This window comes from Pseudomonas sp. BF-R-01, assembly GCF_019946615.1.
Lineage (GTDB): Bacteria > Pseudomonadota > Gammaproteobacteria > Pseudomonadales > Pseudomonadaceae > Aquipseudomonas > Aquipseudomonas migulae.
Genome location: NZ_JAGYFX010000049.1, coordinates 1 through 47,398, shown reverse-complemented (window position 1 = coordinate 47,398; position 47,398 = coordinate 1). Strand labels below are relative to the sequence as shown.

General features: G+C 59.6%; 44 protein-coding genes. 33 read left to right on the top strand and 11 right to left on the bottom strand.

What is annotated here, in order from left to right; genetic code table 11:
- Nucleotides 1-69: 69 nt before the first annotated feature.
- Nucleotides 70-888 carry an inositol-phosphate phosphatase gene (suhB, locus tag KGB27_RS18755; RefSeq protein WP_008014726.1) on the bottom strand — a complete coding sequence of 273 codons (819 nt, stop codon included), beginning with the start codon at nucleotides 886-888 and terminating at the stop codon, nucleotides 70-72.
- Nucleotides 889-1,034: 146 nt separating this feature from the next.
- Between suhB and trmJ the strand changes: the two genes are divergently transcribed.
- From trmJ to KGB27_RS18650, 21 genes are all read left to right on the top strand, one after another.
- Complete coding sequence (trmJ, locus tag KGB27_RS18750; protein ID WP_223555723.1) at nucleotides 1,035-1,805, top strand: tRNA (cytosine(32)/uridine(32)-2'-O)-methyltransferase TrmJ; 771 nt, start codon at nucleotides 1,035-1,037, stop codon at nucleotides 1,803-1,805.
- A 2-nt stretch (nucleotides 1,806-1,807) separates the two neighbouring features.
- Nucleotides 1,808-2,584: a serine O-acetyltransferase gene (gene cysE, locus KGB27_RS18745; RefSeq protein ID WP_008025494.1), complete on the top strand. Its 777-nt coding sequence runs from the start codon at nucleotides 1,808-1,810 to the stop codon at nucleotides 2,582-2,584.
- A 253-nt stretch (nucleotides 2,585-2,837) separates the two neighbouring features.
- Entirely contained in the window at nucleotides 2,838-3,329 is a 492-nt protein-coding gene (gene iscR / locus KGB27_RS18740) for a Fe-S cluster assembly transcriptional regulator IscR (RefSeq protein ID WP_008042436.1), read from the top strand.
- Between the two features lie 50 nt (nucleotides 3,330-3,379).
- Nucleotides 3,380-4,594 (top strand): IscS subfamily cysteine desulfurase, encoded by a 1,215-nt coding sequence (locus tag KGB27_RS18735; protein ID WP_223555720.1) that lies wholly within the window; start codon nucleotides 3,380-3,382, stop codon nucleotides 4,592-4,594.
- Between the two features lie 86 nt (nucleotides 4,595-4,680).
- The gene (gene iscU / locus KGB27_RS18730) at nucleotides 4,681-5,067 is read left to right on the top strand and encodes a Fe-S cluster assembly scaffold IscU (protein ID WP_003443374.1); all 387 of its coding nucleotides are present in this window, start codon (nucleotides 4,681-4,683) and stop codon (nucleotides 5,065-5,067) included.
- A 34-nt stretch (nucleotides 5,068-5,101) separates the two neighbouring features.
- Entirely contained in the window at nucleotides 5,102-5,425 is a 324-nt protein-coding gene (iscA, locus tag KGB27_RS18725) for an iron-sulfur cluster assembly protein IscA (protein WP_003227904.1), read from the top strand.
- An 8-nt stretch (nucleotides 5,426-5,433) separates the two neighbouring features.
- The gene (gene hscB / locus KGB27_RS18720; protein WP_008025499.1) at nucleotides 5,434-5,955 is read left to right on the top strand and encodes a co-chaperone HscB; all 522 of its coding nucleotides are present in this window, start codon (nucleotides 5,434-5,436) and stop codon (nucleotides 5,953-5,955) included.
- Between the two features lie 51 nt (nucleotides 5,956-6,006).
- Nucleotides 6,007-7,872: a Fe-S protein assembly chaperone HscA gene (gene hscA / locus KGB27_RS18715; protein WP_223555717.1), complete on the top strand. Its 1,866-nt coding sequence runs from the start codon at nucleotides 6,007-6,009 to the stop codon at nucleotides 7,870-7,872.
- Nucleotides 7,872-8,213, top strand: coding sequence for an ISC system 2Fe-2S type ferredoxin (gene fdx / locus KGB27_RS18710; protein ID WP_008025503.1), 342 nt, complete (start codon nucleotides 7,872-7,874; stop codon nucleotides 8,211-8,213). Before hscA ends, fdx begins: the two co-directional genes overlap by 1 nt.
- A 14-nt stretch (nucleotides 8,214-8,227) precedes the next feature.
- The gene (gene iscX, locus KGB27_RS18705) at nucleotides 8,228-8,428 is read left to right on the top strand and encodes a Fe-S cluster assembly protein IscX (protein ID WP_008025505.1); all 201 of its coding nucleotides are present in this window, start codon (nucleotides 8,228-8,230) and stop codon (nucleotides 8,426-8,428) included.
- An 88-nt stretch (nucleotides 8,429-8,516) separates the two neighbouring features.
- The gene (gene ndk / locus KGB27_RS18700; protein ID WP_007916882.1) at nucleotides 8,517-8,942 is read left to right on the top strand and encodes a nucleoside-diphosphate kinase; all 426 of its coding nucleotides are present in this window, start codon (nucleotides 8,517-8,519) and stop codon (nucleotides 8,940-8,942) included.
- Nucleotides 8,943-8,970: 28 nt separating this feature from the next.
- Nucleotides 8,971-10,113 carry a 23S rRNA (adenine(2503)-C(2))-methyltransferase RlmN gene (gene rlmN, locus KGB27_RS18695; RefSeq protein ID WP_008025507.1) on the top strand — a complete coding sequence of 381 codons (1,143 nt, stop codon included), beginning with the start codon at nucleotides 8,971-8,973 and terminating at the stop codon, nucleotides 10,111-10,113.
- A gap of 17 nt (nucleotides 10,114-10,130) precedes the next feature.
- Entirely contained in the window at nucleotides 10,131-10,889 is a 759-nt protein-coding gene (gene pilW / locus KGB27_RS18690) for a type IV pilus biogenesis/stability protein PilW (RefSeq protein WP_008042429.1), read from the top strand.
- Entirely contained in the window at nucleotides 10,889-11,956 is a 1,068-nt protein-coding gene (locus tag KGB27_RS18685) for a helix-turn-helix domain-containing protein (RefSeq protein ID WP_223555714.1), read from the top strand. Before pilW ends, KGB27_RS18685 begins: the two co-directional genes overlap by 1 nt.
- 3 nt (nucleotides 11,957-11,959) lie before the next feature.
- The gene (gene ispG, locus KGB27_RS18680) at nucleotides 11,960-13,069 is read left to right on the top strand and encodes a flavodoxin-dependent (E)-4-hydroxy-3-methylbut-2-enyl-diphosphate synthase (RefSeq protein ID WP_007903603.1); all 1,110 of its coding nucleotides are present in this window, start codon (nucleotides 11,960-11,962) and stop codon (nucleotides 13,067-13,069) included.
- Between the two features lie 23 nt (nucleotides 13,070-13,092).
- Nucleotides 13,093-14,382, top strand: a complete 1,290-nt coding sequence (gene hisS, locus KGB27_RS18675; protein WP_008042422.1) for a histidine--tRNA ligase — start codon at nucleotides 13,093-13,095, stop codon at nucleotides 14,380-14,382.
- Between the two features lie 42 nt (nucleotides 14,383-14,424).
- Complete coding sequence (locus tag KGB27_RS18670; protein ID WP_223555711.1) at nucleotides 14,425-15,066, top strand: tetratricopeptide repeat protein; 642 nt, start codon at nucleotides 14,425-14,427, stop codon at nucleotides 15,064-15,066.
- Nucleotides 15,059-16,210 (top strand): outer membrane protein assembly factor BamB, encoded by a 1,152-nt coding sequence (gene bamB / locus KGB27_RS18665; RefSeq protein ID WP_032828591.1) that lies wholly within the window; start codon nucleotides 15,059-15,061, stop codon nucleotides 16,208-16,210. The genes KGB27_RS18670 and bamB overlap by 8 nt, the downstream gene beginning before the upstream one ends.
- A 139-nt stretch (nucleotides 16,211-16,349) precedes the next feature.
- On the top strand, nucleotides 16,350-17,819 hold the full coding sequence (der, locus tag KGB27_RS18660; RefSeq protein ID WP_008025521.1) for a ribosome biogenesis GTPase Der: 1,470 nt from the start codon (nucleotides 16,350-16,352) through the stop codon (nucleotides 17,817-17,819).
- Nucleotides 17,820-18,044: 225 nt separating this feature from the next.
- On the top strand, nucleotides 18,045-19,193 hold the full coding sequence (locus KGB27_RS18655; protein ID WP_008042421.1) for a pyridoxal phosphate-dependent aminotransferase: 1,149 nt from the start codon (nucleotides 18,045-18,047) through the stop codon (nucleotides 19,191-19,193).
- Nucleotides 19,181-19,972 carry an amidohydrolase gene (locus tag KGB27_RS18650; RefSeq protein ID WP_223555709.1) on the top strand — a complete coding sequence of 264 codons (792 nt, stop codon included), beginning with the start codon at nucleotides 19,181-19,183 and terminating at the stop codon, nucleotides 19,970-19,972. The genes KGB27_RS18655 and KGB27_RS18650 overlap by 13 nt, the downstream gene beginning before the upstream one ends.
- 195 nt (nucleotides 19,973-20,167) lie before the next feature.
- On the opposite strand, the gene leuA is transcribed toward KGB27_RS18650, so the two are convergent.
- Complete coding sequence (gene leuA, locus KGB27_RS18645) at nucleotides 20,168-21,847, bottom strand: 2-isopropylmalate synthase (protein WP_008025530.1); 1,680 nt, start codon at nucleotides 21,845-21,847, stop codon at nucleotides 20,168-20,170.
- A gap of 388 nt (nucleotides 21,848-22,235) precedes the next feature.
- On the opposite strand from leuA, the gene KGB27_RS18640 reads away from it, so the two are divergent.
- On the top strand, nucleotides 22,236-22,592 hold the full coding sequence (locus KGB27_RS18640; RefSeq protein ID WP_008025532.1) for a hypothetical protein: 357 nt from the start codon (nucleotides 22,236-22,238) through the stop codon (nucleotides 22,590-22,592).
- Between the two features lie 116 nt (nucleotides 22,593-22,708).
- Here the strand turns inward: KGB27_RS18640 and KGB27_RS18635 are convergent, their stop codons facing one another.
- The 3 genes from KGB27_RS18635 to KGB27_RS18625 all read right to left on the bottom strand — a co-directional run bounded on the left by KGB27_RS18635 (nucleotide 22,709) and on the right by KGB27_RS18625 (nucleotide 25,938).
- Nucleotides 22,709-23,530, bottom strand: a complete 822-nt coding sequence (locus KGB27_RS18635) for a M23 family metallopeptidase (protein ID WP_223555707.1) — start codon at nucleotides 23,528-23,530, stop codon at nucleotides 22,709-22,711.
- Between the two features lie 3 nt (nucleotides 23,531-23,533).
- Nucleotides 23,534-24,913 carry an exodeoxyribonuclease VII large subunit gene (xseA, locus tag KGB27_RS18630; RefSeq protein WP_032832722.1) on the bottom strand — a complete coding sequence of 460 codons (1,380 nt, stop codon included), beginning with the start codon at nucleotides 24,911-24,913 and terminating at the stop codon, nucleotides 23,534-23,536.
- Between the two features lie 77 nt (nucleotides 24,914-24,990).
- Nucleotides 24,991-25,938 carry a LysR family transcriptional regulator gene (locus KGB27_RS18625; protein WP_223555703.1) on the bottom strand — a complete coding sequence of 316 codons (948 nt, stop codon included), beginning with the start codon at nucleotides 25,936-25,938 and terminating at the stop codon, nucleotides 24,991-24,993.
- Nucleotides 25,939-26,038: 100 nt separating this feature from the next.
- On the opposite strand from KGB27_RS18625, the gene KGB27_RS18620 reads away from it, so the two are divergent.
- The 4 genes from KGB27_RS18620 to guaA all read left to right on the top strand — a co-directional run bounded on the left by KGB27_RS18620 (nucleotide 26,039) and on the right by guaA (nucleotide 30,855).
- Nucleotides 26,039-26,806 (top strand): sulfite exporter TauE/SafE family protein, encoded by a 768-nt coding sequence (locus KGB27_RS18620; RefSeq protein WP_008042415.1) that lies wholly within the window; start codon nucleotides 26,039-26,041, stop codon nucleotides 26,804-26,806.
- A 161-nt stretch (nucleotides 26,807-26,967) separates the two neighbouring features.
- A complete protein-coding gene (locus KGB27_RS18615; RefSeq protein WP_207285688.1) occupies nucleotides 26,968-27,516 on the top strand; it encodes a sugar ABC transporter ATPase in 549 nt (182 codons plus the stop codon).
- Nucleotides 27,517-27,723: 207 nt separating this feature from the next.
- Nucleotides 27,724-29,193, top strand: a complete 1,470-nt coding sequence (guaB, locus tag KGB27_RS18610) for an IMP dehydrogenase (RefSeq protein WP_008042411.1) — start codon at nucleotides 27,724-27,726, stop codon at nucleotides 29,191-29,193.
- Between the two features lie 84 nt (nucleotides 29,194-29,277).
- A complete protein-coding gene (gene guaA / locus KGB27_RS18605; protein WP_008025547.1) occupies nucleotides 29,278-30,855 on the top strand; it encodes a glutamine-hydrolyzing GMP synthase in 1,578 nt (525 codons plus the stop codon).
- Nucleotides 30,856-30,925: 70 nt separating this feature from the next.
- Here the strand turns inward: guaA and KGB27_RS18600 are convergent, their stop codons facing one another.
- Both KGB27_RS18600 and treR read right to left on the bottom strand, forming a co-directional pair.
- Nucleotides 30,926-33,979 carry a membrane-targeted effector domain-containing toxin gene (locus tag KGB27_RS18600; RefSeq protein ID WP_223555701.1) on the bottom strand — a complete coding sequence of 1,018 codons (3,054 nt, stop codon included), beginning with the start codon at nucleotides 33,977-33,979 and terminating at the stop codon, nucleotides 30,926-30,928.
- 99 nt (nucleotides 33,980-34,078) lie between these two features.
- Nucleotides 34,079-34,783 carry a trehalose operon repressor gene (gene treR, locus KGB27_RS18595; RefSeq protein WP_008042407.1) on the bottom strand — a complete coding sequence of 235 codons (705 nt, stop codon included), beginning with the start codon at nucleotides 34,781-34,783 and terminating at the stop codon, nucleotides 34,079-34,081.
- 238 nt (nucleotides 34,784-35,021) lie between these two features.
- Between treR and treP the strand changes: the two genes are divergently transcribed.
- The 7 genes from treP to tadA all read left to right on the top strand — a co-directional run bounded on the left by treP (nucleotide 35,022) and on the right by tadA (nucleotide 44,366).
- Nucleotides 35,022-36,464 carry a PTS system trehalose-specific EIIBC component gene (gene treP / locus KGB27_RS18590; protein WP_008042405.1) on the top strand — a complete coding sequence of 481 codons (1,443 nt, stop codon included), beginning with the start codon at nucleotides 35,022-35,024 and terminating at the stop codon, nucleotides 36,462-36,464.
- 35 nt (nucleotides 36,465-36,499) lie between these two features.
- A complete protein-coding gene (treC, locus tag KGB27_RS18585) occupies nucleotides 36,500-38,149 on the top strand; it encodes an alpha,alpha-phosphotrehalase (RefSeq protein WP_223555699.1) in 1,650 nt (549 codons plus the stop codon).
- A 104-nt stretch (nucleotides 38,150-38,253) separates the two neighbouring features.
- Nucleotides 38,254-39,477, top strand: coding sequence for a maltoporin (locus KGB27_RS18580; RefSeq protein ID WP_008025558.1), 1,224 nt, complete (start codon nucleotides 38,254-38,256; stop codon nucleotides 39,475-39,477).
- A 62-nt stretch (nucleotides 39,478-39,539) separates the two neighbouring features.
- On the top strand, nucleotides 39,540-42,074 hold the full coding sequence (gene ptsP, locus KGB27_RS18575) for a phosphoenolpyruvate--protein phosphotransferase (RefSeq protein WP_223555697.1): 2,535 nt from the start codon (nucleotides 39,540-39,542) through the stop codon (nucleotides 42,072-42,074).
- Between the two features lie 2 nt (nucleotides 42,075-42,076).
- Complete coding sequence (locus KGB27_RS18570; RefSeq protein WP_223555694.1) at nucleotides 42,077-42,367, top strand: PTS transporter subunit EIIB; 291 nt, start codon at nucleotides 42,077-42,079, stop codon at nucleotides 42,365-42,367.
- A gap of 125 nt (nucleotides 42,368-42,492) precedes the next feature.
- Nucleotides 42,493-43,869, top strand: coding sequence for a multicopper oxidase family protein (locus tag KGB27_RS18565; protein ID WP_223555691.1), 1,377 nt, complete (start codon nucleotides 42,493-42,495; stop codon nucleotides 43,867-43,869).
- Complete coding sequence (tadA, locus tag KGB27_RS18560) at nucleotides 43,869-44,366, top strand: tRNA adenosine(34) deaminase TadA (protein ID WP_223555689.1); 498 nt, start codon at nucleotides 43,869-43,871, stop codon at nucleotides 44,364-44,366. The genes KGB27_RS18565 and tadA overlap by 1 nt, the downstream gene beginning before the upstream one ends.
- 113 nt (nucleotides 44,367-44,479) lie before the next feature.
- Here tadA and cmoB read toward each other — a convergent pair whose 3' ends face one another.
- The 4 genes from cmoB to KGB27_RS18540 all read right to left on the bottom strand — a co-directional run bounded on the left by cmoB (nucleotide 44,480) and on the right by KGB27_RS18540 (nucleotide 47,395).
- Nucleotides 44,480-45,436 (bottom strand): tRNA 5-methoxyuridine(34)/uridine 5-oxyacetic acid(34) synthase CmoB, encoded by a 957-nt coding sequence (gene cmoB / locus KGB27_RS18555; RefSeq protein WP_223555686.1) that lies wholly within the window; start codon nucleotides 45,434-45,436, stop codon nucleotides 44,480-44,482.
- The gene (gene cmoA, locus KGB27_RS18550; RefSeq protein ID WP_177318187.1) at nucleotides 45,433-46,212 is read right to left on the bottom strand and encodes a carboxy-S-adenosyl-L-methionine synthase CmoA; all 780 of its coding nucleotides are present in this window, start codon (nucleotides 46,210-46,212) and stop codon (nucleotides 45,433-45,435) included. The genes cmoB and cmoA overlap by 4 nt, the downstream gene beginning before the upstream one ends.
- Nucleotides 46,213-46,364: 152 nt before the next feature.
- Nucleotides 46,365-47,000: a lysoplasmalogenase gene (locus KGB27_RS18545; RefSeq protein WP_008042398.1), complete on the bottom strand. Its 636-nt coding sequence runs from the start codon at nucleotides 46,998-47,000 to the stop codon at nucleotides 46,365-46,367.
- A gap of 2 nt (nucleotides 47,001-47,002) precedes the next feature.
- Nucleotides 47,003-47,395: a protease inhibitor I42 family protein gene (locus KGB27_RS18540; protein ID WP_008042397.1), complete on the bottom strand. Its 393-nt coding sequence runs from the start codon at nucleotides 47,393-47,395 to the stop codon at nucleotides 47,003-47,005.
- Nucleotides 47,396-47,398: the final 3 nt, after the last annotated feature.

Below are 47,398 nucleotides of genomic sequence, written 5' to 3'. Positions count from 1 at the left end.
GTTTTCTTGAGGGCAAATTCCAGGCATAAAAAAAGAACCCCGTAGGGTGCTTTTTCTGTCGCTGGAAGCTTAGCGCTTCAGCGAGGCCGGCAGGTGCGGCTGGATCGCCGTCAGCACTGCCTTGAAGCACTTGGTGTTACCGGCAACGATGTGGCCTTTCTCAAGGAAATCGTGACCGCCGGTGAAGTCGCTCACCAAGCCGCCAGCTTCCTGGATCAGCAGGGCGCCTGCAGCCATGTCCCACTCGGACAGGCCCGACTCCCAGAACGCGTCGAAACGGCCGGCAGCCACGTAGGCCAGGTCCAGGCTCGCCGAACCAGCGCGGCGGATGCCGGCGGTCTGGCCAACCAGGGCGCGGAACATGCCCAGGTAGTTGTCGAGGTTGTCCATCTGGTCGTCACGGAACGGGAAGCCGGTACCCAGCAGGGCGCCGTCCAGGCTGGTGCGGCCGCTGACGCGCAGGCGACGACCGTTCAGTTGAGCGCCGCGACCACGGCTGGCGGTGAATTCTTCCTGGCGAACCGGGTCCAGAACAACAGCGTGTTCCAGGCGACCGCGGTATTTGCAGGCGATGCTGACAGCGAAGTGAGGAATGCCGCGCAGGAAGTTGGTGGTGCCGTCCAGCGGATCGATGATCCACAGGTATTCTTCGCCTTCGATCCCGGTGCCGGCGTGCATGCCGGTTTCTTCACCCATGATCGAGTGGTTCGGGTAAGCCTTGCGCAGCGCGTCGATGATTTTCTGTTCAGCGGCGCGATCCACCTCGGATACGTAATCCTTGGCGTCTTTTTCGTCGACCTTGATGGTATCCAGGCGCTCGATGGAGCGGAAGATCAATTCACTGGCGCTGCGGGCGGCGCGCAGCGCGATATTCAGCATGGGCTGCATGGATGTGTCACCTAAGGTTGTTAAAGAAAGCCGGGCATTCTATCAGAAAGTTTCTACAGGAGAAGGTCAGTGTTCGCTTTCATAGCTTAACGGTAGGTTGAGCTGTAAGATTCTGCTCCCCATTAAAGTGTTCGAGAGCGCCTCCCTTGCTGCATAACATTCGTGTCGTCCTGGTCAATACCAGCCACCCCGGCAATATCGGCGGGGCTGCGCGTGCCATGAAGAACATGGGCCTGTCGCGGCTGGTGCTGGTCGAACCACGGTTGTTCCCGCACCACGAAGCCGATGCCCGTGCATCTGGCGCCGGGGACATCCTTGAAAACGCGCAAGTCGTCGCCACTTTGGAAGATGCCTTGGTCGGCTGCAATCTGGTGCTCGGCACCAGCGCCCGTGACCGGCGCATTCCCTGGCCGCTGCTCGATCCCCGCGAATGCGGGACGAAAGTGGTCGAGGAAGCCGTGCAGGGCGCCGAAATCGCCTTGGTATTTGGTCGTGAAGATTCCGGCCTGACCAATGAAGAGCTGCAGCGATGTCATTATCACGTGCACATCCCATCAGACCCTGAGTTCAGTTCGCTGAACCTTGGGGCGGCGGTGCAGGTGTTGAGCTATGAAGTGCGCATGTCCTGGCTGGCGGCCCAAGGCCAGCCGAGCAAGGTCGAGAAGGAAGAAGTGGCATCGGTCAAAAGCGCTGAGCTGGCGACGATGGATGAGCTGGAGCGGTTCTATGAACACCTGGAGCAAACCCTGGTGGCCATCGAATTCCTCGATCCTGAAAAGCCACGACACTTGATGGCGCGCCTGCGTCGGCTGTACGGACGAAGCTCGGTCAGCCGGGCGGAAATGAATATATTGCGTGGCATCCTCACGGAAACCCAGAAAGCGGCCCGTGGTGAGCTTCTAAAGCGGAAGGATTAATGATGTTTGAGCGTTTGCGTGAAGATATCCAGAGTGTTTTCCATCGTGACCCGGCGGCGCGTAACGCTTTTGAAGTCCTGACTTGCTACCCGGGCATGCACGCCATCTGGATCCACCGGTTGTCGGCAGCCTTGTGGCGCGCCGAGCTGAAATGGCTGGCGCGGCTGGTGTCGAACTTCGGTCGCTGGTTGACCGGGATCGAGATCCATCCGGGCGCCAAGGTCGGTCGTCGGTTCTTCATTGACCATGGCATGGGTATTGTCATCGGTGAAACCGCTGAAATTGGCAACGACGTCACCCTTTATCAGGGTGTGACGCTGGGCGGCACCAGCTGGAATAAAGGCAAGCGTCACCCGACACTGGAAGACGGTGTGGTGGTGGGGGCTGGTGCCAAGGTGCTCGGCCCGTTCACTGTGGGTGCCGGCGCCAAGGTCGGTTCCAATGCCGTGGTGACCAAGGCTGTGCCGCCCGGTGCGACAGTGGTCGGCATTCCAGGGCGGATCATCGTCAAATCCGATGAAGAGCAGGACGCCAAGCGCAAGGCCATGGCCGAGAAGATCGGTTTCGATGCCTACGGTGTTGGCGAAGATATGCCGGACCCGGTGGCGCGTGCCATTAACCAATTGCTCGATCACCTGCAGGCAGTCGATGGTCGTCTGGAGGGGATGTGCGGGGCGCTGAAGGATCTGGGCAGTAATTACTGTGCGAAAGATCTGCCTGAACTGCGCGAAGAAGACTTTGCGTGTGTGAAGGACAAGGATCAGAGCCAGGCCAGCTAGACCGAGTCGACCCCTTCGCGGGCAAGCCTTGCTCCTACAAGGGTTTCGTTAATCCTGTAGGAGCGAGCGGGCGGCGATCCGACTTGCCCGCGAAGAACGATAACTCGCATTCGCTGGCTGTAACCGCCCAGCCTTTGTTATGATGCGGCCGCTCTTTTGCGGGTAAACCTGACTAAAGTACTAGGTCTTATAGTTGACTTAAATACTCGGGAATTGCATACTCGCCCCATTCCGAACTCCGTGGTAATTGTCCATGCGACTGACTACAAAAGGCCGATACGCCGTGACCGCCATGCTTGATCTGGCGTTGCATGCGCAGCACGGGCCCGTGTCCCTGGCCGATATCTCCGAGCGCCAAGGCATCTCCCTGTCCTACCTCGAGCAGCTTTTCGCCAAATTGCGCCGCAGCAATCTGGTGTCCAGCGTCCGTGGTCCAGGCGGCGGTTACCAGCTGTCCCGCGACATGCAGGGCATCCAGGTCGCCCAGGTGATCGATGCGGTAAACGAATCGGTCGATGCCACCAAGTGCCAGGGGCAGGGTGATTGCCATCAAGGCGACACCTGTCTGACCCACCACCTGTGGTGTGACCTGAGCCTGCAGATCCACGAATTTCTGAGCGGTATCAGCTTGGCTGATCTTGTTACTCGCCGTGAGGTACAAGAAGTAGCCCAGCGTCAGGACCAGCGTCGTTGCAACAGCAAGACGCCACGCCTGGACAAGATTGAAGCGTCCGCCGTCGAATGACAGCCAAAGAGCTAGCGGCACGCCAGCCAGCCTGATTTAGGAGATAGTCCATGAAATTGCCGATTTACCTTGATTACTCTGCGACCACCCCGGTTGATCCGCGTGTTGCGCAAAAGATGAGTGAATGCCTGCTGGTCGACGGAAACTTCGGTAACCCGGCGTCCCGTTCCCACGTGTTCGGCTGGAAAGCTGAAGAGTCCGTCGAAAACGCCCGTCGTCAGGTCGCAGACCTGGTCAACGCCGATCCGCGTGAAATCGTCTGGACCTCCGGTGCCACCGAGTCCGACAACCTGGCAATCAAGGGTGCGGCGCATTTCTATGCGACCAAGGGCAAACACCTGATCACCACCAAGATTGAGCACAAGGCTGTCCTCGACACCATGCGCCAACTGGAGCGTGAAGGCTTCGAAGTGACCTACATCGAGCCTCGCACTGACGGTCTGGTTACGCCGGAAATGATCGAAGCTGAACTGCGTGACGACACCATCCTGGTTTCGGTCATGCACGTGAACAACGAAATCGGCACCATCAACGACATCGCAGCCATCGGCGAACTGACCCGCTCCAAAGGGATCCTGTTCCACGTCGACGCCGCTCAGTCCACCGGCAAGGTCGAGATCGACCTGCTGAAGCTGAAAGTCGACATGATGTCGTTCTCCGCCCACAAAACCTACGGCCCTAAAGGCATCGGCGCGCTGTACGTCAGCCGCAAGCCGCGTGTGCGCATCGAAGCGACCATGCACGGCGGCGGTCACGAGCGCGGCATGCGTTCCGGCACCCTGGCGACCCACCAGATCGTCGGCATGGGTGAAGCTTTCCGCGTAGCCAAGGAAGACATGGCTGCCGAGAACGTGCGCATCAAAGCCTTGAGCGACCGTTTCTTCAAACAGGTCGAAGACCTGGAAGAGCTGTACGTCAACGGCAGCATGACCGCTCGCGTTCCGCACAACCTGAACCTGAGCTTCAACTACGTTGAGGGCGAGTCGCTGATCATGGCGCTCAAGGATCTGGCGGTTTCGTCCGGTTCGGCTTGCACCTCGGCTTCGCTGGAGCCTTCGTACGTACTGCGCGCCCTGGGCCGCAACGACGAACTGGCACACAGCTCGATCCGCTTCACCTTCGGTCGTTTCACCACCGAAGAAGAAATCGACTACGCCGCGCAGAAAGTCTGCGAGGCCGTTACCAAGCTGCGCGCTCTGTCGCCGCTGTGGGACATGTACAAAGACGGTGTCGACATTTCGAAAATCGAGTGGGCGGCACACTGATTTCAAGTCGCCGCAAACCAGGCCCTGTAAACTTAAGGTAGGCAGGGCTTCAAGAGCGACTCTCTGATGAGTGAGGATTAAGAATCATGGCTTACAGCGAAAAGGTCATCGACCACTACGAAAACCCGCGTAACGTCGGCAAGATGGACGCGGAAGACCCGGATGTTGGCACCGGCATGGTCGGCGCTCCGGCGTGCGGCGACGTGATGCGCCTGCAAATCAAGGTCAACGAGCAAGGCATCATCGAAGACGCCAAGTTCAAGACCTACGGTTGCGGTTCGGCTATCGCCTCCAGCTCCCTGGCGACCGAGTGGATGAAAGGCAAGACTCTGGATGAAGCAGAGACCATCAAAAACACTCAACTGGCCGAAGAACTGGCTCTGCCGCCGGTGAAAATTCACTGCTCCGTACTCGCTGAAGACGCTATCAAAGCGGCCGTTCGCGACTACAAGCAGAAGAAAGGCTTGATCTGATTTTCAAGATTTTGCGACGAGTAAGGAGTCACCGATGGCTATCAGCATGACAGAAGCGGCTGCTCGACACGTGCGACGCTCCCTCGACGGGCGCGGCAAAGGTGAAGGGATTCGTCTGGGTGTTCGCACCACGGGCTGTTCCGGCCTTGCCTACGTGCTGGAGTTTGTCGACGAGGTGGTTGCCGAGGATCAGGTGTTCGAAAGTCACGGCGAGAAAGTGATTATCGACCCGAAAAGCCTGGCCTACCTGGACGGCACCGAGCTCGATTTCGTCAAGGAAGGGTTGAACGAAGGCTTCAAGTTCAACAACCCCAACGTACGCGGTGAATGTGGCTGCGGCGAAAGCTTCAACATCTGAGGCTTCTTGTGGGTACTCCTTGTCATTTCGCTTTATTCGAGCTGCAACCGAGTTTCAATCTGGACCTCGACCAGCTGGCTACGCGCTACCGTGAGTTGGCGCGCAGTGTTCATCCGGACCGTTTTGCGGACGCTTCCGAGCGCGAGCAACGGCTGGCGCTAGAGCAATCCGCGAGCCTCAACGAGGCCTACCAGACGCTCAAAAGTCCCCCGAAGCGCGCGCGATACCTGCTCGCCCTGAATGGTGGCGAGCTGCCGCTGGAGGTCACGGTGCATGATCCGGAGTTTCTTCTGCAACAGATGGAGTTGCGCGAAGAGCTCGAAGACCTGCAGGACAGCGCCGACCTGAATGGCGTTGCCGTCTTCAAGCGTCGTTTGAAAGTTGCTCAGGAAAAACTGAACGACAGTTTCGCAGCCTGTTGGAATGATGCAGCGCAACGTGAACAGGCCGAACGCCTGATGCGGCGCATGCAGTTCCTCGACAAGCTCACCTACGAAGTGCGCCAGTTAGAAGAGCGCCTCGACGATTAACCCAGTGCCGCTCCGGTCGCACGCCTGATATACAGATAAGTCCTGATCACGATGGCCCTACTGCAGATCGCCGAACCCGGCCAAAGTCCTCAACCGCACCAGCGTCGTCTGGCTGTGGGGATCGACTTGGGCACTACCAATTCGCTGGTCGCTGCATTACGCAGTGGTCTTTCCGAGCCTCTGGCCGACGCTGACGGGCAGGTCATCCTGCCGTCCGCCGTGCGTTACTACGCCGATCGCGTCGAAGTGGGCGAGTCGGCCAAGCTGGCTGCCGCTACCGATCCGTTGAACACCGTGCTGTCGGTCAAGCGCTTGATGGGTCGTGGTCTTTCCGACGTCAAGCAATTGGGCGAGCAACTGCCGTACCGCTTTGTCGGCGGCGAGTCGCACATGCCGTTCATCGAAACCATTCAGGGGCCGAAAAGCCCGGTCGAAGTCTCCGCCGATATCCTCAAGGTGTTGCGTCAGCGCGCCGAAGCGACATTGGGTGGCGAGCTGGTGGGTGCGGTGATCACCGTTCCGGCCTATTTCGACGATGCTCAGCGTCAAGCCACCAAGGACGCGGCCAAGCTGGCCGGCCTGAACGTGCTGCGTTTGCTCAATGAGCCGACCGCCGCTGCCGTGGCTTACGGTCTGGATCAACATGCTGAAGGCTTGGTCGCGATTTATGACCTGGGCGGCGGCACCTTCGATATTTCGATTCTGCGCCTGACCGGCGGTGTGTTCGAAGTGCTGGCCACCGGCGGCGACAGCGCCCTGGGCGGCGATGACTTCGACCATGCGATTGCCGGCTGGATCATCGAGAGCGCCGGTTTGTCCGCTGATCTCGATCCGGGTGCGCAACGTAACCTGCTGCAAACTGCCTGCGCGGCCAAGGAAGCGCTGACCAATGTTGCGGCCGTTGAAGTCGCTTATGGCGACTGGAAAGCCGAGCTGACTCGCGAAGCTTTCAATGCGCTGATCGAGCCGATGGTTGCTCGCAGCCTGAAAGCCTGCCGTCGCGCGGTGCGTGATTCCGGCGTCGAGCTGGAAGACGTGCACGCGGTGGTCATGGTTGGCGGTTCGACGCGTGTGCCTCGCGTTCGCGAAGCCGTCGCCGAAGCCTTCGGTCGCCAGCCGCTGACTGAAATCGACCCGGATCAAGTGGTGGCCATCGGTGCCGCGATCCAGGCCGATACGCTGGCCGGCAACAAGCGCGATGGCGGCGAACTGCTGTTGCTCGACGTGATTCCGTTGTCCCTGGGGCTGGAAACCATGGGCGGCCTGATGGAGAAGGTGATTCCGCGCAACACCACCATTCCTGTCGCTCGTGCCCAGGATTTCACCACGTACAAAGATGGCCAGTCGGCCATGGCGATCCACGTGTTGCAGGGTGAGCGCGAGCTGATCAGCGACTGCCGTTCCCTGGCACGCTTCGAGTTGCGCGGCATTCCGGCGATGGTCGCGGGTGCAGCGAAGATCCGCGTGACCTTCCAGGTCGACGCCGACGGTCTGCTCAGTGTCTCGGCCCGTGAGTTGGGTTCGGGTGTTGAAGCAAGCATTCAGGTCAAGCCGTCCTACGGCCTGACCGACGGCGAAATCGCCAAGATGCTCAAGGATTCGTTCCAGCACGCCAACGACGACAAGGTCGCCCGTGTGCTGCGTGAGCAGCAGGTCGATGCCCAGCGTCTGATCGAAGCGGTGCAAGCCGCTCTCGAAGCCGACGGCGAGCGTTTGCTCGACGCCGAAGAGCGCATGGTCATCGAATTGCAGATGCAGGAACTGACCGAACTGATGAAAGGTGCCGATGGTTACGCCATCGAGCAGCAGACCAAGCGTCTGTCGCAAGTCACCGACGCCTTTGCTGCCCGCCGCCTGGACTCGACGGTGAAAGCCGCGCTGGCGGGGCGCAATCTGAATGAAATCGAGGATAACTGATGCCGCAGGTCATTTTTCTGCCACACGAGAAGTTTTGCCCGGAAGGCATGGTGGTCGAGGCTGAGCCCGGTACATCGATTCTCGAACTGGCTCATGAGCACCACATCGAGATGGAAAGTGCCTGTGGCGGCGTTTGCGCCTGTACCACTTGTCACTGCATCGTTCGAGAAGGGTTTGATTCGCTGGAAGAAGCGGATGAACTGGAAGAAGATTTCCTCGATCGTGCCTGGGGTCTGGAAGCTCAATCGCGTCTGGCCTGCCAGGCGATCGTCGGGACTGAAGACCTGACCATCGAGATTCCGAAGTATTCGCTCAACCACGCCGCCGAAGCGCCGCACTGATTCAAGGAACTGTCATGAGTCTCAAGTGGACTGATGTGCTGGAAATTGCAATCCAGCTGGCTGAAAGCAAGCCCGATGTTGACCCTTTGTCGGTCAACTTCGTCGATCTGCGCAAGTGGGTGATGGAATTGCCCGAGTTCGACGACCTGCCTGAGCATTGTGGCGAAAAGATCCTCGAGGCCATTCAGGCCCACTGGATCGAAGAACGCGACTGAGCCACGCTGCAGGTTAGGCAATACCCAAGAACCCGCGTATAATTCGCGGGTTTAATTTTTCACAAATTACCGTTTCTGGAGTTACACCATGGCTGTTCAACGTACTTTCTCCATCATCAAGCCTGACGCTGTTGCAAAAAACGTCATCGGCGAGATCACCACTCGTTTCGAAAAAGCAGGCCTGCGCGTTGTAGCTTCGAAACTGAAGCAACTGTCCAAAGCCGAAGCTGAAGGCTTCTACGCTGAGCACAGCGCTCGTGGTTTCTTCGGCGACCTGGTTGCTTTCATGATCTCCGGTCCTGTTGTTGTTCAGGTTCTGGAAGGCGAAAACGCTATCGCTCTGAACCGTGAGCTGATGGGCGCTACCAACCCTAAAGAAGCTGCTGCCGGCACCATCCGTGCTGACTTCGCTGATTCCATCGACGCCAACGCTGTACACGGTTCGGACTCCGAAGCCGCTGCTGCTCGCGAAATCTCGTACTTCTTCGCAGCTACTGAAGTAACCACTCGCTAAGCATTGGCTTAAGAGTGAAGGTGAATCCATGACTACATCGACTGTAAAAACCAACCTGCTGGGTCTGACTCAACAGGAAATGGAAAAATTCTTCGACTCAATCGGGGAGAAGCGTTTCCGTGCCGGTCAGGTAATGAAATGGATTCACCACCTTGGCGTCGATGATTTCGACGCCATGACGAACGTCAGCAAGGCCCTGCGCGACAAGCTCAAGGCCATTGCCGAAGTTCGCGGTCCTGAAGTCGTCAGCGAGGACATTTCCACCGACGGCACCCGTAAGTGGGTGGTGCGCGTGGCGTCCGGCAGCTGCGTCGAGACCGTTTACATTCCCCAGGGCAAACGCGGCACTCTGTGCGTTTCGTCCCAGGCAGGCTGTGCCCTGGATTGCAGTTTCTGCTCCACCGGCAAGCAAGGTTTCAACAGCAACCTCACCGCCGCCGAAGTCATCGGCCAGGTGTGGATTGCCAATAAATCGTTCGGCAGCATCCCGGCGACCGCCGACCGTGCCATCACCAACGTGGTGATGATGGGCATGGGCGAGCCGCTGCTGAACTTCGACAACGTCGTTGCGGCCATGCATCTGATGATGGACGACCTGGGTTACGGCATTTCCAAGCGCCGTGTGACCCTGTCGACCTCCGGCGTGGTGCCGATGATCGATGAGCTGTCCAAGCACATCGACGTCTCCCTGGCGTTGTCCCTGCACGCACCGAATGACGCATTGCGTAACCAATTGGTGCCGATCAACAAGAAATATCCGCTTAAGATGCTGCTCGAGTCGTGCCAGCGCTACATGTCGTCCCTGGGCGAAAAACGCGTGCTGACCATCGAGTACACCTTGCTCAAGGACATCAACGACAAGGTTGAACATGCCGTTGAGATGATCGAGCTGCTCAAGAACATCCCGTGCAAGATCAACCTGATTCCGTTCAACCCGTTCCCGCATTCCGGTTACGAGCGTCCGAGCAACAATGCGATTCGTCGTTTCCAGGATCAGCTTCACCATGCAGGTTTCAATGTCACCGTACGCACCACCCGCGGTGAAGACATCGATGCCGCGTGTGGCCAATTGGTAGGGCAGGTGCTGGATCGTACCCGTCGCAGTGAACGTTATATCGCCGTGCGCGAGTTGAGCGCCGACAACGATATGGCTTCGAACGCTGCGAAATAATTCAAGAGAGGATCTCTATGTCCCTGCGCTTTGCGCTGCTTTTGCTGTTGGCCAGTCTTTGTACTGGCTGCGTCCTGTCGGGCGATTTCAATCCGATGAAGACCAGCAAGGGCCGCGATGAAGCGCGAGTTGCCTACGTGCAACTGGGCTTGGGCTATTTGCAGCAGGGCATGACCGAACGCGCCAAGGTCCCGCTGAAAAAGGCCTTGGAGCTGGACGGTTCGGATCCTGACGCCAATGCCGCATTGGGTCTGGTGTTTCAGGCCGAGATGGAGCCGGAGCTGGCGGATGAGCACTTTCGCAAGGCGCTTTCTTCCCGCCCCAACGATGCCCGTATCCTGAATAATTACGGCAGTTTTCTTTTCGAACAGAAACGTTACAAAGAGGCTTACGAGCGCTTCGAGCAAGCCGCTGCCGATACCCTGTATCCTGAGCGTTCGCGAGTGTTCGAGAACCTGGGCATGACCGCTTCCAAGCTTGGCCAGCGTGATCTGGCCCAGCAGCAGTTGGAAAAAGCTTTGCGTTTGAACCGTCAGCAACCCCGTGCATTGCTGGAAATGGCTGAGTTGTCTTACGAAGACAGGCATTATGTGCCCGCGCGTGACTATTACGACCGTTTTAGCCTGCTCACCGAGCAAAATGCACGTAGTCTATTGCTCGGCGTTCGGCTGGCAAAAGTGTTCGAAGATCGCGACAAGGCAGCCAGTTATGGCCTGCAACTAAAACGACTCTATCCCGGTACGCCGGAATATCAGCAATACCTGTCGGAGCAATGATGAAAGCGGCGCATCCCGAAGTTGTAGCAGCGAATCGCGTTAACCCCGGTGAAACTTTGCGCCAGGCCCGCGAAAGCAATGGCTGGTCGCTGGCCGAAGTGGCCCTCAAGCTCAACCTCACCGTTAATTCCCTGAGTAATCTGGAAGCCGGCGCATTCGACAAGCTGCCGGGGCATACCTTTGCCCGCGGTTATATTCGCGCCTACGCCAAATTGCTCGGCATGGACCAGACCGTTCTGGTTCAGCAATTCGACCAGTCCACCGGTACCGACTCCCAGGGCGCCAACGTCCACAGCCTGGGGCGCATCGAAGAGCCGGTTCGGGTTTCCCACACTATCTTGCGAATCGTCAGCCTGCTGTTGCTGATCGCGGTGATTGGCGGCGGTTTCATCTGGTGGCAGGATCAAACTTCATTGCGCACCAAGGACCTGATCAGCCTGAGCCCGGAGCACGTTGAAGTCGAAGGCGCCGACGGCACCACCCAGATCCATCCGCTGGACGAGCCGGAAGACCAGGCTGTCGCGGAAGGTCAGGCTGAAAGTTCGACCGCTCTCGCATTGCCGCAAGCCGAGACTTCGACTGAAGCGCCGGCTGAAGCTGAGCCGGCTACGCCTGTGGTCGCTCCGGCCGCACCGGCTACCCCGGTGCCAGTTGCACCGACACATAACACCGCGCCGGCTGCTCCGGCACCCGTTGCCCCGGCGCACAGCACCGCGCCAGTTGTCGCGCCTGCGGCCCCGACGGCTCCGGTTGTGTCGACCCCGCCTGCAACTGCCTCGGTAACGCCGACCATTCCTGCTCCGGCAGCGGCTGCTCCGGTTGCCGGCCAAGGCCAGGTTCAACTGCAATTCACCGCTGATTGCTGGACACAAGTCACCGACGGCACTGGCAAAGTGCTGCTCAGTGGTCTCAAGCGCAAAGGCGAAACCGTTTCCCTCAGTGGTAAGCCGCCGTTTGCCGTGCGTCTGGGCTTCGCCCGTGGCGCGCAGGTCAGCTACAACGGGCAGGTGGTTGATGTCGCTCCATTCACCAGTGGCGAGACTGCTCGCCTGAAGTTGGGTCAATAAGTCATGCACGGCGAATCTCCAATCAAGCGTCGCGAATCCCGGAAAATCTGGGTCGGTAACGTGCCTGTTGGCGGCGATGCGCCCATCGCTGTGCAGAGCATGACCAACAGCGACACCAATGACGTTGCCGCCACCGTTGCCCAGATCAATCGTCTGGAAGCCGCTGGCGTTGATATCGTGCGGGTTTCCGTACCGGACATGGACGCCGCCGAAGCCTTCGGCAAGATCAAGCAACTGGTCAAAGTACCGTTGGTGGCCGACATCCACTTCGACTACAAGATCGCTTTGCGCGTAGCCGAACTGGGCGTTGATTGCCTGCGGATCAACCCGGGCAACATCGGTCGTGAAGACCGCGTGCGTGCGGTGGTCGATGCCGCCCGTGATCGCGGGATTCCGATCCGCATCGGCGTCAACGCCGGTTCCCTGGAAAAAGACCTGCAAAAGAAATACGGCGAGCCGACCCCGGCCGCACTGGTCGAATCCGCCTTGCGTCACGTCGAGCACCTTGAGCGTCTGAACTTCCAGGACTTCAAGGTCAGCGTGAAAGCCTCCGATGTGTTCATGGCCGTCGCTGCTTACCGCTTGCTGGCCAAGGAAATCGTCCAGCCGCTGCACTTGGGCATCACCGAAGCCGGTGGTTTGCGTTCAGGCACAGTGAAATCCGCCGTGGGCCTCGGTATGCTGCTCGCCGAAGGGATTGGCGATACTATCCGCATCTCGTTGGCGGCCGACCCGGTCGAGGAAGTGAAAGTCGGCTACGACATTCTCAAATCCCTGCACCTGCGTTCCCGTGGCATCAACTTCATCGCCTGCCCGAGCTGCTCGCGGCAGAACTTCGATGTGGTCAAGACCATGAACGAGCTGGAAGGGCGCCTCGAAGATCTGTTGGTGCCGCTGGATGTCGCGGTCATCGGTTGCGTGGTCAACGGGCCGGGCGAAGCCAAGGAAGCCCATATCGGCTTGACCGGCGGCACGCCAAACCTGATTTACATCGACGGCAAGCCGTCGCAGAAACTGACGAATGACAATCTGGTGGATGAGCTTGAACGCTTGATCCGCCAGAAAGCGGCCGAGAAGGTCGAAGCTGACGCAGCTGTAATCGCTCGCGGCTGATCGAACGAATTTAAGGATTTAAAGTGAGCAAGTCTCTGCAAGCCATTCGTGGCATGAACGACATCCTGCCCGAACAGACTCCCCTGTGGCGTCATTTCGAGGGCACCGTTTCGCGTCTGCTGGATAACTACGGTTACAAGCAGATTCGCATGCCGATCGTCGAGTTCACCGAGCTGTTCAAGCGCTCGATCGGTGAAGTGACCGACATCGTCGAAAAAGAGATGTACACCTTCGAAGACCGTAACGGCGATTCGCTGACCCTGCGCCCTGAAGGCACAGCGGCCTGCGTGCGTGCGGTGCTCGAGCACGGCATCACTGGCGGCGGCCAGGTGCAGAAACTCTGGTACATCGGCCCGATGTTCCGCCACGAACGTCCGCAGAAAGGCCGTTATCGCCAGTTCCACCAGATCGGTGTCGAAGTGTTCAACCTCGACGGTCCGGACATCGACGCTGAGCTGATCGTGCTGACCTGGCGCCTGTGGGGCGAGCTGGGCATCCGTGATGCGGTCAAGCTCGAGCTCAACAGCCTGGGCACCAGCGAATCCCGTGGTCGTTATCGCGAAGCGCTGGTCGAGTTCCTGTCCGCTCACCTGGACAAGCTCGACGAAGACAGCCAGCGTCGTCTGAAGACCAACCCGTTGCGCGTTCTGGACACCAAGAACGCCGACACTCAAGCGATCCTGGTCGACGCGCCGAAAATGGCCGACTACCTCGACGACGAATCCCGCGTGCACTTCGAGGGCCTCAAGGCTCGCCTGGACGCCGCCGGTATTCCTTACGTGATCAACCCGAAGCTGGTACGCGGGCTGGATTACTACAGCAAGACGGTTTTCGAGTGGGTCACCGACAAGTTGGGCGCTCAAGGCACCGTGTGTGCTGGCGGCCGCTACGACGGTCTGGTGGAACAGATGGGCGGCAAGCCGACCCCGGGCGTTGGTTTCGCCATGGGCATCGAGCGCCTGGTGCTGCTGCTTGAAACCCTGGAGCAGATCCCGGAAGAGATCTCCCGTCAGGTCGACGTCTATCTCTGCGCATTCGGCGAGGCTGCCGAGTTGGCGGCCCTGACGTTGAGCGAGAAGGTGCGCGATCAGTTGCCCAACCTGCGCTTGCAGATCAATGCCGGCGCCGGCAGCTTCAAAAGTCAATTCAAGAAGGCCGACAAGAGCGGTGCGCTGTACGCGCTGATCCTCGGTGACGACGAAATGGCCCAGCAAGTGGTAGGTTTCAAACCCCTGCGTGGCCAGGGCGAACAACAAAGCATTGCCTGGGATGCGCTTGCTGCACACCTGGCCACCTGCGTCGTGCAGGGTTGAAGCTGTCATAAACAGCCGATTTAGCGATTAAGGAGTATTGGGGTGTCGAGTACCGAAGACGAACAGCTGGCGGATTTGAAGGACTGGTGGACACGCAACGGCAAGCCCCTGGTCACTGGCGGCCTGTTGGCGCTGGTCATCGTGTTCGGCTGGCAGGCCTTTCAAAAGTATCAGAGCAATCAGTCGCAAGGCGCCTCGATGCTCTATCAGCAATTGCTCGAAACCACGCTGACGCCCAACGGCAAGCCTGATGCCGCCCGTGTTTCGGACCTGGCCGGCAAGCTCAACAGCGAATTTGGCGGCAGCGCCTACGCGCAATACGGCAGCCTGTTCGTGGCGAAAGTCGCGGTCGACAGCGGCAAGCTGGACGACGCTGCCACCGAGCTGAAAGCCATTGTTGCCAAACCGGCCAACCCGGCACTGGGCGAAATCGCCCGTCAGCGCCTGGCGCAGGTACTGGCCGCGCAGAACAAGGTCGATGACGCCCTGAAACTGCTCGAAGGCGATGCCGATAAAGCATTCCTCGCCACCCGCGAAGAGCTCAAGGGCGACCTGCTGGTGCAGTTGGGTCGTACCGACGAAGCGCACGCTGCGTATCAAAAAGCCAAGGCGGCACTGTCGGATGAAGCGGCAGTCGGTGGCCTACAAATCAAGTTGGACGATCTGGCCAAAGGGGATGCGTGACGTGATCCGTTGGAAACATGCAGCATTGCTGGCTCTGGCCGTTTTGGCCGCGGGTTGCAGCAGCAACAGCAAAAAAGAATTGCCGCCTGCCGAGCTGGTCGACTTCAAAGAAGAAGTGGTCCTGCAAAAGCAGTGGAGTCGTTCGATCGGTGACGGTCAGGGCGAAACCTACAACATGCTGGTTCCGGCGATCGATGGCGATACCATCTATGCCGCCGACGTCACTGGCGTGGTGATGGCGATGGATCGCAGCAATGGCGACGTCAAATGGAAGAAAGACCTCGAACTGCCTGTTTCCGGCGCCGTTGGCGTAGGTTATGGCCTGCTCGTGATCGGTACGACCAAGGGCGAAATCGTTGCAATGGACGCCACCAACGGTGAAGAGAAATGGCGCGCTCGCGTGTCCAGCGAAGTTCTCGCGCCGCCGGCCAACAACGGTGACGTGGTGGTCGTTCAGACTCAGGATGACCGTCTGATCGGTCTGGATGCCTCTACCGGCAACCAGCGCTGGTTGTATGACAGCACGCCTGCGGTCCTGACCCTGCGTGGCACCAGTGCGCCGATCGTGACCAACCGCCTTGCGGTGGCTGGCCTGTCGACCGGTAAAGTGGTTGCACTCGATATCTCCAACGGCGTGCCGGTGTGGGAACAGCGGGTTGCGATCCCGCAAGGTCGTTCGGAACTGGAGCGCGTTGTCGATATCGACGGTGGTCTGCTGCTGTCCGGCGGTACCTTGTACGTCGCCAGCTATCAGGGTCGCGTTGCGGCACTGGACCTGGAAAGCGGTCGTCAGCTCTGGCAGCGTGATGCTTCCAGCTATGCCGGTGTTGCCCAGGGCTTCGGCACTGTGTACGTGAGCCTGGCTTCGGGCACCGTTGAAGGCGTTGACGAGCGTTCCACCACAGCCTTGTGGAGCAACGATTCGCTGGCTCGCCGTCAACTGTCGGCTCCGGAAGTGTTCTCCAGCTATGTTGCAGTCGGTGACATGGAAGGCTATGTGCACCTGCTGAGCCAGGTGGACGGTCGTTTTGTCGGCCGCGAACGCATTGACAGCGACGGCCTGCGTGCCCGTCCGCTGGTGGTGGGTGACACGATTTATCTTTATGGCAACAGCGGCAAACTGGAAGCCCTGACCATCAAGTAATGTTTTGACTATGCTTGGGGTTAACCCCCAAGCGGCCCCGTTCTGCGGGGCTCGCAGCGTTTTCAAACGCTGCCCCGAGCACCAGCCGCTGCCTCGCAGCGGCTTTTGTATTTTCTGAAATAACGAAGTGGAGAGCCGCATGGTTCCCGTAATCGCCCTGGTGGGCCGACCGAACGTCGGCAAGTCCACCTTGTTCAACCGCCTGACCAGGACTCGCGACGCCATCGTCGGCGACTTGTCCGGTCTGACCCGTGATCGCCAATACGGTGAGGCCAAGTGGCAAGGGCGTTCCTACATTCTGGTCGACACCGGCGGTATCTCCGGTGACGAGCACGGTATGGACGAAAAAATGGCCGAGCAGTCGCTGCTGGCCATTGAAGAAGCCGATGTCGTTCTGTTCCTGGTAGATGCCAAGGCCGGTTTCACCGCCGCCGACCAGATGATCGCCGAGCATTTGCGCAAACGTAACAAGCGTTCGTACGTGGTTGCCAACAAGGTCGACAACATCGACCCTGAAATGGCCCGCGCCGAATTCGCCCCGTTGGGCATGGGCCACGCGATCCCGATCGCCGGTGCTCATGGTCGTGGCATCACCCAGATGCTGGAAATCGCCCTGAGCGACTTCCCGAAAGACGAAGAAGAGCTGGAAGAAGGCGAGGAAGAGGACGTTGCCGAAGGCGAGGAAGCCAAGCGCATTCCTGGCCCAAGCGAAAAAGACGGGATCAAGATCGCCATCATCGGCCGCCCGAACGTCGGCAAGTCGACCCTGGTCAACCGCATGCTTGGTGAAGACCGGGTCATCGTGTACGACCAACCCGGCACTACCCGCGACAGTATCTACATCCCGTTCGAGCGTAACGACGAGAAGTACACGCTGATCGACACCGCCGGTGTGCGCAAGCGCGGCAAGATCCACGAAGAAGTCGAAAAATTCTCCGTGGTCAAAACCCTGCAAGCGATCAAAGACGCCAACGTGGTGATCTTCGTGATGGACGCCCGCGAAGGCGTGGTAGACCACGACCTCAACCTGCTGGGCTTCGCCATTGAGTCGGGTCGTGCGCTGGTTATCGCGATCAACAAGTGGGACGGCATGACGCCGAGCGAGCGTGACTTCGTGAAGGTCGAGCTGCAACGTCGACTGTTCTTCGTTGACTACGCCGACATCCACTTCATCTCGGCGCTGCACGGCACGGGCGTGGGCAACCTCTACGCTTCCGTACAGAACTCGTTCAAGTCCGCGGTCACCCGCTGGCCGACCAACCGCCTGACCCAGATTCTGGAAGATGCGGTTGGCGAGCACGCGCCACCGATGGTTAACAACCGCCGGATCAAGCTGCGTTATGCGCACTTGGGTGGTGCCAACCCGCCGATCATCGTGATTCACGGTAACCAGATCGAGAAGGTGCCGAAGTCCTACGTGCGTTACCTGGAAAACACTTACCGTCGTGTCTTGAAGCTGGTCGGTACGCCGATCCGCATCGAGTTCAAGGGCGGCGAGAACCCGTACGAAGGCAACAAGAACTCGCTCACTGACCGTCAGGTCAACAAGAAGCGTCGCTTGATGTCGCACCACAAGAAAGCCGACAAGAAGCGCCGCGACAAGCGCTGATTCAAGGCTGGCTCGCCTCTGTAGGAGCGAGGCTTGCCCGCGAAGAACGATAACGCGGTGTATCTGATACACCGCGGTGTTGCGTTCGCGGGCAAGCCTCGCTCCTACGGGATCGGGTTCGAGAAGAAGGGCGCCACTGGCGCCCTTTTTTTATGGGCGCCGTTTGGCTATCCTCGGGCTCTCCCGCGCCGCCGTTAGAGCCGGGTGTAGAGCAGGGAATCACCGATGATCACCAGTAAGCTGCCGAATGTCGGCATCACTATCTTCACGCAGATGTCTCAGCTCGCGGCGCAAACCGGGGCGATCAACCTGTCACAGGGTTTTCCCGATTTCGATGCCCCGCAAGCCTTGTGCGATGCGGTGGGTCGGCACATTGCCAATGGCCATAACCAGTACTCGCCGATGACCGGCCTGCCGGTACTGCGTCAGCAGATCGTGGCGAAAATTGCCCGCAGCTATGGCGTCACCGTCGATGCGGACAGCGAAGTGACCGTGACTCCCGGTGCGACTGAGGCGATTTTTTGCGCCATTCAGGCCGTTATCCACAACGGTGACGAAGTCATCGTGTTTGATCCGGCCTATGACAGTTACGAGCCCTCGGTCCAGCTGGCCGGTGGCCGTTGCGTTCACGTGCAACTGGGGCTGGACGACTTCAGCATCGATTTCGAAAAGCTCGCCCAGGCGCTGAGTCCGCGCACGCGGATGATCATCCTCAATACCCCGCACAATCCCAGCGGCGCACTGATCAACCGTGCCGAGCTGGACCAACTGGCGGCGTTGATCCGTGACCGCGACATCTATGTGATCAGCGATGAGGTCTACGAGCACCTGGTCTACGACGGTGTGCCCCATGTCAGTGTGCTGGCCCATGAAGAGCTGTATCAGCGCGCCTTCGTGGTCAGCTCCTTCGGCAAGACGTACCACGTCACCGGCTGGAAAACCGGCTACGTGGTCGCGCCACCGGCCTTGTCGGCAGAGCTGCGCAAGGTGCACCAGTACGTCAATTTTTGCGGCGTAACCCCCTTGCAATACGCCTTGGCCGACTTCATGGCGGAGCATCCTGAACACGTCGAAGAATTGCCCGGCTTCTACCAGGCCAAGCGCGATCTGTTCTGCGACTTGCTGATGCCATCGCGTTTCAGTTTCACCCGCGTCACCGGCACCTATTTCCAGTTGGTCGATTACTCGCAGATCCGTCCCGACCTCAACGACGTCGAGATGGCGCTGTGGATGACCCGCGAACACGGCGTGGCGAGCATCCCGATCTCGGTGTTCTACCAGACGCCACCCGAAGGCCAGCGCCTGGTGCGCCTGTGCTTCGCCAAACGCGAGGAGACCCTGCGTGAAGCAGCGGCAAAACTATGCGTGATCTGAGTGCATTGCCGAATCTGACCATCGCGCTGATCCAGACAACCCTGGCCTGGCACGACCGCCAGGCCAATCTGGAGCATTTCGAGCAACTGCTGGAGCAGGCTCGTGGCGCGGACCTGATCATCCTGCCGGAGATGTTCACCACCGGTTTTTCCATGGAGTCCGAGACGCTTGCCGAGGCGGAAAACGGTCCCACCAGCAAATGGCTGCGCGCCCAGGCGGCAAAACTCGATGCGGTGATCACCGGCAGCATCATCGTTCAGGCCGCTGATGGCAGCCATCGCAATCGCCTGTTGTGGGCGCGGCCGGATGGCGAAGTCTGGCATTACGACAAGCGCCACTTGTTCCGTATGGCGGGCGAGCACAATCACTACACGCCGGGCGAGCGTCAGGTGCAGTTCGAGCTCAAAGGCTGGCGCGTCCGGCCGCTGATTTGCTACGACCTGCGTTTCCCGGTGTGGAGCCGCGATGCCCAGGACACAGACCTTTTGCTGTACACCGCCAACTGGCCGGGGGCGCGGCGCCAGCACTGGAACCGTTTGCTGCCGGCGCGGGCAATCGAAAACCTGTGCTATGTGGCGGCGGTGAATCGCATCGGCACTGACGGGAAAGGCTTTGCGTACACCGGCGACAGTCAGGTCCTGGATTTTCAGGGCGAGACATTGCTCAGCGCCGGTGAGGCGGATGGGGTGTTTCAGTTTGTTCTGGATGCGGCGGAACTGGCGGCTTATCGCACGCGGTTTCCGGCGAATCTGGATGCGGATACGTTCGAGTTCACCTGAGATTTTCTCTGCCTGACAAGGACCCATCGCCGGCAAGCCGGCTCCTACAGTTGACCGAGTTGTTCTGACCGACGCGGTCCTCTGTAGGAGCCAGCTTGCTGGCGATGGGGCCAGGACAGACAACATAAATATTGCCGGCAAACAAAAAGGCCCCAAGGTTTTCACCAAGGGGCCTTTTGCATTACAGCGGTGACTTTATGCCGCTTTCGCTTCCGGCTGGCTCAACGAGCGGTTCAGCGCGCTGAACAGGGCCTTGAAGCTGGCGGTGGTGATGTTTTCATCGATGCCCACGCCGTGCACCGCACGTTGGCCTTCCACACGCAGTTCGATGTAGGCCGCGGCCTTGGCGTTGGTGCCCGCACCGATCGCGTGCTCGTTGTAATCCATGATCTCCACCGGAATCGGCAGACCGGCCACCAGCGCTTCCAGCGCGCCGTTGCCTTTACCGCGCCAGTGCAGGTTGGTTTCGCCCTGGCCCTTGCCGGAAACTTCCACTTCCACGGCGCTGTGACCGTTTTCTTCCTGCAGGCGATGGCTGACCAGCGCGTACGGGGTGTTGGCCTGCAAGTACTCGCTGTGCAGCAACGCGTGGATCTGCTGGGCGGTCATTTCGAGGCCCAGACGATCGGTTTCACGCTGCACGACCTGGCTGAACTCGATCTGCATGCGACGCGGCAAGCTGATGCCGTATTCCTGTTCCAGCAGGTAAGCGATACCGCCCTTGCCCGACTGGCTGTTGACGCGGATCACCGCCTCGTAGCTGCGGCCGATGTCGGCCGGGTCGATCGGCAAGTACGGCACTTCCCACAGGGCGTCCGGTTTCTGCTGGGCGAAGCCCTTGCGGATGGCATCCTGGTGGGAGCCGGAGAACGCGGTGTGAACCAGGTCGCCGACGTACGGGTGACGCGGGTGCACCTGGATCTGGTTGCATTCTTCGACGACTTTGCGCACGCCGTCGATGTCCGAGAAATCGAGCTCAGGGTGGATGCCCTGGGTGTAGAGGTTCAGTGCCACGGTGACCAGGTCGACGTTGCCGGTACGCTCGCCGTTGCCGAACAGGCAGCCTTCGACACGGTCCGCACCCGCCATCAGGCCCAGCTCGGTGGCGGCCACGCCGGTGCCACGGTCGTTGTGGGTGTGCAGGCTGATGATCACGCTGTCACGACGATTGATGTGGCGGCCGAACCATTCGATCTGGTCGGCATAGATGTTCGGGGTCGCGCATTCGACGGTGGCCGGCAGGTTGAGGATCACCTTGTGCTCAGGCGTCGGGTTCCAGACTTCGATGACCGCGTCGCAGACTTCCTTGGCGAATTCCAGCTCGGTGGCGCTGAAGGTTTCCGGCGAGTATTCGAAGGTCCACTGCGTGTCCGGCTGCTGGGCCGCGTATTTGACGAACAGCTTGGCGGCGTTCACGGCGATGGCCTTGATCCCGTCCTTGTCCTGGTTGAAGACAATGCGGCGGAAGGAAGGGGAGGTCGCGTTGTACAGGTGAACGATGGCTTTCTTCGCCCCGCGCAGGGATTCGAAGGTGCGCTCGATCAGGTCTTCACGGCCTTGAGTCAACACCTGAATGGTGGTGTCGTCCGGGATGTGGTTGCCTTCGATCAGGGTGCGCACGAAGTCGAAGTCGGTTTGCGACGCAGCCGGGAAGGACGCTTCGATTTCTTTCACGCCAACCTGTACGAGGGTTTTCCAGAAACGCAGCTTCTTGACCGCGTCCATCGGCTCGATCAGCGACTGGTTGCCGTCGCGCAGGTCGGAGCTGCACCAGATCGGCGCGGCGGTGATGGTCTTCGACGGCCAGGTGCGGTCCGGAATGTCGATGGTCGGGAACGCGCGGTATTTCGAAGACGGGTCTTTGAGCATGCTCATCGGGAAATCCTTATTGTGTGGGCCGAAAAAAGGCGGCCTGCCGGTGGATCAAAAGTTCTTGGGGAAAAGCGTAAAACGAGGCGTCGCGATTCAGCCCGGCAGTCGTGCGCTGACGAGGCACAGGCTGCGGTGCTGGCGAAGCTGAATGAGGGTGTGAGAGGTTTTCATGTCTTCAACCCTAACCGCGAGGGTGAAGGATGGCAAGCAGTCGAAAAAAATTGAGAGGAATACTCGCTAGCGCGTATTTATCGAGATTTTATTGCTGTGAGTCCCCGTGATTGTTTGGTTTTTTGCGCGAGCTTCAAGCGATGCGCAATTGATGGTTTGAGCGCCGGGCGCTGACAGTCGGGCTATTCTTAAAGCCTCGACTGGCATTCAGGAGTCGGCGATGAACGAGTCTGACTGGAAGCAGTATTGCGTGTTACGGCCGGTGGCACATGAGCGGATGTGCGAGCGGATTTTGTCGGATGTCGAAAAAACGCTGCTGGATAAGAGCAACGCGCCCTACGAACGAATAGATGCCAGCGAGGAGCTGCTGAAAGCCGGGCAAAAGGAGCTGTACTGGGCGTTTGGTGTTTTCAGGTTTTCGCGTCATGAAGCCCGCTCGCATTTGCTTGGGTTGTGCGCGCGGGAATTGATCACGGCAGAGGAGTTGAGCTGGTTTTCAGTCGAGACGCAGGAGTGGGTCAAACACTGCCTGGCGGATCGAGAGGTCCATGGGATAGAGGACCTGGACGCGGAATAAGCGGCGTCAGTGATACCGCCTTCGCGGGCAAGCCCGCTCCTACATTTGTTCGGTGTGAACACGGTAAATGTGGGAGCGAGCCTGCTCGCGATGAGGCCATCAACCTCACCGAAAATCTAAGGCTGAAACGCGCCTATGAAGATCGCCGGATCCACCCGCGCATCATTCAGGCTGACATTCCAGTGCATGTGCGGCCCGGTCGCCCGTCCAGTCGAACCGACCTTGCCAACCACACCGCCACGAGCCAGTTGCTGCCCCACCTTCACATCGATCTTCGACATGTGACAGAACATGCTGATAAAGCCCTGCCCATGGTCGACAAACACCGTGTTGCCGTTAAAGAAGTAGTTACCGATCAGAATCACTTTGCCCGCTGCCGGGGTCTTGATCGGCGTGCCGGCGCCCACGGCGAAATCCAGGCCAGAGTGGGGATTGCGCTCTTCACCATTGAAGAAACGGCGCACGCCGAACTTGCTCGACAGCGGCCCGTTGACCGGTTTGTCCAGCAGCAGGTTGCTCGGCGTATTCGGGCTGAACGTGCGGTACGCGGCGATCTGCTCGGCCAGTTCGCGCTCGATGCGCTTGAGATTGTCCGGGTTCGGGTTGACCTGTTGAGTGTTTTTCAACGTGATGCGCTGTTCCGGATACTTCTTGTTGCCAACGGTGAAACTCAAGTTGCGGCCGCCGCTGCTGATGGACTGCGCCCCCGGTTTGACGGTCAACGGCACACCGACAATCGCCAGCCAATTGTCCTGTTCCTTGACCACCAGCACCGGTTTGCCCTGATAGCTGGCTTTCGGCGCCTGGGCAGAGCTGCCCAGATCCACCACCGCCACGCCCCCCGGAACCGGTTTGTTCAACAGGCGGGTGATGTAGCTGTCAGCGTGGGCGTTGAAGGTCAGGCACAGCAACAGCAGCGAAGCTAAAAAACGCGGCATGGATCAATCCAGTAAAGAAAGGGTGACAGGTGTCAGGTGGTTGTCTTCGACCCGCACTTGCAGCTCGCCTTCACCCAGTTTGGCTTTCAGGCGCTGGCCGTTGTGGGTTTGCGCGGCGTTGCGGATCGCGTTGCCACGCTCGTCCAGCAAAATGCTGTAGCCACGCCCGAGGGTCGCCAAAGGGCTGACCACGTGCAGGGTCTGCACCTGGCTTTGCAGTTGCAGACGACGGGATTTGAGCCCTTCGCGCATGGCCCGAGGCAGGCGTTCGGCGAGGCTGTCGAGGCGCTGACGCAACATCGCCAGTTGCCGCCCCGGATGTTGTCCGGCGAGGCGGGTTTCCAGGCGGATCAGCCGTTCGCGACGGGTATTGAGGCTTCGCTCGAAGGCGCGGCGCATGCGCATGTCCAGATCATCCAGACGTTGCGCCTGTTGGCGCAGACGTTCACCGGGATGGCGCAGGCGACGAGAGATGCCTTCCAGGCGCAGGCGATCACGCATCAAACGGTCGCGCATGCGCATCACCAGCCGACGGTGCAGGCTTTCGACCCGACGCACCAGGTCGCTGGAATCCGGCGCCAGCAGTTCAGCGGCGGCGGACGGCGTCGGGGCGCGAACGTCGGCCACGAAATCACTGATCGATACATCGGTTTCATGGCCGACGGCGCTGACAATCGGCGTCACGCATGCATCCACGGCGCGGGCCACGGCTTCTTCGTTGAAACACCAGAGGTCTTCCAGCGAGCCGCCGCCACGGGCCAGGATCAATGCATCGAAACCACGGGCGTCCGCCAGTTTCAACGCGCGGACAATCTGCGCCGTCGCTTCACGGCCCTGCACGGCAGTGGGGATCAGCGTCAGCTGGATCTGCGGTGCGCGACGGCGGAACACGCTGATGATGTCGCGGATCACCGCGCCGGTCGGCGAACTGATGATGCCGATGCGCTGCGGATGCGCCGGCAGCGGCACTTTGCGCTCGGCGCTGAACAGGCCTTCGGCGCTGAGTTTTTCCTTCAAGGCATCGAAGGCCAGGCGCAGCGCACCGTCACCGGCCGGCTCGACGGTGTCGAGAATCAGCTGATAGTCGCCACGGCCTTCGAACAGCGAAACCTTGCCGCGCACCTTGACCGCCAAGCCGTCCTTCAGCGCCTGACGAACCCGCGCCGCGTTCTGCCGGAACAATGCGCAACGCACTTGGGCGCCGCTGTCCTTGAGGGTGAAATACACGTGGCCGGACGCCGGGCGTGCGAGGTTGGAGATTTCGCCTTCAACCCAGATATTGCTAAACACGTCTTCGAGCAACACCCGCGCGCGGCCGTTGAGCTGGCTGACAGTCAGGACTTCACGGTCCAGGCCGAGTCTTGCAAAGGGATCTTTAATCATGGGGCGCATGATAAAGGCATTCTCCAACCGAATGCACGATCCCCTGTAGGAGCGAGCCTGCTCGCGATGGCAGTGTGTCAGTCGACAGTGCTATTGAATGTTAAACCGCTATCGCGAGCAGGCTCGCTTCCACAATGGTCTGTGCAGACATTTATGAAGTGTTGAATCAGCGCCGTGGGATTCTGCCGGCAGGCGAGGGCGACGGTGCTGTGGCAATCCGGGTCGGCCAGGGGCAGGAAATGAATGTCGGGTGGCGCGATGTCCTGCATCGACTCAGGCAGCAGGGCGATGCCGAATCCGGCCTGGATCAATTGCAGTTGCGTGGTTTTGCGCGAGACCACCCGCGCCGCCTTCGGGAAAAATCCCTGGCGCATACACAGCTCGGCGGACAGATAACTCAAACCGCCGCGCTGTGGGTGAGGGATGGAGATAAAGGCTTCATCCTTCAACTGCGCCAGATCGATGCCCTGAGCGGACTTATCCACAACCAGCCGATGATTGGGTGGAACGGCCAGCAGCAATCGTTCGCTATACAAAGGAACAATCTGCACGCCTTCACGCTGGCGCAACACCGGCAGGCGCAGCAGTCCGACATCAAGTCGATTGTCGACCAACGCTTCAAGCTGCGCTTCGGAAGACAGCTTGACGATCTCCATGGACACGCCGGCCTGCTGGTCCAGATAAGCACTGATACCCCGTAGCAGGCGACCACTCATGGGCACGGTGCTGGAGTGACTCAGGCGCAAGGTGCCCAGTTGCCCGTTGCCCACTTGGGTGGCCATTTCACTGGCCTTGGTCAGTTCGTTCAGCAGGTTTCTGGCGCGCGGCAAGAACGCCTCGCCAGCGGCGGTCAGTCGCGGCTGGCGCGCCGTGCGTTCGAACAGCGGGGTTTGCAGGCGGGTTTCCATGTCCTTGATCTGCCGGCTCAAGGCTGACTGCGCAATAAACAAACGCTCAGCGGCTGCACTGAAGCTGCCGCACTCGGCGATTTCCACGAAGTAACGCAATTGACGGGTTGAAAGCACGAGTCATGCCTTTTTGAGATGAGAGGTCAGCTTTGAAGATATTAGTCGCAAGGCTCGGCGCTGGCTAAAGTCATCACAGGTATTTGATAAAGGCGTGCAGATGAACGTGCTGGAGTTGTTACACCAATGGCCATTCGGCGCGACGGATTGGTTGGTGATCGGCCTGGCCATCGCCCTGGCGTACATCGTGTTTGGCATCGCCGGGTTCGGCACCGCACTGGTGGCGGGGCCGATTCTGATTGTGTTCATGCCGCTGTCGAAGATCGTGCCGTTGCTGGTGCTGCTGGATTTTGTCGCGGCGTTCGGCAATCTGCTGCCCTCGCGGAGGGATGTGGCCAGGCCTGAGTTGCTGCGGCTGTTGCCGTGCATGGCGGTGGGTTGCACGCTGGGGGTCATCTTTCTGCTGAACCTGAAATCCGACGTGTTGCTGCTGTTGATGGGGCTGTTTATCAGCGTCTATGCGGTTTACAGCCTGTGGGTCAAAACCCGGCCGACGCAGTTGTCTGCCGCCTGGGCCGTGCCGATGGGCACGGTGGGCGGGATGTTCGGGGCGTTGTTTGGCAGTGGCGGCTTTTTATATGCGATCTATTTGAACAGTCGCTTGCCCAAAGACGCGGCGCGAGCGACCCAGAGTGCGCTGATCAGTTGCAGCACCGTGGTGCGCCTGAGCCTGTTTGCTGTCGCGGGTGTGTATGCCGAGCTACCCTTGTTGGTACTGGCGCTGTGTTTGTTGCCGGCCATGGCGCTGGGGTTGTGGGTCGGCCGGCGGTTGACCATGCGATTGTCCCGCGAGGCGTTTGTGCGGCTGGTGACCTGGTTGGTGCTGGCCAGCGGGATTGCGTTGATCGGGCGGTATTTGAGTACTTGACCTGAGAGTGTCAGGGATTAAGCTGCCGCCCGCTCGGACGCCTTCGCGGGCAAGCCTCGCTCCCACATTAGACCGCAATCAAATGTGGGAGCGAGGCTTGCCCGCGAAGGCGTCGGACGGCACACCGCAGAACTTCCATTTGACGCAGCAGGCTTGCACCCATGAATTCCCAAAGCATCATCGTCCCGAAAATCTCCACACTGCCGGTACATGAACCCCGGGCCCGGGCGGTCGTGCGGTGGCTGGTGCGCAAGGACATCATCAAGGAAGAGCTGACCACTTGCGGCCGCACCGGCAACCGCATGGGCCACGCGATCGCCGATGGTGCCCGCACCGTGGTGCTGCACCCGGATGCGCTGCCGTTCGGCGAGCCGGTCAATGGCCTGGAGATCATTACCAAACGCTGCATTTATACGCCGGCCAAAGGTTTTCTGGGGGAGGCGGGTTGCGCCGAGTGCCGCAAGGAAATCGGCGAGGCGCTGTTCGAAAGCCTCGAAGACTGGATGCCGGGGCGTACCGATAACTTCACCTGTCCCGAATGCGGGCATGAAGATGACATCAACGGGTTCCTGTTCTTGCAGGAGTGCGGGTTTTCCAACCTGGGGTTCATTTTCAACAACTGGGCCGAGGCCGGGTTCAAGCAGAGCTTTATCGATGAGTTTGCCGATTGGCTGGATCAGCCGGTTAGCTGGGTGAAAGTCGAGTTGTAATACGTCCGGGAGACCGCGTTATCGTTCATCGCCAGCAAGCCGGCTCCTACAGATCGACGGTGTTTTTGTAGGAGCCGGCTTGCCGGCGATGCTCTGTAAATCTCCCGTCGATCACCGCATCGATAATAGACAGAGTTTTACATTGAACCCGAGGGGGTGTCTGACTATAATGGCGCGCTTCCATTTTCCCGCTCGGGAGCCCCCGCGATGCTGCGTATCAGCCAAGAAGCTCTGACATTCGACGACATTCTCCTAGTGCCCGGTTATTCCGAGGTGCTTCCTAACGAAGTCAGTCTCAAGACCCGCCTTACCCGTGGCATCGAGCTGAACATTCCTCTGGTTTCTGCCGCCATGGACACCGTTACTGAAGCCCGTCTGGCAATCGCCATGGCTCAGGAAGGTGGCATCGGCATTATCCACAAGAACATGACCATCGAGCAGCAAGCTGCCGAAGTTCGCAAGGTCAAGAAGTTCGAAGCCGGCGTCGTCAAGGATCCGATCACCATCGAGGCTGACGCCACGGTTCGTGATCTGTTCGAACTGACCCGCATGCACAATATCTCCGGCGTTCCGGTACTGCACGATGGCGACCTGGTCGGCATCGTCACTTCCCGTGACGTGCGCTTCGAAACCCGTCTGGAAGCCACCGTACGTGAAGTGATGACGCCTAAAGAGCGTCTGGTCACCGTCCGTGAAGGCGCCAACAAGAACGAAGTCCGCGAGTTGCTGCACAAGCACCGCCTGGAAAAAGTCCTGATCGTCGATGACAAGTTTGCCCTCAAAGGCATGATGACCGTCAAAGACATCGAAAAAGCCAAGGCTTACCCGCTGGCCAGCAAGGACGATCAAGGTCGTCTGCGCGTAGGCGCTGCGGTCGGCACCGGTAAAGACACCGGTGACCGCGTTGCCGCGCTGGTCAATGCCGGCGTTGACGTGGTGGTGGTCGACACCGCTCACGGTCACTCCAAAGGTGTGATCGACCGCGTTCGCTGGGTCAAACAGAATTTCCCTGAAGTGCAGGTCATCGGCGGCAACATCGCCACCGGCGCTGCCGCCAAGGCCCTGGCCGAAGCTGGCGCCGATGCGGTCAAGGTCGGTATCGGCCCTGGCTCGATCTGCACCACCCGTATCGTCGCCGGTGTCGGCGTCCCGCAAATCAGTGCCATCGCCAACGTCGCCGCTGCCCTTGAAGGCACCGGTGTTCCGTTGATCGCCGACGGCGGCATCCGTTTCTCCGGTGACCTGTCCAAGGCCATCGTAGCCGGTGCTTCCTGCGTGATGATGGGCTCGATGTTCGCCGGTACTGAAGAAGCGCCAGGCGAGATCGAACTGTTCCAGGGTCGTTCGTACAAGGCTTACCGTGGCATGGGTTCGCTGGGCGCCATGTCCCAGGCTCAAGGTTCCTCCGACCGTTACTTCCAGGACTCCTCGGCAGGCGCCGAGAAACTGGTTCCGGAAGGTATCGAAGGGCGTGTTCCGTACAAGGGCACCCTGAGCGCGATCATCCATCAACTGATGGGCGGCCTGCGTTCCTCGATGGGTTACACCGGCAGTGCCGACATCGAAGAAATGCGCACCAAGCCTGAGTTCGTGCGGATCACCGGCGCTGGCATGGCCGAGTCCCACGTTCATGACGTACAGATCACCAAAGAAGCGCCAAACTACCGCGTAGGTTGAGCCTTCAAGCAAAACGTTAAGTAACCCGGGGCTGTTTTATTCAGCCCCGAGTTGTTTCTGAATTACATAGACGAGACTGACTTCATGGCCCTCGACATTCACGCCCACCGCATCCTGATCCTCGACTTCGGTTCCCAGTACACCCAGCTGATCGCCCGCCGCGTGCGTGAAATCGGCGTGTACTGCGAACTGCATCCGTTCGACATGGACGACGAAGCGATTCGCGAATTCGCTCCAAAAGGCGTCATTCTCGCCGGCGGTCCCGAGTCCGTGCACGAAGCCAACAGCCCTCGCTGCCCGCAAGCGGTGTTTGACCTGGGCGTGCCGGTCTTCGGCATCTGCTACGGCATGCAGACCATGGCTGAACAGCTAGGTGGCAAGGTCGAAGGTTCCGAACTGCGTGAATTCGGTTATGCCCGTGTCGACGTGGTCGGCAAGAGCCAGCTGCTGGACGGCATCGAAGACCACATCGACGCCGACGGCCTGTTCGGTCTCGATGTGTGGATGAGCCACGGTGACAAGGTCACCAAAATGCCGCAGGACTTCCACATCCTGGCCAGCACCCCGAGCTGCCCGATTGCCGGCATGTTCAACGATGACCTGCGCTACTACGGCGTGCAGTTCCACCCGGAAGTGACCCACACCAAGCAGGGCGGCCGCATCCTGTCGCGCTTCATCCTCGAGATCTGCGGCTGCGAAGCGCTGTGGACACCGTCGAAGATCGCTGAAGACGCCATCGCCCAGGTTCGCGCCCAAGTCGGCACCGACAACGTCTTGCTCGGACTGTCCGGCGGCGTTGACTCCTCGGTGGTTGCCGCGCTGCTGCACAAAGCCATCGGCGACCAGCTGACCTGCGTCTTCGTCGACAACGGCCTGCTGCGTCTGCACGAAGGCGAGCAAGTGATGGCCATGTTCGCCGAGAACATGGGCGTCAAGGTGATCCGCGCCAACGCTGAAGACCAGTTCCTGAACAACCTGGCTGGCGAAAGCGATCCAGAGAAGAAGCGCAAGATCATCGGTCGTACCTTCATCGACGTCTTTGATGCCCAGTCCAACAAACTGGACAACATCAAGTACCTCGCCCAAGGCACCATCTACCCGGACGTGATCGAGTCGGCTGGCGCGAAAAGCGGCAAGGCGCACGTGATCAAGTCGCACCACAACGTGGGCGGCCTGCCGGAAGAAATGAACCTCAAGCTGGTTGAACCGCTGCGCGAGCTGTTCAAGGACGAAGTCCGTCGTCTGGGCCTGGAACTCGGCCTGCCGTACGACATGGTCTACCGTCACCCGTTCCCGGGCCCGGGCCTGGGTGTGCGGATCCTCGGTGAAGTGAAGAAGGAATACGCCGACCTGCTGCGTCGCGCCGACCACATCTTCATCGAAGAACTGCGCAAGGCCGACTGGTACCACAAAGTCAGCCAGGCATTCGTGGTGTTCCAGCCGGTGAAATCGGTTGGCGTTGTAGGCGATGGCCGTCGTTACGCCTGGGTCGTGGCCCTGCGTGCCGTGGAAACCATCGACTTCATGACTGCGCGTTGGGCTCACCTGCCTTACGAACTGCTGGAAACCGTCAGCGGCCGCATCATCAATGAAATCGAAGGCATCTCCCGCGTCACTTACGACGTGTCGAGCAAGCCGCCAGCGACCATCGAGTGGGAATGATCCCGGTCTGACTGATCGCCTGTAACACCTCAAAGGCCCCGTGAATGTGAATTCACGGGGCCTTTGCGTATCAGGCAGTTACAGCCGGCAGGCGCCCTTGCAGCGTCAGGCCCATGCGGTTGAGTGCGTGGGCAAGGCTGATCAGATTCGCGTAGGTGATCCGATGCACACCCGCCCAGGCCGGACGGTTGATCCGAAAGCCGCTATCCATCGTTCGCTCGATTGTCGTTCGCACAATCTGGCCAGTGCGGCTGCGATGAATCAGCGAGAAGGTGTCTTCCGACCTTTCAATGGTGAACATGCCTTGGCGGAACAGCAGCTGATTGATCTGCTCGGGCGTTCGTTGAATGAACGGCGTCGGCATCTGCAGGCTGATGTCGGCATACAGGGTGTCGGTATTACCGTGCATCGGGCCAGTTCCCCCGGCAATCTCATGGCCTACTTCGATACCATGGTCGATGTCCAGATGCAGACTCTGATCGGGTTGCACTTCTTCTATGCGCAAACCGATACCCCCCTCCGTTTCGCTGATGCCGGCCATTCCCCTGAACGTGTTGGTACTCTCCTGGTCGGTGAGTACCAGCCATTTTCCGCCGCCGTTGCGGGCTTGAGTCGCCTGCATGATGGTGTGGGTAAGGTAGGTCTTGAAGGATTGCTGTGCTCTGAGGGTCATGGTCGAGTCTTCATAACGATAACTCGCCAGGCAGTCAGTGGCCTGGATTTGAATGCCGTTCTGTTGGGCCGTTTTGACGACCTCCAGCGGCGTGAACTGTCCCGCAGGATCGCCTGGCAACTTTTTCAGGTACATCTCCAGCATGCCATGCATATTTCCGGTTTCGGCGAAGTTGTTCAGGTCGACTTGATTGAAGTCGTTGAGCAGACGATGCAGGTAGATCGTCTTGACGCCTTTCCTGGCCAGCGTCGGCATGTTTTCGATCAGGAAGCGCATGCTGGCAATGCGATCCTGACTTTCACCGACCACCAGTCCCGGCGCTGTGTCGAATACCTTCTCGATGAGTTCGGTGACCGTCGTGGATGGAGTGATCACGGGCTGGACCGGTCGGGGAGGCAGCGAGGCGAAAAAGTCCTTGGGTTTCTGGAATTCGATTGCATCCCTGGCCAGTGCCGTGCGGCGTCCGGCGACATACTCTTCGTAGGGGGAGACCCCTCTGATTTGCCCTCCAGGCATGTTGACGACTTTTATATGGGTTTCCTGTTTTCCCAGCGCCAGGAAATTCAACGAGCGACCGTTAGGGGCATCGTATCGGGTCAGGTGTGCGTGATCATTCACTTTGGGCGGCAATGGGGCAGCGGGCCGGGAGGGGCCGGGAACAAGTTTGCTGGGGCCTTTGCCGCCACCCTTCAACCCGCTTTTCGGCGCCAGCTCCCATTCACCTTCGGCATTCAGGCGCACGGGAATCGACCCCGTAAAGGCATTCGGGTTCTGCGGATCAATGATGGCCCAGGTTCCGCCACCATTGGCGTCTGCTTCGAAACGCACGAAGTAAGCCTGCTCGTTGATCAGGATGGCATTGGAGGGTTGTGAATCGAGTGTGTAGACACCCTGGAATTTTCCGCTGGTGGCCATCGGGTAGCTTTCGAGGATTTCATTGCTTTGCCAGTGCTCCGGTACATCAAACGCTTGCGCGGTTTCATCGGGCACGCCCGGCAACTCTCCAGGTTGCAGGGTGACTTCCTCCGATTCGTCGGGCGCCTGCGGTTCTTGCGTGCCGACGGTTTCTTCGGGATCGAGCGTCTTGTTCAAGTCCGCCATCTCGGCCGCTTCTGCCGCCTCAGCCGCAGCCCCGGTTTCGTCCAACACACTGACCTCTTTGAGCAGCGGGAGATTGAACAGCACATTGATGCCATCGAGCACCGCGCCGATGATGCCTGCCTTGCGTTCTGCCGCTGTTTTGCCATTCACCGCTTTGTCGATGTTCAAACCCATGGCCGCGATGCTGGCCCCGATCACCGGCAATGCGATCGGCCAGCCAAGCACCGCCAACGGGCCGAAAACGTGCAGTGCGGCGGTGAGATAACCCAGCCATAGCTGCTTACGCATCTGTCCATTGCTCACCAGCGTCAGGTCAGCCTCTTCCAGCATCGTGTGCTGGACGGCCCGGCTCTGCCAGGTGAACACGTCACCGCTGATGGTGATGTCTTTTTGATTGATCAAATGGTGGTCGTACTTGCCCCAGGTGCCGACCAGTTGGTTCATCAGCGGGGTGATGTTGTCGTGGACCTCCTTGCGAACCGACAGCGGGAAATGGGTCATGAATTCGGTTCGGGGGTGTTCTTCGTTCATCTGCAACAGCATCCACCAATGCATGTCCGTCAATGTCGGGTGCACGTGGAAGGGTTCTGCGGCGCCGGGAACGTAGGTGATTTGCCGACCGTTGGGCTCAACAATGCGCAGAATATCGGTGGCGACATGCCCTGCGACATCCAGCGCGCAAACACGAAGATCCGCAGGCGTAGCGGTTTGCGCTTTCAGGGTAGCCAAGGTGATCGGCCAGGACGCGCCACCGATGACGGCCCTGATGACTGTCTGGAAATCCTCCTCTTCGAGTTGCCCGTTTTGCCGCGCCTCCACGGCTTTGCTGAGGTAGTTACATTTGGCCAGTGTGCGGTAGTCATCAAAATGGCTGGTCCAGAACGCATTCAGCTTATCCAGGTAGCGTTGACTGAGGTTCTTCTCCCACAGGTCCGCGAGCACCTGCCTGGGGTACATCCGCACTTCATTGGTTTCGTTGTAAATACTGGCGTTCGCATCCGCCGTGTAAAACCCGCCATTGCTGTCCAGTTCGAGGGCGTCGTCCTGGTCGGTCACGCGGTATCGATGGATGACCAGTTGCGTCAGGGTTAAAGATTCACTGGGTTTGGGCGCGTGCTCCCAACCCAGAAAAGCCTTGGTGCTGCTGGCCGAGACATTGTTGAAGCGATGCCACCAGACCTGATCCGGGTCCAGGTGGGTGATGCCGTGTTTTTGCAGGATTTCACTGGCGACCGCATGGGCTTCCTCCTGCAAACCGGGGCAGGCTGTCACCACGACCGGCGCGATGAGTCTGAGTGTTTCCTGATCGGCAGCATTGCTTGATGCGGGGGTGTTTTGTTCGGTGGACATGCTCTCGCTCCTTGAGAAATGGGCAGCGATGATTGCCCGTTTCCATGCAGGAGGTGCACTACATAGTTATGCCCAAACGCGATTCAAGAACCTGTAGGGTCAGCGCCGTGCCACATCCGAAAAGTAGAATTTGTCGAGGGTGTGCCGTGATTCCGTGTACTCGAACTGCCGGCCGTCCTGCAGAAACGTATGGTTGCTGACCACGATCACATGGCTCTGGTCGTCGAGGTCGAGGTGTTGCTGGTCGTCCTTGCTGCGGGGCACGGCTTCGATGGTTCGCTGGGCGTAGGCGATTTGCAGTTGCAAGGTCTGTTCGATGAAGGCGTAGATCGAGTGCTCGGCGATGTCCCGCGATAGTCCGGGGATCACGTCGCTGACGAAATGGTTGATGTCGAGGATCACGCGTTTTCCATCGATCCGCCGTACGCGTTTGATCCTCGTGATCAGGCTGCCTTCTTCAGCCTTGATATGTTCCAGCAGCGCACCTTCGAGAGGGATCTGGCTGAACTCGACCACTTCGGTGCTGACGTTGTTGCCCAGTCGCGGATAGGTTTCCTGAAAGCTGACGATGCCGCCCAACTGAAATTCGATCGGGTCGGTCGACAACACAAAGGTGCCTTTTCCATGGACTTTCTGGGCGAACCCGCGCTCCTGTAATTGCTCGATGGCCTTGCGCACGGTGCCGCGACTGGCCTGGTAGCTGTCCATCAATTCGGTTTCGGAAGGCAACCGGGCGCCGCGCTCCAGACGTTCGGTCGTGATGCTGGCAAGCAGATCGCTGTAGATCTGGTTGTATTTACTCATGGGGATGGCTCTGTGCCGCAATGTGCTCAAGGTTTCGAACCTTAAGGGCAGGGTAGGGGTTTGTCCATGCGGGTTTGGGTTTTCATCGTCTGAGAGGGTGGGAAAAATCGCCGCCGGTCGGGTGACAAGCCAACAAATTCAAACTCGTCTGTACGAGTTGTTGATTTAACTCGTACAGACGAGTACTTTTCGCTTCGGCGTGCTGCCAATAACAAAAAACCACAGCGGAAAAACAAGCATGAGCCACGACTATCCGAACATCGTCAGCGAGCTGCTGCAAAGCCTCGGTGGCAGCGACAACCTCGAGCAAGCCGCGCATTGCGTCACACGCCTGCGCCTTGCCCTCAAGGACCCGAGCCGGGTCAACAGCACCACGCTGAACCAGATTGACCTGGTCAAAGGCTCATTCTTTACCGGCGGCCTGTTCCAGGTGGTCATCGGTCCTGGCGAGGTGGAGAAGGTTTACGCAGAGCTTCGCCATCAAACCGGTCTTGCCGCGTCAACAATCGCCGACGTTAAACAGAAAAGCGCCGACAAGATAAACGCCATGCAGCGTCTGGTGCGGGTGTTTTCCGATGTGTTCATGCCGATCCTGCCGGCGTTGATCATTGCGGGCCTGCTGATGGGCATCAATAACCTGATCGGCGCCAAGGGCATGTTCATCGAGGGCCAGACCCTGCTGGACGCCTACCCCAAGCTTGACGGGCTCTGGAGCCTGATCAACCTGATGGCCAACACTTCGTTCGTGTTTCTGCCTGCGCTAGTGGGCTGGTCAGCAGCCAAGCGGTTTGGCGGCAGCGAAATCCTCGGCATTGTGCTCGGCCTGATGCTGGTTCATCCCGATCTGCTCAATGCCTGGAACTATGGCAAGGCAGTCGCAGGTCTCGACGGCCAGAGCCTGCCGTATTTCGACATCCTCGGTTTGTTCCAGATCGAAAAGGTCGGTTATCAGGGGCAGATCCTGCCCATCCTGCTGGCGGCATACGTGATGAGCGTCATCGAAAAATGGCTGCGGGCGAGAGTGCCTAATGCGGTGCAATTGCTGGTGGTGCCGATCACCACCATCGTGGTCACCGGCGTGCTGGCGCTGGCGGTCATTGGCCCGGTGACCCGGCATCTGGGGATTCTCATCACCGAAGGCGTGGTCACCCTGTTTGATCTGGCGCCGATGGTCGGCGGCGCGATCTTCGGCCTGCTTTACGCCCCCTTGGTGATCACCGGCATGCACCACATGTTTCTCGCGGTCGACTTGCAGCTGATCTCGACCCAGGGCGGTACTTTCATTTGGCCGATGATCGTCATGTCCAACCTCGCCCAAGGCAGCGCGGCGCTCGCGGTGTTCTACATGACCCGTAATGCGCGGGACAAGTCCATGGCGTCGACCTCAGCGATTTCGGCCTATTTCGGCATCACCGAACCGGCGATGTTCGGGGTCAACCTGCGCTACAAGTTTCCGTTTTACGCCGCACTGATTGGCTCGGCGCTGGGGGGCATCTTCCTGTCGATGAACAAGGTCCAGGCCTCGGCCATCGGTGTCGGCGGTTTGCCCGGATTTATCTCGATCATTCCGCAGTTCATCCCGATGTTTGTGATCGGGATGATCATCGCCATGGTCGTGCCGTTTGTTTTGACCTGTGGGTTGAGCATGAAGATTGTTCGGCCTGGGTATCGGGTCGCCTGATAGATCGCTATCGCAGTTCAAGAAGGAATACAGCCATGCAAGACTGGCAACGTTCGGTGATCTACCAGATCTACCCGAAGAGTTTTTACAGCCACGCAGGCAATCCCACGGGTGATTTGCTCGGCGTCGTGGCCAAGCTCGACTACCTGCACTGGCTGGGCGTCGATTGCCTGTGGATCACGCCGTTCCTGCGTTCGCCCCAGCGTGACAACGGTTACGACATCAGTGATTACTACGCCATCGATCCGAGCTACGGCACCATGGCCGACTGTGAATTGCTGATCGCCGAGGCCGGCAAGCGCGGGATCAAATTGATGCTCGATATCGTGGTCAACCACACCTCGATCGAGCACACCTGGTTCCAGCAGGCGCGCAGCAGTCTCGACAATCCGTATCGTGACTTCTACATCTGGCGCGATCAGCCCAATAACTGGGAGTCCAAGTTTGGTGGTTCGGCATGGGAGTACGAGGCTCAGACCGGCCAGTATTTCCTGCACCTGTTCGATCACACTCAGGCCGACCTGAACTGGGACAACCCGAAGGTGCGCGCCGAAGTTTTCAAGATGATGAGATTCTGGCGGGATAAAGGTGTGGGCGGGTTCCGGCTGGATGTGATCAACCTGATCTCGAAACCGGCGGACTTTCCCGAGGACAATACCGACGGCCGACGCTTCTATACCGACGGGCCGAATGTTCACGAATACTTGCAGCAAATGCACCGCGAAGTGTTCGAAGGTCATGACCTGATCAATGTCGGCGAGATGTCGTCTACCAGTCTCGAACACTGTATTCGTTATTCGCGGCCTGGCTCCAAAGAGCTGTCGATGACCTTCAACTTCCATCACCTGAAAGTCGATTACCCGAACCTGCAAAAATGGATTCGCGCCGATTTCGACTTCCTCGAACTCAAGCGCATCCTCACCGACTGGCAAACCGGCATGCAGGCCGGCGGCGGCTGGAATGCGCTGTTCTGGTGTAATCACGACCAACCTCGGGTGGTCTCGCGGTTTGGTCATGACGGCGAGCATCGTGTTGTGTCGGCGAAGATGCTCGGCACCGCGCTGCATTTTCTCCAGGGCACGCCATTTGTGTATCAGGGCGAAGAGCTGGGTATGACCAATCCGGGCTTCGATCACATCGATCAATACCGCGACGTCGAGACCCTGAACATCTTCCGGCTCAAGCGCGAGGCGGGTGCGAGCGATGCCGACAACATGGCGGCGATCATGCAGAAGTCCCGCGACAACGGCCGTACGCCGATGCATTGGAATACCGGACCGAACGCTGGTTTCAGCACGGCGCAACCCTGGATCGGCGTACCGGCCAACTCGGCGCAGATCAACGTCGCCACTCAACTCGACGACCCGAATTCAGTGCTGCATCACTACCGCCAGTTGATCAATTTGCGGCGTACCGAAGTGCTGATATCCGACGGTGTTTACCGTCAGCTGTTGCCTGAGCACGCGCAAGTTTGGGCTTATGTACGGGAAGGAAGCGGCGAACGGTTGCTGGTATTGAACAACTTTTACGGGACGCCTTGCGAAGTTGAATTGCCGGATGCAGTGATCGCTGAATTCATGAGTCAGCGCTTGGTCATCAGCAACTATGCGGACTGTCCGCCGCGAAATCGACAGGTGTTTTTACGACCGTATGAGTCGTTTGTCTTGCACTTGACTGACCACTGACCCCTCACAAAAAAACACCGTTTCAAAAACACGCAGAACGCTGCGCGGGGGAGTTTTGCGCGCCGATTTTGCTGCTGCACACAATAAAAATAATGGAGTGTTTCTTGAAAACAACAATAAATCGCGGCCTTGCAGCCGCTGGCATTTGCCTGGCGTTGCCACTGACGGCCCATGCGCTGGAGTTCGGCGGTTACCTGCGCAGCGGCGTCGGTACGTCGGTCAACAGTGGTAAACAACAGTGTTTCCAACTGCCCGGAGCACAGACCAAATACCGCCTCGGTAACGAGTGCGAGCAGTATGGGGAACTGGAACTTCGTCAGGACTTGTACACGCTGGATGACGGTTCGGTGCTAAGTGTCGATGGCATGGCCTCACTGTATAACCAGTACGACAAGGACCTGACGTTCAACGGCGACAACGGCTCGGTGCGCTTGCCGCAGCTGTACGCGCAATGGTCGAACATGCCTGGCCTCAACGGCGGTTCGCTGTGGGCCGGTCGCCGCTATTACAAACGGAACGACATCCACATTTCCGACTTCTACTACTGGAACCAGAGCGCCACCGGCGGCGGCATCGAGGACGTGCTGATCGGAGATCTGAAATACAGCTACGCCTTTTCGCGCAAGGACAACCTGTACCAGAAGGATTACATCAATCGTCACGATTTCAACGTTGCCGGTTTCAACACTAACCCCGGCGGTGAGCTGGAGTTTGGCCTGAGCTACATCGACAAACCCGACAGCCGCGACGCTCATCGTGGCTGGGCGATTACCACCCAGCATGTGCAAAAAGGATTTCTGGGTGGCAAGAACAAACTCGCGTTTCAGTACGGTGAAGGGCCGGGCACCGGGTTGGGCTATACCGGTAACGTGAAACTGGATGACAGCAATAAAAGCTACCGGGTGGTGGAGTTCTTCGACTGGCAGGTGACGCCCCGGTTTGGCGGGCAGGTCGAAGCGGTTTACCAGAAGGATATTCGCCCCGACGGATCAGACCAGAACTGGATTTCCCTGGGCGTTCGGCCGGCCTACGCGATTACCGAGCAGTTCAAACTGGTGACCGAGCTGGGTCACGATCAGGTCGAAGCCACAGGTGGCACGCGCAAGCTGAGCAAGTTCACCTTTGCCCCGACCTGGTCGCCCAAGGGGCCTGAATTCTGGGCGCGGCCCGAAGTGCGCTTGTATTACACCTATGCCAGCTGGAACGAGGCGGCCAAGCGTGCGGCCAATGAACTGGCAGCGGGTTCAGCGTTGTCCGACACCGGAGCCTTCGGCACGGCGCGACACGGTGCGAACGTCGGATTGCAGGTCGAGTACTGGTGGAAATAAGCGATGCTGTCGGAGCGTCGCGCTCCATCGGCACTTCAAAGAACAGAACAGCAGGTGAAGTCATGGCCACACCCCAACAATTGCAGCTTCACGCACCCCTGTCCGGCGTATTGATGCCCTTGGACCTTGTGCCCGATCGAGTTTTTTCCAGCCGGATCATCGGCGATGGGCTATGCATCGATCCGACGTCAACAACGTTGTGCGCGCCGCTGGCAGGGGTTGTCAGCAATGTGCAGGCCAGTGGGCATGCGGTCAGCATCACCGATGAAAATGGCGTGCAGGTGTTGATGCACATTGGGCTCGACACGGTGAACCTTGCAGGAAAGGGGTTCACGCGGTTGGTGGAGGAGGGGCAGCAGGTTGCCGTCGGGCAGTCGCTGATTGAGTTCGATGCTGATTTTGTTGCGTTGAATGCACGCAGCCTGCTGACCTTGATGCTGGTGGTCAGCGGTGAGCCGTTCACTTGGCTGACGGCGGAAACCGGGTGGGTAGACAGTGGTCAGCCGTTGCTCGGTTTGAATTCTGTCGAGCTGACAACGGATGAGTCTGTGGCTAAAGAGGGCGAGGCGCTGTTCTCCAAACCGGTGACGTTGCCCAACCCGAACGGCTTGCACGCCCGTCCTGCGGCGGTGTTCGCCCAAGCGGCGAAAGGTTTCTCGGCAAGCATTCACCTGCATAAACAGCAGGAGAGTGCGAATGCGAAATCCCTGGTGGCGATCATGGCATTGCAGACCGTTCACGATGATGTTGTGCAAATCAGTGCGGTCGGCCCGGATGCTGAGGAGGCGATCAAGGCACTGGCCGAGCTGCTGACCGCCGGATGCGGCGAGACCGTGCCCGTGACGGCGGATGTTGCCCCGCAGCCCCTGGAGGCATCATCACCCAAGGTGCTGCGTGGGGTATGTGCTTCGGCGGGTTCGGCATTTGGCCAAGTGGTACAGATCGCCGAGCAGGTCCTTGATGTCAGCGAATGGGGTGAGAGTTCGCGGGTTGAGCGCGATCATCTGTCCGCAGCGTTGACCGAGGCAATTTCAGCGTTGCAGCAGATGCGTGATAACGCCACGGGCGATGCTCAGGCAGAGATCTTCAGGGCGCATCAGGAACTGCTCGAAGACCCGGGTTTGTTAGAGGTGGCTCATGTGCTGATCGACGAAGGCAAAAGCGCCGGATTCGCCTGGCGTGCGGCCACCGGGTCGACGGCAACCTTATTCAAAGGCTTGGGCAATGCGCTGCTGGCCGAACGAGCGGCAGACCTGGCCGATGTCAGTCAGAGAGTGCTCAAGTTGCTACTCGGCGTGCGGGACCGCGAGCTGGAGTTGCCTGAAGGCGCCATTCTGATTGCTGAACAACTGACACCGTCCCAGACCGCCGGGCTCGATACCCGTAAGGTGCTGGGTTTTGCCACGGTCGGCGGTGGCGCCACCAGCCATGTCGCGATCCTGGCGCGGGCGTTTGGTTTGCCGGCGATCTGTGGCTTACCGGTGCAAGTGCTGGCGCTGGTCAACGGTACCCAGGTGTTGCTCGATGCCGATAAGGGGGAGTTGCAGCTTGACCCGGATCTGGCTGCCATTGAAGAACTTCAAGCCAGGCGCGCGCTTGCGCAGCAACGTCAGCACCATGAATTGGCGCAGGCGTCGCTGGCTGCCTGTACTCGCGACGGACATCATGTCGAGGTGACAGCCAACATCGCTTCGCTGGCTGAAGCCGAACAGGCCATGGCGTTGGGAGGCGCGGGTGTGGGTTTGCTGCGTTCGGAGTTTCTATATCTGGATCGCCATCATGCGCCGAGCCAGGACGAGCAGGCCTCCACCTACAGCGCCATCGCCCGAGCTCTCGGGCCTGCGCGAAATCTGGTGGTGCGCACGCTGGATGTTGGCGGTGACAAGCCTTTGGCCTATGTCCCGATGGACAGTGAAACCAACCCCTTTCTGGGCGTGCGCGGGATTCGTCTGTGCCTGGAGCGTCCGCAGCTGTTGCGCGATCAATTCAAGGCAATCCTGAGCTGTGCGGGACTGACGCGTTTGCACATCATGCTGCCGATGGTGACGCAGCTGTCGGAGTTGCGCGTGGCTCGTCAACTGCTCGAAGAGGAGGCGCTGGCCCTGGGCCTCACGGAACTGCCGAAGCTGGGGATCATGATCGAGGTGCCAGCAGCGGCGCTGATGGCTGATCTGTTTGCGCCCGAAGTGGATTTTTTCTCCATCGGCACCAATGACCTGACCCAATACACCTTGGCCATGGACCGCGATCATCCGCGGCTGGCCAGTCAGGCTGACAGTTTTCATCCTGCGGTGCTGCGATTGATCGCCAGCACCGTGAAAGCCGCCCATAGCCACGGCAAGTGGGTGGGCGTGTGCGGTGCCCTGGCCTCCGAAACCCTGGCCACGCCGCTTTTGCTGGGGCTGGGCGTGGATGAGTTGTCGGTGAGTGTGCCGTTGATTCCGGCGGTCAAAGCGGCGGTTCGCACGGTGGACCTGGTGGATTGCCAGGCCATCGCCCAACAGATCCTGGGCCTGGAAAGTGCCGGGCAAGTACGCGAGGTCTTGAGGCTGTATCGCGACGCGACGGTCGAAACTTCACTGGTTATGGAGAACTGAACATGTTCGAGAAAATGCAGCGAGCGTTCTGGAAAGCCTTGACGCCGGATCTGATCGTGGATGAACCGAAGGTGGCTGCGCCATCGGCGCCTGGCCTGGCAGCGAGTGTGGTGGCTGCGTTGGGTGGTGTGGATAACCTCAAGTCGCAGCAGCCTGTGGCGCTGACCCGGGTTCGGGTGGAATTGCGCGATGTGGGGCGGATGAATCGACAGGCTTTGAATCTGGCAGGTGTGCCAGGCGTCATGATGCTGGAGGGCGGCGTGGTGCACCTGATCACCGGCCTTCAGCCATAACCGATCCTTCGCCACAGATGATGTGCGTCTCTCGGTCGCCCTTACCGTTTCTCAACCGCAGGTGTATCGTATTCGCCTTTTCCAGGTCCCCGGACCTGTCGCTGATACGTGAGGTAGTTGAGTTCATGTCCTTTACCCGTCGCCAAATCCTCGGTGGCCTGGCCGGTCTTGTTGTCGTTGGTGTCGGTGCGGGGGGCGCGTCGCGTTACTGGCTGGGCAAGATGGCCGACGCCGATGCGGGCCACGACTATGAGCTGATTGCGGCGCCGCTGGACGTCGAACTGGTGGCTGGGCACAAGACCCAAGCCTGGGCGTTCGGCCCGTCGGCGCCGGGCACCGAGTTGCGTGTGCGTCAGGGTGAATGGCTGCGGGTGCGGTTCATCAACCACTTGCCGGTGGCGACCACCATTCACTGGCACGGCATCCGCCTGCCGCTGGAGATGGATGGCGTGCCCTACGTCTCGCAGCTGCCGGTGTTGCCGGGTGAATACTTCGACTACAAATTCCGCGTGCCCGATGCCGGCAGCTACTGGTATCACCCGCATGTGAACAGCAGCGAAGAACTGGGCCGAGGCCTGGTGGGGCCGTTGATTGTCGAAGAGCGCGAGCCGACCGGTTTCAAGTACGAGAAAACCTTGAGCCTCAAGAGCTGGCATGTCGATGAGGTGGGCAGTTTCGTCGAGTTCAGCATTCCCCGGGAAGCGGCCCGAGGAGGCACGGCGGGGCGTCTGGCGACGATCAATGGTGTGCCGCAAGCGGTCATCGATTTGCCGGCCGGGCAGATCACCCGCGTGCGCCTGCTCAATCTCGATAACACCTTGACCTATCGCCTCAACATTCCCGGTGTCGAGGCGCAGATCTATGCGTTGGACGGCAATCCCGTCGAGCCGCGTCCATTGGGTAAGGAATACTGGCTCGGGCCGGGCATGCGCGTTTGCCTGGCAATCAAGGCACCTGCGGCCGGTGAAGAATTATCCCTGCGCAACGGCCCGGTACGTTTGGGCACGTTCCGCTCTGTGGCGAACACCGATGCCCCAACCGAGTGGCCGCCCGCGCTGCCCGCCAACCCGGTGGCCGAGCCGGACCTGGCCAATGCCGAGAAACTCAACTTCAATTTCGAATGGGTCGGCTCGGTTTCGGTGAACGTCGACAACGGCCGGCCGCCGAGCCTGTGGCAGATCAACGGCAAGGCCTGGGACATCACCGACAAGACCTGCGCCGATCGCCCGATTGCCAAGCTCGAGAAGGGCAAAAGCTACATTTTCGAATTGAAGAACATGACTCAGTATCAGCACCCGATTCACCTGCATGGCATGAGCTTCAAGGTCATTGCCTCGAACCGGCACAAGGTCATCCCGTATTTCACCGACACCTATTTGCTGGGCAAGAACGAGCGGGCGCAAGTGGCGCTGGTAGCGGATAACCCTGGGGTGTGGATGTTCCATTGCCATGTGATCGACCACATGGAAACCGGCCTGATGGCCGCGATCGAGGTGGCGTGATGCGTCAGATTCGTCCCGCCGCGATCATCGACCGCAGCCGTGATCGTGACTTCATGCGCGAAGCGCTGGCGCTGGCCGCACAAGGCGCTGCGCTGGGTGAAGTGCCGGTGGGCGCGGTGTTGGTACAGGACGGTGAAATCATCGGTCGCGGCTTCAATTGCCCGATCAGCGGCAACGACCCGAGCGCGCATGCCGAGATGGTCGCTATCCGCGCAGCGGCACTGGCCGCCAGCAATTATCGTTTACCCGGCAGTACGCTGTACGTGACGCTTGAGCCGTGCAGCATGTGCGCCGGGCTGATCGTGCATTCGCGCATTGCGCGGGTGGTGTACGGCGCGCTGGAGCCCAAGGCGGGGATTGTGCAGAGTCAGGGGCAGTTCTTTACCCAGAGCTTTTTGAATCACCGGGTGCTGTATGAAGGTGGAGTGTTGGCCGAGGAATGCGGGGCGGTGCTCAGTGAATTCTTCAAGGCCCGGCGCGCCAAGCCCGCAGACTAGAGGCGACAATGAAGCAGCCTTCGCGGGCAAGCCTCGCTCCTACGGGGTTGTGTCGTACGCCAATTCCACGGCCGACGCATAACCTGTAGGAGCGAGGCTTGCCCGCGAAGCTTTTACTTGCGGGCGACGATCACTGCACGCATCGGCGCAGGCAGCCCTTCAATCGTCTTGCTGTGATCCTCAGGATCGAGGAAATCACTCAACGACTGATACTTCATCCACTCCGTCCCGCGCTGTTCCTCGACGGTCGTCACGCTGACATCCACGCACTTCACGTCCGTGAAACCGGCACGCCGCAACCAGAGCATCAGCGCCGGCACCGATGGCAAGAACCACACGTTACGCATCTGCGCATAACGATCTTCCGGCACCAGCACCTGCTGTTGATCACCTTCGATCACCAGCGTCTCCAGCACCAGCTCGCCGCCCTTGACCAGGCAATCCTTCAGCGCCAGCAGATGCTCGATCGGCGAGCGGCGGTGGTAGAACACGCCCATGGAAAACACTGTGTCGAAGCCTTCGAGTTCCGCTGGCAGGTCTTCAAAAGGAAACGGCAGGTGCCAGGCATTCGGCTCGGACAAATAGCGCTGAACCGCCTGGAACTGACAGAAGAACAGCCAGTTCGGGTCGACGCCGATCACGCTGTCCGCGCCGGCACCGAGCATGCGCCACATGTAGTAACCATTGCCGCAGCCGACATCGAGGATGCGTTTGCCCTTCAGGTCCAGATGCGGCGCGACTCGCGACCATTTCCAGTCCGAGCGCCATTCGGTATCGACGTGCACGCCAAACAGATCGAACGGGCCTTTGCGCCACGGCGACAAACCCATCAGCGCCGTACGCATCTGCGCGCGAGTGACGTCGTCGCAATCGGTGTCCAGGGTCAGGCCGTTGAGCAGGTCGACTTCGCTAGGCTGGATCTTCGGCAAGGCGTCCAGCGCACTCTGCCAGCGCTCGAGGTCGCCATGCCCCTTTTCCATTTTCTTGTCGAGTTGCGCTTGCAGGGTGTTGGCCCATTCGGCCAGCGGTGTACCGGCCAGGCGGCGGGCGAGGGGGGACAGATCAATCATGGCAAGGCAATCAACGAGGCAAAGTTAAGACACTGGAACCACGGCACGACTTTCGAGAACCCGGCGGCCAACAGGCGCTCGCGGTGTTCTTCGAGGCTGTCGGGCTTCATGACGTTTTCGATGGCGCTGCGCTTCTGGGCGATTTCCAGTTCGCTGTAGCCGTTGGCGCGTTTGAAGGCAACGTGCAGGTCGGTGAGCAGCGCGTGTTCTTCGGGGTCGTTGAAGCGCAGCTTTTCGGAGAGGATCAACGCACCGCCGGGAAGCAGCGACTGGCGGATGCGACTCAGCAACGCGGTGCGCTGCTCGGGAGCAATGAATTGCAACGTGAAGTTCAGCGCCACCACTGAGGCTGGCTGAAAGTCGAGGGCGAGGATGTCGCCTTCGATCACTTCCACCGGCAGCAACTCCTGGAACATCGAATCCTGACCGTTGAGGTATTCGCGGCAGCGTTCGACCATCGCCGCCGAGTTATCCACAGCGATGACGCGGCAGCCATCGGTGCGCACGTGACGGCGCAACGCCTGGGTCACGGCGCCGAGGGACGAGCCGAGGTCGTAGAGCACGCTGTTGGGCTGGGCGAATTGCGCGGCGAGCACGCCGAGGTTTTCGACAATGGTCGGATAACCTGGCACCGAGCGCTTGATCATGTCCGGGAACACCCGCACCACGTCCTCGTTAAAGGCGAAGTCGGGCACCTGGGCCAAAGGCTGGGCGAAAAGGCGATCGGGTTCTTTGCTCACGGCGGTTCCAGCGGCGTATGTGGAAAAGGCCGGCATTTTAGCCAACTTGGCGCGGGGATGCGCGGGTTGTCTGATAAAGCGGTGGGCAGGCTTTTAGATATTCGTGTTCAGGGACATTGCTTCGCGGGCAGGCTCGCTCCTACAGGGATTGCGCTGTACCTGTGGGAGCGAGCCTGCTCGCGATGAGTTCAGCGCGGTTTGGTGCCGAACGCGGATGCCGCAATCCCCCATTGCCCCAGCCAGTAACTGAGAATGATCACGTAAGGCGCGGCATGAAACGGCGCAACAAACCGATTGATACCAATCACGCTATCTGAAAACACAAACGCCAACGCACCCGCCGCCGCCAGCAGCGCAGAGCGCTTCGGTACATCGGTGCCCAGACGCGCCAGTGCCCGCCAAAGCATGGCGCTGATGGCCAGACCGTAGACGATCACCGGGATCAGCAATGGGCCCAGACCATTGGCAATCAAAATCCCCAACAGCACCGCGCCGACGCCCAGCGCGAGGATCAACGGCAGCACCGCCAACCGCCGGCAATCACTCAAATACGCTTTCAGATAGGCAAGGTGCGCGACCAAAAACGCCCCGAGGCCGAACACAAACAAATCCCCCGGCCACGCGAGCAACACATCGCCCAGCAGGGAAAAGATCAAACCCAGGCTGATCCAGCGTCGATACTCGCTGGGCGGCGCATCGTGCAGCCAGCCGAGCAAGGCCAGCACGGGCAACGGTTTGACCAGCAGGCAGAGCAGCGCGGCGTGCACGCTCAGGCCGTAAAGAAAGGTCACCGCGCCCATCAGCGCCAGAATCAGCCAGCCCATGATCAGTTAACCGAGATCGCGCAGTCGAAGGTTTCCACCGCCGGCACTTCCGGCGCCCAGGGTTGTTGCGAGGTCAGGCGCAAGCGCCCCGAACCGGCCGCGAACGCCTGAAAGCGCCAGGTCGACACACCGGCTGCGCCCACGACACCGGCATCTTCCGGGTTTCGATAAACTTCTGGCCCCAGAGCGCGTAATACGCCACCGGCCGAATCCTGGATCGCCCAGCGGTAACCCGTGGTCGGGTTGCTCGGCAGGGACAGGATCAGGTTTTGCCCGTTGTGCAGTTGCACGGGGCATTCGCTTTGTTTTTCCACGGTCACGTTCTGTTTCGGTTGCGTGGCGCACGCGGCCAGCAAGGCGAGGGCGAAGGGGACAAACAGGCGGGTGGGGGACATGGG

Excerpts from the sequence above, each read along its gene's own strand:
- suhB (WP_008014726.1), bottom strand. The coding sequence starts at position 888 with ATGCAGCCCATGCTGAATATCGCGCTGCGCGCCGCCCGCAGCGCCAGT.
- cysE (WP_008025494.1), top strand. The coding sequence starts at position 1,808 with ATGTTTGAGCGTTTGCGTGAAGATATCCAGAGTGTTTTCCATCGTGAC.
- iscR (WP_008042436.1), top strand. The coding sequence starts at position 2,838 with ATGCGACTGACTACAAAAGGCCGATACGCCGTGACCGCCATGCTTGAT.
- KGB27_RS18735 (WP_223555720.1), top strand. The coding sequence starts at position 3,380 with ATGAAATTGCCGATTTACCTTGATTACTCTGCGACCACCCCGGTTGAT.
- iscU (WP_003443374.1), top strand. The coding sequence starts at position 4,681 with ATGGCTTACAGCGAAAAGGTCATCGACCACTACGAAAACCCGCGTAAC.
- iscA (WP_003227904.1), top strand. The coding sequence starts at position 5,102 with ATGGCTATCAGCATGACAGAAGCGGCTGCTCGACACGTGCGACGCTCC.
- hscA (WP_223555717.1), top strand. The coding sequence starts at position 6,007 with ATGGCCCTACTGCAGATCGCCGAACCCGGCCAAAGTCCTCAACCGCAC.
- fdx (WP_008025503.1), top strand. The coding sequence starts at position 7,872 with ATGCCGCAGGTCATTTTTCTGCCACACGAGAAGTTTTGCCCGGAAGGC.
- iscX (WP_008025505.1), top strand. The coding sequence starts at position 8,228 with ATGAGTCTCAAGTGGACTGATGTGCTGGAAATTGCAATCCAGCTGGCT.
- ndk (WP_007916882.1), top strand. The coding sequence starts at position 8,517 with ATGGCTGTTCAACGTACTTTCTCCATCATCAAGCCTGACGCTGTTGCA.
- rlmN (WP_008025507.1), top strand. The coding sequence starts at position 8,971 with ATGACTACATCGACTGTAAAAACCAACCTGCTGGGTCTGACTCAACAG.
- pilW (WP_008042429.1), top strand. The coding sequence starts at position 10,131 with ATGTCCCTGCGCTTTGCGCTGCTTTTGCTGTTGGCCAGTCTTTGTACT.
- KGB27_RS18685 (WP_223555714.1), top strand. The coding sequence starts at position 10,889 with ATGAAAGCGGCGCATCCCGAAGTTGTAGCAGCGAATCGCGTTAACCCC.
- ispG (WP_007903603.1), top strand. The coding sequence starts at position 11,960 with ATGCACGGCGAATCTCCAATCAAGCGTCGCGAATCCCGGAAAATCTGG.
- bamB (WP_032828591.1), top strand. The coding sequence starts at position 15,059 with ATGCGTGACGTGATCCGTTGGAAACATGCAGCATTGCTGGCTCTGGCC.
- der (WP_008025521.1), top strand. The coding sequence starts at position 16,350 with ATGGTTCCCGTAATCGCCCTGGTGGGCCGACCGAACGTCGGCAAGTCC.
- KGB27_RS18655 (WP_008042421.1), top strand. The coding sequence starts at position 18,045 with ATGATCACCAGTAAGCTGCCGAATGTCGGCATCACTATCTTCACGCAG.
- KGB27_RS18650 (WP_223555709.1), top strand. The coding sequence starts at position 19,181 with ATGCGTGATCTGAGTGCATTGCCGAATCTGACCATCGCGCTGATCCAG.
- leuA (WP_008025530.1), bottom strand. The coding sequence starts at position 21,847 with ATGAGCATGCTCAAAGACCCGTCTTCGAAATACCGCGCGTTCCCGACC.
- KGB27_RS18640 (WP_008025532.1), top strand. The coding sequence starts at position 22,236 with ATGAACGAGTCTGACTGGAAGCAGTATTGCGTGTTACGGCCGGTGGCA.
- KGB27_RS18635 (WP_223555707.1), bottom strand. The coding sequence starts at position 23,530 with ATGCCGCGTTTTTTAGCTTCGCTGCTGTTGCTGTGCCTGACCTTCAAC.
- xseA (WP_032832722.1), bottom strand. The coding sequence starts at position 24,913 with ATGATTAAAGATCCCTTTGCAAGACTCGGCCTGGACCGTGAAGTCCTG.
- KGB27_RS18620 (WP_008042415.1), top strand. The coding sequence starts at position 26,039 with ATGAACGTGCTGGAGTTGTTACACCAATGGCCATTCGGCGCGACGGAT.
- KGB27_RS18615 (WP_207285688.1), top strand. The coding sequence starts at position 26,968 with ATGAATTCCCAAAGCATCATCGTCCCGAAAATCTCCACACTGCCGGTA.
- guaB (WP_008042411.1), top strand. The coding sequence starts at position 27,724 with ATGCTGCGTATCAGCCAAGAAGCTCTGACATTCGACGACATTCTCCTA.
- guaA (WP_008025547.1), top strand. The coding sequence starts at position 29,278 with ATGGCCCTCGACATTCACGCCCACCGCATCCTGATCCTCGACTTCGGT.
- KGB27_RS18600 (WP_223555701.1), bottom strand. The coding sequence starts at position 33,979 with ATGTCCACCGAACAAAACACCCCCGCATCAAGCAATGCTGCCGATCAG.
- treR (WP_008042407.1), bottom strand. The coding sequence starts at position 34,783 with ATGAGTAAATACAACCAGATCTACAGCGATCTGCTTGCCAGCATCACG.
- treP (WP_008042405.1), top strand. The coding sequence starts at position 35,022 with ATGAGCCACGACTATCCGAACATCGTCAGCGAGCTGCTGCAAAGCCTC.
- treC (WP_223555699.1), top strand. The coding sequence starts at position 36,500 with ATGCAAGACTGGCAACGTTCGGTGATCTACCAGATCTACCCGAAGAGT.
- ptsP (WP_223555697.1), top strand. The coding sequence starts at position 39,540 with ATGGCCACACCCCAACAATTGCAGCTTCACGCACCCCTGTCCGGCGTA.
- KGB27_RS18570 (WP_223555694.1), top strand. The coding sequence starts at position 42,077 with ATGTTCGAGAAAATGCAGCGAGCGTTCTGGAAAGCCTTGACGCCGGAT.
- KGB27_RS18565 (WP_223555691.1), top strand. The coding sequence starts at position 42,493 with ATGTCCTTTACCCGTCGCCAAATCCTCGGTGGCCTGGCCGGTCTTGTT.
- tadA (WP_223555689.1), top strand. The coding sequence starts at position 43,869 with ATGCGTCAGATTCGTCCCGCCGCGATCATCGACCGCAGCCGTGATCGT.
- cmoB (WP_223555686.1), bottom strand. The coding sequence starts at position 45,436 with ATGATTGATCTGTCCCCCCTCGCCCGCCGCCTGGCCGGTACACCGCTG.
- cmoA (WP_177318187.1), bottom strand. The coding sequence starts at position 46,212 with ATGCCGGCCTTTTCCACATACGCCGCTGGAACCGCCGTGAGCAAAGAA.
- KGB27_RS18545 (WP_008042398.1), bottom strand. The coding sequence starts at position 47,000 with ATGGGCTGGCTGATTCTGGCGCTGATGGGCGCGGTGACCTTTCTTTAC.
- KGB27_RS18540 (WP_008042397.1), bottom strand. The coding sequence starts at position 47,395 with ATGTCCCCCACCCGCCTGTTTGTCCCCTTCGCCCTCGCCTTGCTGGCC.